This window comes from Micromonospora sp. RB23 (assembly GCF_053585025.1).
In genome coordinates this window covers 2222780-2279862 of sequence record NZ_CM132111.1, presented here as the reverse complement: position 1 = coordinate 2279862, position 57083 = coordinate 2222780, and the positions used below count along the sequence as shown (strand labels likewise).

At 71.5% G+C, this 57083-nt stretch carries 50 protein-coding genes (1 of these 50 cut by a window edge); 25 read left to right on the top strand and 25 right to left on the bottom strand.

Annotated features, from left to right (window positions below; genetic code table 11):
• Positions 1 to 146: 146 nt before the first annotated feature.
• The 9 genes from ACTFTM_RS10510 to ACTFTM_RS10470 form a co-directional block, all read right to left on the bottom strand.
• The gene (locus tag ACTFTM_RS10510) at positions 147 to 1139 is read right to left on the bottom strand and encodes an ABC transporter substrate-binding protein (RefSeq protein WP_421475498.1); all 993 of its coding nucleotides are present in this window, start codon (positions 1137 to 1139) and stop codon (positions 147 to 149) included.
• 120 nt (positions 1140 to 1259) lie between these two features.
• A complete protein-coding gene (locus tag ACTFTM_RS10505) occupies positions 1260 to 1952 on the bottom strand; it encodes an L-ribulose-5-phosphate 4-epimerase (RefSeq protein ID WP_449565606.1) in 693 nt (230 codons plus the stop codon).
• Positions 1949 to 3631 carry a ribulokinase gene (araB, locus tag ACTFTM_RS10500; RefSeq protein ID WP_449565605.1) on the bottom strand — a complete coding sequence of 561 codons (1683 nt, stop codon included), beginning with the start codon at positions 3629 to 3631 and terminating at the stop codon, positions 1949 to 1951. The genes ACTFTM_RS10505 and araB overlap by 4 nt, the downstream gene beginning before the upstream one ends.
• A gap of 708 nt (positions 3632 to 4339) precedes the next feature.
• On the bottom strand, positions 4340 to 5128 hold the full coding sequence (locus ACTFTM_RS10495; protein ID WP_449565604.1) for an ABC transporter permease: 789 nt from the start codon (positions 5126 to 5128) through the stop codon (positions 4340 to 4342).
• Positions 5125 to 6093 (bottom strand): ATP-binding cassette domain-containing protein, encoded by a 969-nt coding sequence (locus tag ACTFTM_RS10490; protein WP_449565603.1) that lies wholly within the window; start codon positions 6091 to 6093, stop codon positions 5125 to 5127. The genes ACTFTM_RS10495 and ACTFTM_RS10490 overlap by 4 nt, the downstream gene beginning before the upstream one ends.
• Before the next feature lie 32 nt (positions 6094 to 6125).
• Positions 6126 to 6968 (bottom strand): DUF4097 family beta strand repeat-containing protein, encoded by an 843-nt coding sequence (locus tag ACTFTM_RS10485; RefSeq protein ID WP_449565602.1) that lies wholly within the window; start codon positions 6966 to 6968, stop codon positions 6126 to 6128.
• Between the two features lie 61 nt (positions 6969 to 7029).
• Entirely contained in the window at positions 7030 to 7557 is a 528-nt protein-coding gene (locus ACTFTM_RS10480) for a hypothetical protein (protein ID WP_449565601.1), read from the bottom strand.
• Positions 7558 to 7626: 69 nt separating this feature from the next.
• A complete protein-coding gene (locus tag ACTFTM_RS10475; protein WP_449565600.1) occupies positions 7627 to 8835 on the bottom strand; it encodes an FUSC family protein in 1209 nt (402 codons plus the stop codon).
• A 94-nt stretch (positions 8836 to 8929) separates the two neighbouring features.
• On the bottom strand, positions 8930 to 9898 hold the full coding sequence (locus ACTFTM_RS10470; protein ID WP_449565599.1) for an SDR family NAD(P)-dependent oxidoreductase: 969 nt from the start codon (positions 9896 to 9898) through the stop codon (positions 8930 to 8932).
• 83 nt (positions 9899 to 9981) lie between these two features.
• Here ACTFTM_RS10470 and ACTFTM_RS10465 point away from each other — a divergent pair, with 83 nt between their 5' ends.
• Positions 9982 to 10908: an AraC family transcriptional regulator gene (locus ACTFTM_RS10465; protein ID WP_449565598.1), complete on the top strand. Its 927-nt coding sequence runs from the start codon at positions 9982 to 9984 to the stop codon at positions 10906 to 10908.
• Positions 10909 to 11060: 152 nt separating this feature from the next.
• Positions 11061 to 13256 (top strand): hypothetical protein, encoded by a 2196-nt coding sequence (locus ACTFTM_RS10460; RefSeq protein ID WP_449565597.1) that lies wholly within the window; start codon positions 11061 to 11063, stop codon positions 13254 to 13256.
• An 8-nt stretch (positions 13257 to 13264) separates the two neighbouring features.
• On the opposite strand, the gene ACTFTM_RS10455 is transcribed toward ACTFTM_RS10460, so the two are convergent.
• Positions 13265 to 14014, bottom strand: coding sequence for an SDR family oxidoreductase (locus tag ACTFTM_RS10455; protein ID WP_449565596.1), 750 nt, complete (start codon positions 14012 to 14014; stop codon positions 13265 to 13267).
• 123 nt (positions 14015 to 14137) lie between these two features.
• On the opposite strand from ACTFTM_RS10455, the gene ACTFTM_RS10450 reads away from it, so the two are divergent.
• The gene (locus ACTFTM_RS10450) at positions 14138 to 14788 is read left to right on the top strand and encodes a methyltransferase domain-containing protein (RefSeq protein ID WP_449565595.1); all 651 of its coding nucleotides are present in this window, start codon (positions 14138 to 14140) and stop codon (positions 14786 to 14788) included.
• 6 nt (positions 14789 to 14794) lie between these two features.
• Here the strand turns inward: ACTFTM_RS10450 and ACTFTM_RS10445 are convergent, their stop codons facing one another.
• A complete protein-coding gene (locus ACTFTM_RS10445; RefSeq protein WP_449565594.1) occupies positions 14795 to 15325 on the bottom strand; it encodes an adenylate kinase in 531 nt (176 codons plus the stop codon).
• A gap of 98 nt (positions 15326 to 15423) precedes the next feature.
• Between ACTFTM_RS10445 and ACTFTM_RS10440 the strand changes: the two genes are divergently transcribed.
• Genes ACTFTM_RS10440 through ACTFTM_RS10430 form a run of 3 tightly spaced genes read left to right on the top strand, consistent with a single transcriptional unit; the run spans position 15424 to position 17982 of the window.
• A complete protein-coding gene (locus tag ACTFTM_RS10440) occupies positions 15424 to 16767 on the top strand; it encodes a hypothetical protein (RefSeq protein ID WP_449565593.1) in 1344 nt (447 codons plus the stop codon).
• Entirely contained in the window at positions 16764 to 17372 is a 609-nt protein-coding gene (locus tag ACTFTM_RS10435) for a hypothetical protein (RefSeq protein ID WP_449565592.1), read from the top strand. The genes ACTFTM_RS10440 and ACTFTM_RS10435 overlap by 4 nt, the downstream gene beginning before the upstream one ends.
• Positions 17373 to 17376: 4 nt before the next feature.
• The gene (locus ACTFTM_RS10430; RefSeq protein WP_449565591.1) at positions 17377 to 17982 is read left to right on the top strand and encodes a hypothetical protein; all 606 of its coding nucleotides are present in this window, start codon (positions 17377 to 17379) and stop codon (positions 17980 to 17982) included.
• A 57-nt stretch (positions 17983 to 18039) separates the two neighbouring features.
• On the opposite strand, the gene ACTFTM_RS10425 is transcribed toward ACTFTM_RS10430, so the two are convergent.
• Entirely contained in the window at positions 18040 to 20640 is a 2601-nt protein-coding gene (locus ACTFTM_RS10425; RefSeq protein ID WP_449565590.1) for a LuxR C-terminal-related transcriptional regulator, read from the bottom strand.
• A gap of 256 nt (positions 20641 to 20896) precedes the next feature.
• On the opposite strand from ACTFTM_RS10425, the gene ACTFTM_RS10420 reads away from it, so the two are divergent.
• From ACTFTM_RS10420 to ACTFTM_RS10410, 3 genes are all read left to right on the top strand, one after another.
• Positions 20897 to 22084: an RNA ligase RtcB family protein gene (locus tag ACTFTM_RS10420; RefSeq protein ID WP_449565589.1), complete on the top strand. Its 1188-nt coding sequence runs from the start codon at positions 20897 to 20899 to the stop codon at positions 22082 to 22084.
• Positions 22081 to 22743 (top strand): peptide chain release factor H, encoded by a 663-nt coding sequence (prfH, locus tag ACTFTM_RS10415; RefSeq protein WP_449565588.1) that lies wholly within the window; start codon positions 22081 to 22083, stop codon positions 22741 to 22743. Before ACTFTM_RS10420 ends, prfH begins: the two co-directional genes overlap by 4 nt.
• Before the next feature lie 90 nt (positions 22744 to 22833).
• A complete protein-coding gene (locus tag ACTFTM_RS10410; protein WP_449565587.1) occupies positions 22834 to 24219 on the top strand; it encodes a glycoside hydrolase family 43 protein in 1386 nt (461 codons plus the stop codon).
• Between the two features lie 19 nt (positions 24220 to 24238).
• On the opposite strand, the gene ACTFTM_RS10405 is transcribed toward ACTFTM_RS10410, so the two are convergent.
• Entirely contained in the window at positions 24239 to 25132 is an 894-nt protein-coding gene (locus tag ACTFTM_RS10405) for an alpha/beta fold hydrolase (protein ID WP_449565586.1), read from the bottom strand.
• Positions 25133 to 25315: 183 nt separating this feature from the next.
• Here ACTFTM_RS10405 and ACTFTM_RS10400 point away from each other — a divergent pair, with 183 nt between their 5' ends.
• Positions 25316 to 26143, top strand: coding sequence for a PIG-L family deacetylase (locus ACTFTM_RS10400; protein WP_449565585.1), 828 nt, complete (start codon positions 25316 to 25318; stop codon positions 26141 to 26143).
• Positions 26144 to 26183: 40 nt separating this feature from the next.
• Here the strand turns inward: ACTFTM_RS10400 and map are convergent, their stop codons facing one another.
• Entirely contained in the window at positions 26184 to 27002 is an 819-nt protein-coding gene (map, locus tag ACTFTM_RS10395; protein WP_449565584.1) for a type I methionyl aminopeptidase, read from the bottom strand.
• Between the two features lie 101 nt (positions 27003 to 27103).
• Here map and ACTFTM_RS10390 point away from each other — a divergent pair, with 101 nt between their 5' ends.
• Both ACTFTM_RS10390 and ACTFTM_RS10385 read left to right on the top strand, forming a co-directional pair.
• Positions 27104 to 27370 carry a helix-turn-helix domain-containing protein gene (locus ACTFTM_RS10390; RefSeq protein ID WP_449565583.1) on the top strand — a complete coding sequence of 89 codons (267 nt, stop codon included), beginning with the start codon at positions 27104 to 27106 and terminating at the stop codon, positions 27368 to 27370.
• Between the two features lie 653 nt (positions 27371 to 28023).
• A complete protein-coding gene (locus tag ACTFTM_RS10385; protein ID WP_449565582.1) occupies positions 28024 to 29517 on the top strand; it encodes an arabinofuranosidase catalytic domain-containing protein in 1494 nt (497 codons plus the stop codon).
• Between the two features lie 141 nt (positions 29518 to 29658).
• On the opposite strand, the gene ACTFTM_RS10380 is transcribed toward ACTFTM_RS10385, so the two are convergent.
• On the bottom strand, positions 29659 to 30567 hold the full coding sequence (locus ACTFTM_RS10380; protein WP_449565581.1) for a ricin-type beta-trefoil lectin domain protein: 909 nt from the start codon (positions 30565 to 30567) through the stop codon (positions 29659 to 29661).
• The gene (locus ACTFTM_RS10375; RefSeq protein WP_449565580.1) at positions 30564 to 31025 is read right to left on the bottom strand and encodes an alpha/beta hydrolase family esterase; all 462 of its coding nucleotides are present in this window, start codon (positions 31023 to 31025) and stop codon (positions 30564 to 30566) included. The genes ACTFTM_RS10380 and ACTFTM_RS10375 overlap by 4 nt, the downstream gene beginning before the upstream one ends.
• Before the next feature lie 409 nt (positions 31026 to 31434).
• Between ACTFTM_RS10375 and ACTFTM_RS10370 the strand changes: the two genes are divergently transcribed.
• Positions 31435 to 31938, top strand: a complete 504-nt coding sequence (locus ACTFTM_RS10370; protein ID WP_449565579.1) for a hypothetical protein — start codon at positions 31435 to 31437, stop codon at positions 31936 to 31938.
• On the opposite strand, the gene ACTFTM_RS10365 is transcribed toward ACTFTM_RS10370, so the two are convergent.
• Both ACTFTM_RS10365 and ACTFTM_RS10360 read right to left on the bottom strand, forming a co-directional pair.
• Positions 31904 to 32692: a phosphatase PAP2 family protein gene (locus ACTFTM_RS10365; protein ID WP_449565578.1), complete on the bottom strand. Its 789-nt coding sequence runs from the start codon at positions 32690 to 32692 to the stop codon at positions 31904 to 31906. The genes ACTFTM_RS10370 and ACTFTM_RS10365 overlap by 35 nt on opposite strands.
• 84 nt (positions 32693 to 32776) lie before the next feature.
• Positions 32777 to 34417, bottom strand: coding sequence for an MDR family MFS transporter (locus tag ACTFTM_RS10360; protein ID WP_449565577.1), 1641 nt, complete (start codon positions 34415 to 34417; stop codon positions 32777 to 32779).
• A 176-nt stretch (positions 34418 to 34593) separates the two neighbouring features.
• On the opposite strand from ACTFTM_RS10360, the gene ACTFTM_RS10355 reads away from it, so the two are divergent.
• Positions 34594 to 35211, top strand: a complete 618-nt coding sequence (locus tag ACTFTM_RS10355; RefSeq protein WP_449565576.1) for a TetR/AcrR family transcriptional regulator — start codon at positions 34594 to 34596, stop codon at positions 35209 to 35211.
• Between the two features lie 6 nt (positions 35212 to 35217).
• On the opposite strand, the gene ACTFTM_RS10350 is transcribed toward ACTFTM_RS10355, so the two are convergent.
• Positions 35218 to 36819: an arabinofuranosidase catalytic domain-containing protein gene (locus tag ACTFTM_RS10350; protein ID WP_449565575.1), complete on the bottom strand. Its 1602-nt coding sequence runs from the start codon at positions 36817 to 36819 to the stop codon at positions 35218 to 35220.
• A 177-nt stretch (positions 36820 to 36996) separates the two neighbouring features.
• Positions 36997 to 38832, bottom strand: a complete 1836-nt coding sequence (locus tag ACTFTM_RS10345; protein WP_449565574.1) for an RICIN domain-containing protein — start codon at positions 38830 to 38832, stop codon at positions 36997 to 36999.
• A 299-nt stretch (positions 38833 to 39131) separates the two neighbouring features.
• Here ACTFTM_RS10345 and ACTFTM_RS10340 point away from each other — a divergent pair, with 299 nt between their 5' ends.
• The 4 genes from ACTFTM_RS10340 to ACTFTM_RS10325 are packed head-to-tail and all read left to right on the top strand — an operon-like array spanning position 39132 to position 43932.
• On the top strand, positions 39132 to 40376 hold the full coding sequence (locus tag ACTFTM_RS10340) for a sugar ABC transporter substrate-binding protein (RefSeq protein ID WP_449565573.1): 1245 nt from the start codon (positions 39132 to 39134) through the stop codon (positions 40374 to 40376).
• A gap of 18 nt (positions 40377 to 40394) precedes the next feature.
• Positions 40395 to 41366 carry a carbohydrate ABC transporter permease gene (locus tag ACTFTM_RS10335; protein WP_449565572.1) on the top strand — a complete coding sequence of 324 codons (972 nt, stop codon included), beginning with the start codon at positions 40395 to 40397 and terminating at the stop codon, positions 41364 to 41366.
• Positions 41363 to 42187, top strand: coding sequence for a carbohydrate ABC transporter permease (locus ACTFTM_RS10330; RefSeq protein ID WP_449565571.1), 825 nt, complete (start codon positions 41363 to 41365; stop codon positions 42185 to 42187). Before ACTFTM_RS10335 ends, ACTFTM_RS10330 begins: the two co-directional genes overlap by 4 nt.
• A gap of 32 nt (positions 42188 to 42219) precedes the next feature.
• A complete protein-coding gene (locus tag ACTFTM_RS10325; protein WP_449565570.1) occupies positions 42220 to 43932 on the top strand; it encodes an amylo-alpha-1,6-glucosidase in 1713 nt (570 codons plus the stop codon).
• Positions 43933 to 43955: 23 nt separating this feature from the next.
• Here the strand turns inward: ACTFTM_RS10325 and ACTFTM_RS10320 are convergent, their stop codons facing one another.
• On the bottom strand, positions 43956 to 44969 hold the full coding sequence (locus tag ACTFTM_RS10320) for a LacI family DNA-binding transcriptional regulator (protein WP_449565569.1): 1014 nt from the start codon (positions 44967 to 44969) through the stop codon (positions 43956 to 43958).
• Between the two features lie 214 nt (positions 44970 to 45183).
• Between ACTFTM_RS10320 and ACTFTM_RS10315 the strand changes: the two genes are divergently transcribed.
• Both ACTFTM_RS10315 and ACTFTM_RS10310 read left to right on the top strand, forming a co-directional pair.
• The gene (locus tag ACTFTM_RS10315) at positions 45184 to 45633 is read left to right on the top strand and encodes an iron chaperone (protein ID WP_449565568.1); all 450 of its coding nucleotides are present in this window, start codon (positions 45184 to 45186) and stop codon (positions 45631 to 45633) included.
• Between the two features lie 45 nt (positions 45634 to 45678).
• A complete protein-coding gene (locus ACTFTM_RS10310) occupies positions 45679 to 45993 on the top strand; it encodes a hypothetical protein (protein WP_449565567.1) in 315 nt (104 codons plus the stop codon).
• Between the two features lie 107 nt (positions 45994 to 46100).
• On the opposite strand, the gene ACTFTM_RS10305 is transcribed toward ACTFTM_RS10310, so the two are convergent.
• Positions 46101 to 48950, bottom strand: coding sequence for a glycosyl hydrolase family 95 catalytic domain-containing protein (locus ACTFTM_RS10305; protein ID WP_449565566.1), 2850 nt, complete (start codon positions 48948 to 48950; stop codon positions 46101 to 46103).
• Between the two features lie 460 nt (positions 48951 to 49410).
• On the opposite strand from ACTFTM_RS10305, the gene ACTFTM_RS10300 reads away from it, so the two are divergent.
• The 4 genes from ACTFTM_RS10300 to ACTFTM_RS10285 all read left to right on the top strand — a co-directional run bounded on the left by ACTFTM_RS10300 (position 49411) and on the right by ACTFTM_RS10285 (position 53747).
• On the top strand, positions 49411 to 50985 hold the full coding sequence (locus ACTFTM_RS10300; protein ID WP_449565565.1) for a glycoside hydrolase family 43 protein: 1575 nt from the start codon (positions 49411 to 49413) through the stop codon (positions 50983 to 50985).
• 31 nt (positions 50986 to 51016) lie between these two features.
• On the top strand, positions 51017 to 52057 hold the full coding sequence (locus ACTFTM_RS10295; RefSeq protein WP_449565564.1) for a LacI family DNA-binding transcriptional regulator: 1041 nt from the start codon (positions 51017 to 51019) through the stop codon (positions 52055 to 52057).
• Between the two features lie 128 nt (positions 52058 to 52185).
• A complete protein-coding gene (locus ACTFTM_RS10290; RefSeq protein WP_449566599.1) occupies positions 52186 to 52593 on the top strand; it encodes a YciI family protein in 408 nt (135 codons plus the stop codon).
• Positions 52594 to 52601: 8 nt separating this feature from the next.
• Positions 52602 to 53747 carry an RNA polymerase sigma factor gene (locus ACTFTM_RS10285; RefSeq protein WP_449566598.1) on the top strand — a complete coding sequence of 382 codons (1146 nt, stop codon included), beginning with the start codon at positions 52602 to 52604 and terminating at the stop codon, positions 53745 to 53747.
• Between the two features lie 18 nt (positions 53748 to 53765).
• Here the strand turns inward: ACTFTM_RS10285 and ACTFTM_RS10280 are convergent, their stop codons facing one another.
• Both ACTFTM_RS10280 and ACTFTM_RS10275 read right to left on the bottom strand, forming a co-directional pair.
• A complete protein-coding gene (locus ACTFTM_RS10280; protein WP_449565563.1) occupies positions 53766 to 54446 on the bottom strand; it encodes a DUF6891 domain-containing protein in 681 nt (226 codons plus the stop codon).
• A gap of 106 nt (positions 54447 to 54552) precedes the next feature.
• Complete coding sequence (locus ACTFTM_RS10275) at positions 54553 to 55443, bottom strand: SGNH/GDSL hydrolase family protein (RefSeq protein ID WP_449565562.1); 891 nt, start codon at positions 55441 to 55443, stop codon at positions 54553 to 54555.
• 201 nt (positions 55444 to 55644) lie between these two features.
• On the opposite strand from ACTFTM_RS10275, the gene ACTFTM_RS10270 reads away from it, so the two are divergent.
• Positions 55645 to 56358: a hypothetical protein gene (locus ACTFTM_RS10270; RefSeq protein WP_449565561.1), complete on the top strand. Its 714-nt coding sequence runs from the start codon at positions 55645 to 55647 to the stop codon at positions 56356 to 56358.
• Positions 56359 to 56365: 7 nt separating this feature from the next.
• Here ACTFTM_RS10270 and ACTFTM_RS10265 read toward each other — a convergent pair whose 3' ends face one another.
• Positions 56366 to 57083: the 3' portion of an alpha/beta fold hydrolase gene (locus ACTFTM_RS10265; RefSeq protein WP_449565560.1), read on the bottom strand. The gene runs 119 nt beyond the window's last position; the window shows 718 of its 837 coding nt (coding positions 120-837); the start codon falls outside the window, past its right edge; the stop codon is at positions 56366 to 56368.

Genomic DNA, 57083 nt, shown 5'->3' with positions numbered 1-57083 from the left:
GTTGCGCTCCCACCGCGCCCGCCCGGCCCTTCACCTGGGCGCGGGCGGGCGTGGCGCGGGTCGTCGCGGGTCATGCCCGGTCCGTTCGGGTTTACGGGGCGACGCGGCGGGGCCGCCACGCGAGCGCGGCGACCCCTCCTCGTCGATCAGTACTTGCGGTTGGGCAGAGCCTCCTTGGCCTGCTCCTGGGTGAAGGTGGTCTCCTCGGTCTCGATCCGGGCGGGCACCGTCTCACCCGCGTGGACCTTCTTGGCGAGGTCCATCAGCTGTGGGCCGAGCAGCGGGCTGCACTCCGCGATGAAGTTGAACTTCCCGTCGGCGAGAGCCTGCATACCGTCCTTGACGGCGTCGACCGTGATGATGGTGATGTCCTTGCCCGGCACCTTGCCGGCCGCGGTGATCGCCTCGAGAGCACCCAGACCCATGTCGTCGTTGTGCGCGAACAGCACGTCGATCTTCGGGTTGGCCTTGAGGAACTGCTCCATGACCTGCTTGCCGCCCGCCCGGGTGAAGTCACCCGGCTGCGAGGCGATGATCTTCAGGTTCGGGTTGGCGGCGATCGCCTCGCCGAAGCCCTTCTTGCGGTCGTTCGCCGGAGCGGCACCGGTGTTGCCCTGCAGCTCGACGATGTTGACCGGACCCGTGGCGCCCTTCTTCTGCTCCACCAGCCACTCGCCGGCGAGCCGGCCCTCCTTGACGAAGTCCGAGCCGAGGAAGGTCTTGTAGAGGCTCTTGTCGGCCGAGTCGACCGAGCGGTCGGTCAGGATGACCGGGATGCCGGCGTCCTTGGCCTCCTTGAGCACGGTGTCCCATCCGGACTCCACCACCGGCGAGAAGGCGATGACGTCCACCTTCTGCTGGATGTAGTTGCGGATGGCCTTGATCTGGTTCTCCTGCTTCTGCTGCGCGTCGTCGAACTTCAGCTCGATGCCCGCCGCGGCTGCCGACTCCTTGATCGAGGTGGTGTTCGCCGTACGCCATCCGCTCTCGGCGCCGACCTGGGAGAAGCCCATAGTGATCTTGCCGTCGTCCTTGGACCCGCCGCCGCCGGTGTCGCTGTTGCCGCAGGCCGCCACGCCGCCGATGAGCAGCACACTGGCGAGGACCGCGATAGCGCGCTGCGTTCGCATCTTTCTCATCAGATCTCCTTGGCTGGGTGTGGTGGGGACCGCGTCAGCCGCCGACGAGCAGAGGTGGCGTACGCGGGTGGTGCGTGCTGGTGCGTCGGTGGAGCAGACCGGCGGGCCGTGTGGAGACGGTCAGGAGCCCGCCGGTGCGACTGGTTGTTGGCCGTAGACGTTCTGGTATCGGTGGTAGAGGGCGTCGATGTCGGCCTGCGCGATCGGCACGGGCTGACCGAGGGTCCGCGCCAGGTACGAGGTACGTGCCACGTCCTCGCACATGACCGCGGCCTTGACCGCCGCGCGGGCGTTCCGGCCGATGGTGAAGACGCCGTGGTTGCGCATGAGCACGGCGGGCGAACGGTGCCCGGAGAGCGTGGCGACGATGCCCTTGCCGATGTCGTCGCCGCCGATCAGCGCGAACGGGCCCAGCGGGATCTCCCCGCCGAACTCGTCGGCCTGCGCGGTGAGGTGGCAGGGGATCGCCTCGCCGCAGGCGGCCCAGGCGCTGGCGTACGAGCTGTGCGTGTGCACCACGCCGCCGACCTCGGGCATGGCGCGGTAGACGTAGGCGTGGGCGGCCGTGTCGCTGGACGGCGCCAGGTCGCCCTCGACGAGGACGCCGTCGAGGTCGCAGACCACCATCGTCTCGGCCGTGAGGTCGTCGTAGCCCACACCGCTCGGCTTGATGACCATCAGGTCCTGGCCGGGAACCCGCGCGGAGACGTTGCCGGACGTCCAGGCGACCAGGTTGTACCGGGTCAGCTCGCTGTGCAGGCGGGCAACGGTTTCGCGCAGCTCGGCGATCTGTCGGCTCACCTCTGCGTTCATGCGACGACCTCCAGCGGGGCCTCGTGCGTGGCCACGGCGGCCTCTACCGCCGCGTTGCGGATCGCCCGGAGGCGGAGCATGACGTCGTTGCCGCCGCGACCGAAGTGGTCGTGCAGCGCCCGGTACTCGGCGTACAGGGCGTCGTAGGCGCGGGCCCGCTCCGGGTCCGGCGTGTAGACGGCCTCGTGCACCCGCCCCATCGCCTGGGACGCCTCGTGGATCGACGGGTACGCCCCGGCGGCGACGGCGGCGTGGATCGCCGAGCCGAGCGCCGGCCCCTGCGCGGACGCGATGATGTTCAGCGGGCGCTTGGTCACGTCGGCGTAGATCTGCATCAGGAGCTTGTTGTTGGTGAGGCCACCCGCGATCACCAGGTCGTTGACGGGCACCCCGGCCTCGACGAAGGCGTCGATGATCATCCTGGTGCCGTACGCCGTGGCTTCCAGCAGCGCCCGGTAGATGTCCTGCGGGCGGGTGGCCAGGGTCATCCCGACGATCATCCCGCTGAGGTCGTGGTTGACCAGCAACGAGCGGTTGCCGTTCCACCAGTCCAGCGCGACCAGGCCGTGCGCGCCGACCGGTTGGCTGGCGGCCAGCTCGGTGAGGCGTTCGTGCGAGGCGAGCCCGGCGGGCGCGCCGTGCTCGACGAACCAGCCGAAGATGTCGCCGACACCGCTCTGGCCGGCCTCGTAACCCCACGCACCCGGGCTGATGCCGCCGTCGACCACGCCGCACATCCCGGCGACCTCGGCCGGGTGCTCGCCGTTGACCACGTGGCAGGTGGACGTGCCCATGATGGCGACCAGCCGACCGGGCTGTACGGCCTGGGCGGAGGCCGCGGTGACGTGCGCGTCGACGTTGCCGACCGCCACGGCGATCCCCTCCGGCAGGCCGGTCCAGGCGGAGGCGCTGGCGGTGAGCGTGCCGGCCCGGGCGCCGAGCGGCAGCAGCGGACCGTCGAGCTTGGCCACGAAGTCGCCGAAGTCGGGGTTGAGCGCGGTCAGGAAGCTCTCGGACGGATACTGCCCGTCCTGCAGGATGCCCTTGTAGCCGGCGGTGCAGACGTTACGGGTCTCGGTGCCGCTGAGCTGCCAGACGATCCAGTCGGCGGCCTCGATGAACCGCTCGGCCCGGTCGTAGATCTCCGGGTCCTCCTCCAGGATCTGCAGGCCCTTGGCGTACTGCCACTCGGCGGAGATCTTCCCGCCGTACCGGCCGATCCACGGCTCCGCCCGCTCGTGGGCCAGCGCGTTGATCCGGTCGGCGTGTGGCTGCGCGGCGTGGTGCTTCCACAGCTTGACCCAGGAGTGCGGCCGGTCACGCAGCTCGGGAATCTCGCAGAGCGGGGTGCCGTCGGCGCGCGTCGGGAGCACGGTGCACGCGGTGAAGTCGATGCCGATGCCCACCACCGCCGCGGGGTCCACCCCGGCCGCGGAGAGCGCGGCCGGGACGGCGTGGCGCAGCACGTCGCGGTAGTCGTCCGGATTCTGCAGCGCCCAGTCCGGGGGCAGCGGCCGACCTCCCGGCAGCGTCTCGCTGATGACCCCGTCCCCGTACTCGTGCACCGCGGTCCCGAGCTCGGCACCGTCAGAAACCCGGACCACCAGGGCCCGCCCGGAGAGAGTGCCGAAATCGACACCCACGACGTAGCTTTCGGCAGCTCCGCCCACACGCTCCATGTTCACCTCCACCGTTAACGGGGATAGTGTTAACGCTCACATCCAGCCTCGTCAAGACATCTACCTGCAACAGCTCCGTAACGGAACGCGGAGGGAGCACCGACTCGGGCGCGTCGATACCGGACCGGCGCGACGCGCGCGTCCCGAGGTTTGCGGCTGCGAACCGCCACACGCGCGCGGATGTCAGCGATAACATCGGCGGCCTTGCCACCCCTGCGCGACCAGGCCCGCAGAAACGTGTTTCCGCCCGTCCGGGGCTCCATGACCCCGCACTCCGACGCCAACGGCCGCGGCAGGACGCCGGCCGGGGCGGCATGTTATCGATAACATTTGATGCCTTGACTGCGACCGACACGAGTCGATCATGGAGTTGTGGTGGGGGACCAAGCGGTTGAGTCAACCTAATCCGGGCACCACGAGTCCATGATCGGCCCGTTCGGGGGCGGGGGCGTGGCTCGTCAGTCGGCGGGGGCCAGGTCGGTGGGCCGGGTTGACAAGTCCTCCATGCCGGCGCCGACCCGACTCGGTCGGCGGTGCGGCGCCGTCCGAGCGACCGAACAACCGCTACATCGGCTACACGGCGAGCCGGTTCGGGCCCCGCCGGCCGGGCCGGAGACCACGCACCCGTCAGCGCGCGCAGCGACCGCTCGGTGACGCCGACAGCCGACGGCCCGGCCCGATCGGGGCCGGGCCGTCCGGGTCGTCGGGTCAGGCCGTCCGAGGACGGTTGTAGAGCGCCCTGGCCCAGCAGAAGCAGCCGACCGTGATGACGGCGCACCAGGCGACCGCGAGGACCCCGTTCGCGCCGATCCCACTGCCGAGCAGCAGGCCACGGAGGGTCTCCATGACCGGGGTGAAGGGCTGGTAGTCGGCGAACAGGCGTACCGGCGTCGGCATCGAGTCGGTGGGGACGAACCCGCTGCCGAGGAACGGCAGCAGCACCAGCGGCATGGGCAGGTTGCTGGCCGTCTCGACGCTCCTCGTGACCAGGCCCAGGGCGACCGACAGCCAGGTGACGGCGACGGTGACCATGGTCAGCACGCCGATCGCGGCGAGCCACTCGACGGTGTTGGCGGTGGGGCGGAACCCGACGAGCAGCGCCGCGCCGGTGACGGCCGCCAGGCTGACCATCGTCTGGCACACGCTGCCCACGACGTGACCGGTGAGAACGGACGGTCGGAAGATCGCCATCGTACGGAAACGGGCGATGATGCCCTCGGCCATGTCCATGGCGACCGAGATCGCGGTGCCCTGCGCCGCGCTGGCCACCGTGATGAGCAGGATGCCGGGGGTGACGTAGTTGGCGTACTCGGCCCGGCCGCCGGTCGGACCGAGGCCGGCGCCGAGCGTGCCGCCGAAGACGTACACGAAGAGCAGCAGGAGGATGACCGGGATGCCGACGAGCATCAGGGTCAGCGACGGGTAGCGGCGCATGTGCAGGAGGTTGCGCCGCAGCATGGTGTTGGAGTCGCGCAGGGCGAGGGTGAGGGTGCTCATCGCGCAGAGGCCCTTTCGTGGCGGGAGCGGGCGTCGGGTTGGCCGGTGAGGGCGAGGAAGACGTCGTCGAGGTCGGGGGTGTGCACGGCGAGACCGGCCACGGTGATGGCGCCCCGGTCGAGGTCGTCCAGGAGGGACCGCAGCGAACCGACCCCGCCGTCGCTCGGCACCTGGAGGGTCAGCGCGGCGTCGTCCCGGGTGGCCGCCGTGAACGTCCGGGCCGCCGAGTCGAGTTCGTCCTGGTCGGCGAAGCTCAGCACGACGTGACCGCCCGGGATGAGCCGCTTGAGCTCGTGCGGGGTGCCCTCGGCGATCAGTCGGCCGTGGTCGAGGAAGGCGACGCGGTCGGCGAGCTGGTCGGCCTCTTCCAGGTACTGGGTCGTCAGCAGGATGGTGACGCCCTCGGCGGCCAGCGCCTTGATGATGTGCCACATCGCGCGGCGACTGCGCGGATCCAGCCCGGTCGTCGGCTCGTCCAGGAAGATGACGCGCGGGTCGCCGACGAGTGTCATCGCGAGGTCGAGCCGACGGCGCATCCCGCCGGAGTACGTCGCGGCCGGCTTGTCCGCCGCCTCGGTCAGGTCGAACTGGTCGAGCAGGTCGCCGATCCGGCGGCGACCCGCTGCGCGGTCCAGGTGACACAGGTCGGCCATGAGGCGCAGGTTCTCCCGGCCGGTGAGCAGGCTGTCCACTGCGGAGAACTGGCCGGTGACGCCGATCAGCGCGCGTACGGCGTCGGCGTCGCGGGCCACGTCGTGTCCGAGGACACGGGCGTGGCCGCCGTCGGCCGGGATGAGGGTGGAGAGGATCTGCACGGTCGTGGTCTTGCCGGCCCCGTTGGGGCCGAGCAGCGCGAAGATCGTTCCCTCGGTGATCATCAGGTCGATGCCGTCGAGCACGACCGTGCCGCCGTAGGACTTGCGCAGCTCGGTGGTGACGATCGCGGGTTTGCTGCCGCCGGTCATGGGCTCCTCATTCGTGGTGGGATCGGGGTGCGTCAGGCGCGGCGGATGGTGATGTCGCCGTAGGAGGTGTTGGCGCGGATCTCGACCGTCTCGTCGGTCTCGGCCGGGCTGTCGGTCGTTTCGAGGGCGTTGTGGACGCGACCGTGTCGGGAGCTGACGTCGAGCCAGGCGGCGGTGCCGCGTCGGACGCCCACCTCGATCGCGCCGTAGGAGGTCTGTGACTCGATCGACCCGCGCACGACCTCGCCCAGCCGCACGTTGCCGTACGCGGTGCGCGCGGCCACGGAGCCGGTCGACGCGTCGACGGTGATGTCGCCGTACGCGGTGTTGATCCGGACGTCGCCTCCGCTGCGGCCGATCCAGCAGTCACCGGAGGAGTTCTTGATCTCCGCGGTGCCGTCGACCGCGCCCAGGCGCACCTTGCCGGACGACGCCTTCACCCGGGCCGAACCGGTGACACGCTCCACCAGGACCTCGCCGTGGCTGCTGTCGATCTCCAACGGCCCGGTCTCCTCCAGCCGGATCGCGCTGCCGGTCTTGATGCGGCACTCACCGAGCCGTCCCTCCCCACGGAAGGCCGCCCACGCCGCCTCGGCGTGCAGCCGCGTGCCGCTGGGCACCTCGATCAGGACGTCGACCGACGGCCCCGAGCCGAAGCCGTAGCGACGCCAGCTCTTCGGCACCCGGATGCGCAGCTGCCCGGCGGCGAAGTCGACGGTGGTCTGCTCGGCCGCGTTCACGTCGGCCTTGCTCGACGGGTCGCGGGGTCGCACCCGTACCACCGTGTCGGCGCGGTCGGTCGCGGCGATCCAGGCGTCCCCGATGGGCATCTCGACCTGGACGGAGATCGGTTCTGGTGTGTCGAAAACAGGCATGGTGGTCTCCCGGGAGGGTGTCAGCGGAGGCGGAAAAGGAGGGTGCGGGCAGGCGCGCGGGTCAGCGCGCCCAGCCGGTGACGTGCTGGCCGGACCTCGGGGGTTCCGGCCGGCGCGGCGGTTGACGGTCGGGGCCACCGGCTCCGACGGCGCCGGCGACGGCGCGCACCAGCCAGGCGTTGACGGAAAGGCCGGCACGACTCGCGGCCTCGTCGACGCTGGCCTTGAGATGGTCGGGAAGGCGGAGGTTGATCCGGGAGGTGCCACCCTCGTCGCCCTCGGGTGGCAGCAGGGGCGCCGGGGCCGGTGGTGTCTGGTCGACCTCCGCCGGCCGGTCGGTGGGTGGGGTGGCGGGCGCCACCACGAAGTCGGGCTCCCGCCCGCGCAGCCGGACGTGCACCGACCCGGGGGCGAGATCGCGGGTGATCTCGTCGGCCGCGTCGGACAGCGCCTCGAGCAGCGTGAGGTGGGTCGCCGCTTCGAGCTGGGTGAAGAGCCGTTCGGCGAGCACCCGCCCCTCCGGGTCCACGCCCTCGGCTGCCACGGCGAACTCGTTACGCAGGTTCTCGACGTACGGCCTCAAGTCCATGGCACCATCATGGCACCACTTTGGCTCAGCATGCAACACCTATGGCTCACATTGCTGCCACGACGATCATCAGTGCTGGTCACCGGGCCTTCCCGCACTGGCGAACGCACGCCGGACCAGCCGGTTCGCGGCCTCCTGGCTCAGTCCCGACGCCACCAGCAGGTCGCTGGCAGTCGTCCGGACCTGCGCCACCACGACGGCACCGGAGAAACCGACACCCTCCCGGTAGGCGTCCCCGGCGGCGCAGACCGCCGCGAGCGCCCGCTCGCGCGCCTGAACGGGTTCACGGCCGGCGGCGAACTGCCGCTTGAGCAGGCGCACCGACTCGGCCAGGTCGGCGACAGCCGTCGGCATCGGTTCCGGAACGGGCTCACCGTCCTCGATCAGGGTCACCGCCCGACGGATCAGCGTTCCCGCGTTACGCATGGCCCGGTCGACGGGCTCCGCCGTCTGCGCGTACCGGGCCACCGGTCCCCGCCGCTGATGCCAGTGCACCGGCGACAGGGCACTGGCCTCCCGGGCGCCCTGCGTCGCCTCGACGAGCGCGCCCAGCTCGCCCTTGTTCTGCCGCAACCTCGCCCGCGCGGTCAACGCGCGGTGGATGTCACCGTCGGCCAACGCGCCAGCCGTGGCGTCGAGCTGTGCGCTGAGCAGGTCCAGCGCCGGTCGCGCGGCCCGGTTGAGCACTCGCAGCGGGCTCAACGGCAGCAGGACGGCCGTCACCACCAGTGCCACGGCGCCCCCGACGAGGGCGTCCACGAAGCGGGGAATCTCCAGGTCGCGCACGGCTGGACTCAACGTGGCGATGAGCACGGCCGTGGCGCCCGCCTGGATCACCACCGCCGCGCTGCCGACGAGGAACAGCGCGACGAGGATCGCCAACACGACGATCAGGGCGAGCTGCCACCACCCGGTGCCCATCACCCCGAGCAGCAGGTCACCGACCAGCACCCCGACGGTGACGCCGATGATCAGCTCGATGGTGCGCCGCAGGCGTTGGCCGACCGACGCCGCGAGGGTGGAGACCGCGGAGATCGGCGCGAACACCGGCTGCGAGACGTGCAGCACCTCACGCGCCACCAGCCAGGACAGCGCCGCGGCCAAGCCGGCCTGCAGGGCCAGCCCCCCGATGCCCCGAACCCGCCGCGTTCGCTCCCGCAGCGTGTCCGACAGCTGGCCCCACAGCCGCGTGACGGTCGACGTCGGGCCGGACCGCGCTCCCGCGCCGGCGCGCGCCGGCGAGTCCCCGTCCGTACCGGGCCGACCGGCAGCGACCATGGCGGGCGGCTACCCCGCCGTACCCCGATCAATCCTGGACGCCGGGCGCGGCCACGCAGGCCCGCGCCGCGCCCGGCGCCGGAGGCGGTCGCGCTCAGCGCTCGGCGAGCGCCTTCTCGGCGTACGCCCAGAGCTCGTCCGCGGCCGCCGGGTCGATCGCGTGGTCCGCGACGCCGTCGGTGGCATCGGGGCCGCCGGGAACCACCTCCACCTCCTGGTTGTCGACGAAGTACCGGCCGCCGATGCCGTCGAGCAGGGGCGACGCGGCGAGCAGGACCGTGGTCGACGCGCCCTGGGCGGGCGTCTTGTAGTAGTCCGGCACCACGAGGTTGCCCGCCTCGTCCATTCCGCCGAGCGCGCGCATCGTGTCGTCGTCGAGGTGACGCTGGAGGTTGGTGTGGATGTACCCGGGGTTGAGGGCGTTGGCGGTGATCCCGTCCGCCGCCCACCGCCGGCTGATACCCACCGCCAGCAGGACGTCCGCCGTCTTCGACTGCCCGTACGCCTGCCACCGGTCGTACGGCCGCCGCTCGAAGTGGGGATCCGCGGCGTCGAACGGGGCGCTCAGGTGTGCGCCGGAGCTGACCAGCACGACCCGCGCCGCGCCCGCCGCCCGCAGGTTGTCGTGCAGTCCGACGGCCAGCGCGAAATGCCCCAGATAGTTGGTCGCGAGCTGGAGCTCCCAGCCCTGGGCCGAGAGCTGACGGGTCGGCAGGGCCATGATTCCGGCGTTGGCGACCAGCACGTCGAGCGGGCCTTCCCAGGCCGCGACGAACGCGTCGACCGACGACAGATCGGCGAGGTCGAGCGCTGACGACCGGACGGTGCCCGGCGTGTCGTCACCGGCGAACTCCGCGACGAGCCCCGCGGCCCGATCCGGGTCACGGACCGCGACCGTGACCTCCGCGCCGGCACCGGCCAGAGCGCGAACCGTCTCCAGACCGATGCCGGAGGCGCCCCCGGTGACGATCATCCGACGCCCGGTCAGGTCGACGCCGTCGAGGATTTCGGCGGCGGTGGTGCGGGCGGTGAATCCAGTGGTGAGGCGTGCGTGCGCTGTCATGTCCACCACGCTATGTACCACCGCTCTGGACTGCCTATAGTCTGGAATCCTTCATACTTTCGCGAGCGTCCAGGACGGTGAGCATGGATCCGCTCGAAGACGTGCTGGCACTGCTCGGCGCCACCGCGCACCTCTCCGCCGGACTCGTCGCCGGTGGGCGGTGGGCGGTCCGGTTCGACCCGCCGGCCGGCGCCAAGTTCAACGCCATCCGACGCGGCGGCTGCCACCTCCTCATCGAGGGTATGGCGGAACCGATCACCCTCGCCGAGGGCGACTGCTACCTGTTGACCCGGCCGGTGGCGTACACGCTCTTCAGTGCTCCCGACGTGCCGGCCCAGCCGGCGTACCCGATCTTCGCCGCCGCCGGCGACGGCGTGGCACACGCCGGCGAGGGTGCCGACATGTTCCTCATCGGTGGCGCGTTCTCCCTGGGCGACAGGGGTCGCAGCCTCCTGCTGGACGGCCTTCCGCCGGTCATCCACGTGCCGGCCGACGCTCCGGAGGCCGCCACCATCCGGTGGGCCCTCGACCAGATCGACATCGAGCTGCGGCGGCCTCAGCTCGGGTCGCGGCTCGTCGCGGAGCACCTGGCGCTCGTCCTGCTGATCCAGGTCCTGCGGGTGCACCTCGCCCGCGACCCGCAGCACACGTCCGGTTGGCTGGCCGGGCTCGCCGACCCGGTCGTCGCCCCCGCGCTACGGGCCATGCACGCCCGGCCCGCGCAGCAGTGGACGGTGGACGCGATCGCCCGCACCGCCGCCGTCTCCCGGTCCACGCTCGCCGCCCGCTTCCGGAAGGTCGTCGGCGTGGGTCCGCTGGAATACCTCACCGGATGGCGGATCGAACTCGCGGCGGACCGCATCCGGCACGGCTCCGACTCCGTCGCGGCCATCGCCCGAGCCGTCGGGTACGGCTCGGAGAGCGCCCTGAGCGTGGCCTTCAAACGGGTCACCGGCGTCTCACCACGCGCCTACCGCCAGCGGGTGGCCGGGAGCGTCCCGGGCGGATAGGCGAGGCGGCGGGGGTGACCCCGCGCGATTGGGCGCGTCCCGGCGGGGTAGACCCCGGTCCGCCACACCGGTGGTGGGCCACCCACGGGCCGATCGCCGGCACCGGGCGGTCGGGGGTGTCTCGGGGGGCGATGGCGGATGGATCAGCGCGGGTGAGCGGCCCCGACACCGCCGCCGACATCGTGGAACTGCGGGTGCACGGCGTCTCCGGCGCGAGCACCGAGCAGGTGCTCGGCCTGGCGCGGACGGTGCAGGTCGCCGGGGACCAGATGGGCGGCTTCGTCCGGGTCCGGCCGCGCTGGGCGACCCCCGAGGCGCGCGGTGTGACGCTGGAGGCGTACCGCTGGGGTGACCTGCCCTCCGGAACCGTCACCCGGACCCTGGCGCTGGTGCTGCTACTGCCGTTCCTACTGGTCAACGTGGCGATCTGGATGCGGCCGGCGAATCCCCGCTCGGAGAACGTGGTCAAGTCCCTCTGCCGCGTGCTGGCACTGACCCTGACCGTGCTGTACGTGCTCGCCATCGCCGGTGTCGCCCTCGACCTGCTCGCCTGGCACTGCCTGAACTCGCCCCGCTGCCTGGCCGGTCGCAGCTGGTTGTCCTGGTTCAGTGGTCAACCGGTGGGCCGGCGACTGGCGGTGTTCGCGCTGGTCCCGGCTGCCGCGATCGGCCTGGTGTGGCGGCTCAGCAACCGGCCCGGGCGGTCGTTCGAGGCGTTCCGCGCGCCCGACGAGGAGGTCAGCGGGCATCGGCTCAGCACGGTCGGCACGTGGGACGCGGAACCCCTGGTGGGGCGGCTGCGATCCGTACACGTCGCCACGGCGTTCGCGACGTTGAGCCTCGTCCTGCTCACCGCCCGCGCCGCGCACGGGGCCTCGGTCGCCACGATCGCCTTGGCGGTGGTCACCGGCGTGGTCCTGGCGGCCTGCGTGGCGCTGCTCTGCACGCCGGCGGCGATCGACCGGTCCCCCGCCGACCGGCGGCTCGACGCGATCACCACGGGCCTGCGGACGACCGCGACGATCCTGGCCGTCGTGGTCGTGGCCCACGTGGCGACCAGCCCGGCCGGCTGGCGCGAGGACAGCGCTCTACCCGGCTACGACAGGACGCTGGTCTGGCTGTTCGCCACGCAGACGGTCCTGCTGGCCATCCTCGGCGTGATGCTGCTCTGGCGGCGCAGAGGCAGCCCCCTGTTCGGGCTGGGAGCGCTGGTCATCGCGGCAGCGGCGATCAGCACCGCGGTGGGGTACTCCGCCGAGCTGGTGTACCGGGTGGCGGACTACCTCGACCGCGACCTGCCGACCGGGGAGGGCATCGCCACCGGCCCGCCCCGGGCGTACACCTGGGCGATCTTCGGTTTTCTCCGCACCGCGGTGATCACGGTGATCGTCGCCGTGCTGGTGGTCACGCTCTCCCGCCCCGGTCGTCGCCGCCGTGCGGCGGCGATCGTCGCCCGCGACTACCCGGACGCGCCGGCGGAGGCCCGCCCGCGACTACGGAAGGTACGCGACGCGGTGGCCCGGGCCAGCTTCACCGAACGCCTGGTGCTGCTGGGCGTGATCTTCGGCTGTCTCGCCGGGGTCGGCTCGGCCACCACCACCCTCGGCCTGTTGGGGGTGTTTCCGGGCGACGTCGTCGAGCATTTCACCAGGTTGCCGGCCGGTGCGATCACCTTCAGCATCGCGTTCACCAGTTGGGTGAAGGCGGTGGGCCTCGCCGGCCTGGTGCTCGCGGGAATCTTCGCCTACCGCACCACCAGCTTCCGACGGCACATCGGCGTCATCTGGGACCTCGGTACCTTCTGGCCCCGGGCCGCCCACCCGTTCGCGCCGCCCTGCTACGCCGAACGGGCCGTGCCGGAGCTGACGCGGCGGATCACGTACCTGGTGGAGCGCGGCGACCGCGTGCTGCTCTCCGGGCACAGCCACGGTTCGGTCCTGCTCGCCGCCGCGGTGCTCCAGTTGCCACCCCGGATCGGCAACCGGGTCGCCCTGCTCACGCACGGGTCACCGCTGCGCCGGCTCTACGCGCGGCTCTTCCCCGCCTACCTCGACGACGCGGTGCTGCGCGAGATCGGCAGCCGGGTCGGCTGGCGGTGGGTGAACCTCTGGCGTGACACCGACCCGATCGGCGGGCGCGTCTTCCCCGACCGGGGGACCGAGTCGTCCGACGGCGATCCGGCCGCCGCGGTGGACCGCCGGGAGCGCGACCCCAGCGACGTGGTGACGCCGCCCGGCGACAGCGTTCCGCCGCCGATCCTCGGGCACTGGCCGGCCGAATCCGACGAACGATTCGCGGCGGTGGTACGGGAGTTGGCGGACCGCCTGCGGCGCACACCGCCCGGTTGAGACGGTGGCTAGCCCGCCGCGCGGGCACGCCACTCGTCGAGGCCGGTGGCGGCGATGCGGGCGCCGTCGGCCGGAACGAGCGAGCGCTCGCCCAGCCTGGTGCCGAAGTAGCGAGCCTCGGGGTCGGACACGACCGAACGGGAGTCCTGGCCGGCAGCGAGGACGGACCGCCCCAGCTCGTCGAGGCGGAACTGCTCCGGGCCGGCGATCTCGACGACTCCGTTCGTCGGCGCGTCGAGCGCGACCGCGGTCACCTCGGCCGCGACGTCGTCCGCCGCCATGGGTTGGATGAGCACCGGCGCCAACCGTGCGGTGTCGCCGTCCGTGGCCGCGTCGACGATGCCCTGGAGGAACTCGAAGAACTGGGTCGCGTGGACCAGCGAGTACGGCAGACCGGACGCGGCGACGAGTTTCTCCTGTGCGACCTTCGCCCGCATGTAGCCGCTCTCCGGGAGCCGGTCGGAACCCACGATCGAGAGCACCACGTAGTGCCGCACCCCGGCGGTGGCGGCGGCGGCGAGAAGGTTGCGGGTCGACGTCTCGAAGAACTCCCGGACGGCGGTGTCCTCGAACGACGGGGAGTTCGACGTGTCCACGACGACGGCGGCGCCGTCGAGCGCCTCGGCCACACCCTCGCCGGTCAGGGTGTTCACGCCGGTCTTCGGGGACGCGGCCACCGCCTCGTGGCCCTGCCCACCGAGGTTCTGGACGACCTTGGAGCCGATGAGACCGCTCCCGCCGATGACGACGATCTTCATGATCGGACCGCTTCCGGTGTGCCGAATCGCCTGACGAACCCAGCCTACGGAGCCCGCCGGAGTGGCACGGTTGACATCGCGACTCATGATTGTCCTCGCCGCCCGCGAGTCCTGGAGGTCGACGTGGCCGCTGTCTCCCATCCGGTGTTCGCGCGGATCTACGAGCGGCTGAGCGTCGCCATGGACCGTGCCGGCACCGCCGAGTTCCGCCGCGACCTGGCCGCTGGCCTGACCGGCCGGGTGATCGAGGTCGGCGCCGGCAACGGACGCATGTTCGCGCACTACCCCCGGGCCGTGACCGAGGTCGTCGCGGTCGAGCCGGAACGCCGCCTGCGTGCCGCCGCAGTCCGGGCGGCCCCGGCCGCGCCGGTGCCGATCACGGTCGTCGACGGCCTGGCCGAGGCACTGCCCGCCGCCGACGGCGAGTTCGACGCGGCAGTGGTCGCGCTGGTGCTGTGCACCGTGCCCGACCAGGCGGCAGCGCTCGCCGAGATCCACCGCGTGCTGCGTCCCGGCGGGCAACTACGCCTCTTCGAGCACGTCGCGGCCGAGGAACCCAGCCGCCTGCGCCGGGTCCAGCGGATCTCCGACGCCACACTGTGGCCGAAGCTGTTCGCCGGCTGCCACACCGGCCGCGACACCACGGCCGCCATCGAGGCGGCCGGGTTCGTCGTCGAGGAGCTGCGGCGTTTCCGGTTCCCGACCGGCAGCTCCAGCCCCTCCTCGCCGTGCGCCCTGGGCCGGGCGATCCGGGTCGACAAGCGGCCCGGCTGAATCCGCTCATCGGGTCGGCAGGCCGGCCAGCCACTCGTCAAGGGCGGCGGGGTGCGTGAACAACAGCACCGGCGGGGCGGCCGGATCGGCCTGCCAGGCCCGCATCCGCCGCCGTGCGCGACCGAACGCGGTGACGTGCCAGAGCAGGATCGAGTCGCGGGACAGCACACTGCCGAGGGATTCGCGGTTCCCGTTGCAGATCACCTCCCCGGTGCCCAGGCGGCGCAGCGTACGACGCAGCAGACGCCCGAACGAACGCCACCGCGGGTAGTCCAGCGCCACCACCAGGTCCGCACGCGCCAACGGCACGTCCCGCCAGCCGTGGTACGCGCCGTCGAGGATCCAGGCGTCCCGGCGGCAGATCCTCTCGATGCGGCTGCGCTGCTCGGCGACCGGCACCTCGACCCACCCCGGCAGCCACAGCAGATCGTCCACCGGATACCACGGCACGCCGAGGCGCTGCGCCAACCGCGCGGCGAGCGTCGACTTGCCCGCCCCGTACACGCCGTAGACCAGGATGCGACGCGGTGCGGCCATCGCGGCAGCGTACGCCGGCCGGCGCTACGTAGTCGGGTGGACCGATGTACGTAGTGCCTGCGGACGCCGGCGACCCGGCTCGCGGCTGCAATGGACACATGACCAGCAACGAGGCCGCGAAGGCCAGCAACCCGGACAGCGCCGAGGCGATCGCCCGGCCCGCCACCGCACCGACCACACCGCCGCAACGGACCACGCCGGACGACGCACCGGCCCGGGCGGACGTCGCCCCACCGGCGCCGCCGCCGGTCCGGGCACCCGCGCCGGCCCGCGAGGCCGAGCAGGCGCAGCGCGCCGACGGGCCGCCCGCCACGGCGACGCCGGCGGCCAAGGGTGACGCCCAGGCGGCACCGGCCACGCCGACGGCGACACCGCCGACGACCATCACCGCCGACACCGTCGCCGCCCGGGCCGTCGTGCTCGACGGCGCCGACAACGCCCTCGTACTCACCAACTTCACGACCCGCGCGTACACGATCGGGATGAACGGCGGCACCAGCACCATCAGCCTGGCGAACGACAAGCGCACCTACACGACGGTCCTGGACGGGCAGAACGGCAACCTGTGGGCCGCCAACAACGTCAACAGCCGGAGCTTCAACGCCAACCAGGTCGACCTCGACGGCCCGGGCAACCACATCAAGTTCTGCCACAGCAAGACCCGCACGTACACCATCGGCATCGACGGCGAGCACAGCTCGATGTCCTTCGCCCACCCCGACACGCGGCAGTACCGACTGCTGCTCAACGGCACGACCGGCGACGTCTGGGCCGCCAACAACGTGAACAGTCCCAGTGTCACGGCCACCAACGTGTCCGCGACCAACGCGGTCAACTCCAAGGTCGTCGCGGCGAACGAGGTCGACCTCGACGGCGCCAACAACCACATCAAGTTCTGCCACAGCAAGACCCGTACCTACACCGTCGCGATCAGCGGTGACCAGAGTTCGATGTCCTTCGCCAACCCGGACACCCGGGCGTACACGGTGGTCATCGACGGGGTGCACGGCGACATCTCGCTCAGCAACGCCGACCTGGCCGAGGAGTTCGACGTCGCGGCCGGTCACCTGCCGTCGGCGATCCCGGGCGCGGTGCTCGTGATCGGCGAGACCGGCGCGTTGGAACTGGCCGACAAGCCGTACGACACCGCGGTGGCCGGCGTGGTGTCCGGCGCCGGCAGCTTCGCGCCGGCGATGGTGCTGGACCGGCGACCGGACAGCGACCAGCGGCGGCCGCTGGCCCTGGCCGGCAAGGTCTACTGCCTGGTCGACGCGACGCACGGCGCGGTGCGCCCCGGCGACCTGCTGACCACCTCCCCCACCCGGGGACACGCCATGCGGGTGGCCGATCCGCTCAAGGCGGTGGGCGCGATCCTGGGCAAGGCGCTCGGGCCGCTGCCGACCGGTCGGGCGTTGGTGCCGATCATGGTGACCACGTCATGACCAGTCTGCGTCAGGCCGCCAACAGGTACCTGCGGTTCGAAGCGCCCGTGACGGTACGGCAGGTCGGTGCGGAAGTCGGCCACCCCACCGGATCGACCCGACGGCTGCTGGCACAACTCGAACAGACCTCGGTCGAGTGGTTCTCCGGGAGCCTGTTGCCCTCCAGCGTCAAGGGGTCGGCATCGCTGCGGCTGTTCAGCGACGGCGGCTACATGTTCGACGGACACGTGCACGAGAACGGCGCGGTCACCCACCGGTGGTCGCTGGTCGCCACACCGGCGTTCGTGGACGACGACGGCAACGCCTTCGTCTTCGCCCAGAGCGGCAAGGTGTCGGACAACTCGAGCACCGACACCTTCGCCGAGCACGGGCAGGATCCGAGGATCGGTCAGTACTGGGATCAGCTCAGCACCGCCACCGTGAACTTCCGGCTGAGCGTGCAGATGAACGTGGGAGAGCTGATCGGCAACATCGTGAAGTGGATCCCGAAGGTGCTCATCGGCGTGGTGATCCTCGGGTGGGCCCTGTTCCTCGGCCAGCCCGGCAAGATCCACGCGTACAAGGACGAGAACGGCACCGCGCACTTCTGGAAGTCGAGGGACTGAGGCCGTGGCCAGCGTTCGTACGGCCGCCGCGCAGTACCTCGACATCCGGGCGCCGCTGACCCTGCGGCAGGTGGGTACGCGGGTCGGCCATCCTTCCGGGTCGACGAGGGTGGCGATGGACCGGTTGGAGCAGCAGTGGAGTGAGACGTTCTCCGGCAGCCTGTTGCCGTCGAGCGTCAAGGGCACCGCCTGGTTGCGGATGGCCAGCGACGGTCACTACTGGTTCCAGGGGCACGTGCACGAGAACGGCTTCCTCAGTCACAGCTGGAGTTTCGCCGCCGGGCCGAACGTCGCCGACGAGAACGGGAACGTGTTCGTGGCCATCGCCACCGGCCGGGTGACCGACGACCACAGCAGCGACGACTTCGATATCAGCGGCCAGGACCCGCGCATCGCCGAGTTGTGGGAGCAGATCCGGTACGCGCCGGTCAGCTTCCGGCTCGACGTCACGGCCAACTTCGCCGAGGTGGCCAAGAAGGTGGGCATGGCGATCCTGACCGGGTTGGGTTTCACTTTCGTGATCGGCTCGATCAACGTCCTCGGCGCCAAGGGCGCCGACTGTCGCGAGGACTCCAACGGCCGGGTCACCTGTTACACGAAGAACCAGTAGGCCCCCCTCGGCGGCGGCCGTGGCACGCACGTCGCGCCACGGCCACCGCCGGTGGCCTCAGCCAGCCGGTCGGAGGGCGTCGGACAGGTCCCGCCGCGAGGTGACCGCCAGCTTGCGGTAGGCCCGACCCAGATGTGTCTGCACGGTACGCACCGACAGCACCAACGCCTCGGCGATCTCCCGGTCCGACAGGCCCCGGGCGGCGAACCCGGCGATCTGCCGCTCCCGCGCGGTCAGCCCCGCCACCCGCGCGGGGTCGTCCCGCACCGCCGACCGCAGCCGGGCCCGCAGGTCGACGGCGAGCCGGGCCGTGTCGGTGACCCCGGACCGCTGGCCGACCTCGGCGGCCACCCTCAGCGCCTCGCCCGTCATGTTCAGGTCCACGAGGCGGTGCGCGTGCTCCAGGATCACGGTGGGATCGCGTCCGGCCAGCGCGATCACCGCCCGGCCGGCGGCGACGAGCCGCTCGGCGTCCACGTGGCCGATGGCCTCGGCGATGCGGTCGGCGTAGCGGGCCGGACCGGCGACCGGGTCCAGGTGCGCGGCATAGATGAGATAGCCCAGTTCCACCAGCCAACTCCCGGAGGCGTGCGCGACGACGATCGCCTCGTCTATCAGCTCGCCCGCCCGAGGGCGCCGGCCGGTCGCCGCGGCGATCGCCGCCAGCGCCCACGGGCGCAGCCCCGGGACCAGCGCGACCGCGTCGACGGGATGCTCCCGTAGCACCGCCTCCGCCTCGTCCGGGCGGCCGTCCTCGGCCAGGGTGATGGCCAGCCAGCCGGTCGCCTCGGCGCGGAACATGCCGTTGCCACCGGCCTGTTGGGCGACGGCGTCCCGGAGCCGGCTGATCGCGCCCGCCCGATTCCCGCTGACCCGCTGGGCGTACCCGTCGAAGAGGGGCCAGGCGGTGGGGGACAGACCGGACACGAGCGGATCCGGGGGCAGCGGCCACCGGCCGGTGGCCGGGTCGGTGACCGGACCGGTCGGGGTGGGCTGCCGCCACAACTCGGCCAGCGCCAGCGCGGCCCCGGCCATGCCGCGGACCTGCGGCATGGCCGACGAACCGGACCGCTCCAGCGCCTCGACCACCGTGCGGCCCACCCGTACCGCCTCCTCGGTGCGTCCGGCCAGCACCAGCGCCGCTACCGACGCCAGCGTGACCCGTAGCCGCGGGCCGCGCGGAAGTGACTCCCCCAGGAGCTGACGAGCGCTCGCCAACGCCCGCGCCGCCTCGCCGCTGAACAGCTCGATCAGCACGCCGAGCGCGGCCGACTCCGCTCGACCGGCCAGGTCACCGGCCGCCTCGGCGTCCGCGCGCAGTCGCCGCAGGTCGTCGTACGCCTGCCGCGGCTCCCGCCCGACCCAGAGGCGGTGCCTGGCCAGGGCCATGCCCACCGTCACCCGGGCGGTCGGGTCACCGGCCGCCTCGGCATCCCGTGCGGCGGTACGCAGCGTCTCGTACGCCTCGACGGCGCGGCCCTGCTCGACGAGGGCCGCGCCGAGCGCGACCGCCGCCGCTGCCCCGCCGCCCTCCTGCCAGGCCCGCCGGGCCAGCTGTTCCGAGGCGGCCGGGTCGGCGTACAGGCAGAGGCCGGCCGATCTGACCAGCTCCGGCGGGTCGACCGGCTGCCCGGCGTGCACCGCCCACAGGGCGCGGGCCACCGCGTGCGACCCGCGCGGCGTCGTCTGCCGCGTGCCGGCCAGCAGCGCGGCGGCGACGCGGCGACGTCGGGCGGCTGACATGCGGCGGCGTACCGCCGCGCCGAGCATCGGATCGCGCAACCGCACCAGGACCTCGTCGCCGCGCTCCTCGCTGCGGACCATGCCGAGCTGTTCGAGGTCGGCGAGCAGTTCCGGCGACGCGGCGGCCTCCGCGACGGGCATCGGCAGGGGGCCGCCGAGCGCCATCGCGGCCAGTGCCTCCTCGCCGGGGCGGCCGACGCGGTCCAGCTCCCGGTCGAGCAGGTCTGCCACCTGCGTCGGCACCGCCAGGCCGGCGCGCCAGCGCCACTGGTCGCTGTCGCGCGCCAGCGAACCGACCTCCTGCCCGTGGTCGAGCAACGCCACCGCCAGGTGTGGCAGCCCGCCGGTCCACTGCCACAGCAGGTGGGTGGTGGAGCGGCTGACCGGACCCGCCAACCGCTCCGTCGCCAACGCGCCGACCTCGGCCTCGGTCAGGGCGGGCACCACCAGCCGGGACAGTCCCACGTCCTTCCACAGCGCGACGACCGCGTCCGGCGCCGGGACCCCCGACCGGACGGTGACCAGGGCCCGGACCGCTCGGGCCTGCACGAGGCCGAGCAGCACACCGGCGGACGGTCCGTCGAGCAGATGGGCGTCGTCGACGACCAGCACGGGCGTACGGGCCGGGCCGCACCGTTCGACCAGACCTGTCAGCACGGTGCTGTGCACGAGGGCCGGATGCAGAGCGGGGTGGCCGCCGGTGAGGAGTCGACCGAGGGCCCCGAAGGGCACCTCCTTGCTCGCCTCGGTGGCGGTGATCCACACCGCGGCGAACAGTCGCGGCGGCAACTCGGCGACGACCGCCCGGGCGAGGGCCGTGCGACCCACCCCCGCCGGACCGATGAGGACGGCGCCGTCGGCCCGCACCAGCGCGGCGCGGGCCTCGGCGAGCATGCCGTCACGCCCCGTCAGCATTCCCGGATGATGACGGGACAGCCGCGTCCCAGGCCATCACCCATCCGACAGATGGCAAGCGGCGTCAATTGGTCACACGGGGCGACCAGGGGTCCACGCCCCACCGATAACCGGTTGCCGTGCGCCACGGACGTCGCCAGAGTGGTGCCCATGACGTACTGACGGACCCACCTGAGCACCGCGCCGGGGCCACTTCACGCCGCCCGGCGTCGTATCGCCGTCCGTCCACTTGCGATTTCGCGAGAAATGAGCGTCGTTGTCCGAGCACCTCTTCCCTCGGGAAGCTTCGTCCCCGTCCACCCCTGCCACCGTCACGGTGTTCGCGTCCCCCACGAGCTGGATGGAGTCCGCCGCGCTCGACCAGTGCCGCCAGGTGGCCGCCCTCGACGGCATGGTCCACGTCGCCGGCATGCCGGACCTGCACCCGGGCAAGGGCGCCCCGATCGGCGCGGCCATGGCGTCCACCGTCCTCTACCCGTTCCTGGTCGGCTCGGACATCGGCTGCGGTATCGCGGTGTTCCCCATTCGACTCCGGCGCGTCGTACCCGAACGACTGGCTGCCCGGTTCCCCGACCTCGACCGCGCGCTGGACCCGGAGCGGGACGCCGACGACCCCGCCTGGTCCGTCCTCTCCGGCGATGTTCCCGCCGGCCACCTCGACGGGCTCGGTACGGTCGGCCGCGGTAACCACTTCGTCGAGCTGGCCCGCGTCGACACCGTCTTCGCGCCCGAGCACGCCCGCCGTCTCGGGCTGGCAACCGGTGACCTCGTCCTCGTCGTGCACAGCGGTTCGCGGGGTCTGGGTGAGCGGATCCTGCGCACGCACACCGGGACGCACGGTGCGGGACCCGCGCCGGACCCGGCCGCGTACCTGACCCGGCACGACGAAGCTGTGCGCTGGGGCTCGCTCAACCGGCGGCTGCTGGCCGCCCGGGTCGCGTACGCCCTCGGGGCCGAGCCGACCGAGCCGGTCGTCGACCAGTGCCACAACCTGGTCGAGGTGCGCGACGGCGTCTACCTGCACCGCAAGGGAGCGGCGCCCGGTGATGGGCGCGACGTGCTCGTCGCCGGTACGCGGGGCACCGCGTCGTACCTGGTGGCGGCCCACGCCGGGGTGGACGCCAACCACTCGGTGGCGCACGGCGCGGGTCGGAAGATGTCCCGCGCCGACGCGCTGCGCCGGGGCCGCGCCAAGCACACGGTCGAGGAGCTGCGGCGCACCCCGGTGGGTTCGCTCGTGGTGTGCGGCGACCGCCAGTTGCTCTTCGAGGAGGCACCCACCGCGTACAAGCGGATCGAGCAGGTGATCGGCGACCTCGTCGCGCACCGGCTCGCCACGCCGGTGGCCACCACGATCCCCCTGGTCACCTACAAGACGCCGGACGTCGGTGCCGTACCCCGGTCGGACCGGCGGGACCAGCGTCACGGGCGGGGTCGGTCGTGAGCACGGACCTGCTGTTGTCCGCCGGCCGTGGGCCGCGGGAGTGCGCGTGGGCGCTGGCCCACCTGTTGCGCCGGCTGGAGGGTGACGCCACCCGGCGGGGCGTGGCGGTCCAGCGGATACATGCGGTGCCCGGTGAACGGCCCGGCACCTACCGGTCGGTGCTGATCCGGCTGTCCGGCGTCGACGTCGAGGCGTTCGCGGCCTCCTGGACGGGGACGTTGTGCTGGCAGGCGCCCAGCCCCTACCGGGCGAGCACGGGTCGAAAGAACTGGTACGTGACGGCGCAACCCCCGCCGAGCGACGCGCCGACGACGACGTTCGCCGAGGCCGACGTCGACATCGTCGGCTGCCGCACCGGCGGTCCCGGGGGCCAGCACCGGAACAAGGCCAGCACGGCGGTACGCGCCACCCACCGCCCCTCGGGCCTCGTCGTGGTGGTGGACGACGAACGGCAGTTCAGTCAGAACCGGCGCATCGCCCTCGAACTGCTGCGACAGCGTGTCGAGAGCGGCGACGAGGCGGCCCGCCGCGCGGTCACCGCAGCCCGTTGGCGCATGCACGACGGCCTCGTGCGGGGCGACCCGACCCGGGTCGAACGACCGGAGCCGGTGGCCACGCCACGCGGACAGCGGCACGGGCGGACGGTCTCCGGGCGCTGAGAGTGCGGGGTTGCGGGCGTGTCGGTGACATCGTATGTTACCGATCACATCGATCAGCTCGAATGAATTACTCGCAGAATGGTCGCCGCCGTGCCTCTGACCCGACGTGCGTTCACCCTGGGCGCGCTGTCCACCGCCGCTGCCGCCACCGGCGTGCTGAGCCTGCCCCGCACCGCCCTCGCCGCGCCGAACACCTCGTACGTGATGGCGTACTTCACCGAGTCGCCGCAGGGCCTGGGAGCTGACTACGGGCTGCATCTCGCCGTCAGCCGCGACGGTCTCAACTGGACGCCGCTGAACCAGAACAACCCCGTCGTCACGCCGACCGCCGGGCAGCTGGGCCTGCGGGACCCGTTCGTCCTGCGCAAGCAGGACGGCACCTTCGTGGTGCTGGCCACCGACCTCAAGGGCACCAACTGGAACCAGACCAGCCAGTACCTGCACGTGTGGGACTCGATCGACCTGACCAGCTTCACCGGCTACCGCCGGATCCGGATGCACACCCTGAACACCCACACGTGGGCGCCGACCGCCTTCTGGGACGCCGCGCGCGGGCAGTACGCCATCGTCTACTCGGCGAACAACGGCCAGGACGTGTTCCTGGTCAACTACACCAGCGACTTCCGGACGGTCAGCTCGCCGCAGGTGTTCTTCAGCCCGGGCTTCGGGGTCCTCGACGGCGACGTCGTCGTCGACGGCGGCACCACCTACCTGTACTACAAGAACCTCGCCAACGGGAACCTGTACGGCGCCCGGTCCGGCACCGGCGCGCCGAACAGCTTCACCACGTACACCTCGGAACTTCTCCAGGGCAGCGGCATCGAGGCGCCGTTGCTGGTCAAGGCCGTCGACGGCAGCGGCTGGCGGCTGTGGGGCGACTCGTACAGCCCGGTCAACAACGACTACTACGCCTGGTCGACCACCGCCATCGGGGGCAACTCCTGGACGCCGCTGAACCAGCGCGACTACACCCCGCCGTTGAACTCGAAGCACGGGTCGATGACCGGCATCAGCGACGCGGAGTACGCCGGTCTCGTCGGGCGCTGGGGAACGCCGAACTGGGTCCGGCTGAAGTCCTCCAACCTGCCGGACCGTTACGTGCGGCACTACAACTACGTGGCCCGCGTCGACACGTACCCGTTCGACCCGTACCAGGACCAGTTGTGGCGGCTGGTTCCCGGCCTCGCCGACGCCGCCGGGGTGTCGTTCGAGTCGGTGAACAAGCCCGGGTACTTCCTGCGCCACTACAACTACGAGGTACGGCTGGAAGTCACCGACAACACCTCGGTGTTCCGGGCCGACGCGACCTTCTACCGCACGGCCGGACTGGCCGACGCCTCCTGGACGTCGTTCCGCTCCTACAACTTCCCGACCCGCTACCTGCGGCACTACAACTACGTGCTGCGCATCGACCCGCTGAGCGCCAGCTCCAGCGCCACGGACCGGCAGGACGCCACCTTCCGGATCACCTCGTAGGGGCGCCAGGCGCGGCGGCTCACACCTCCAGGACGGCGTCGGCGAACGCCCTCGGCGCCTCCTGGGGCAGGTTGTGCCCGATGCCACCACCGACGGTCCGGTGCTCGTACCGGCCGGAGAACTGCTTGCCGTAGACGCTGGGGTCCAGGTGGGGCGCGCCGTTGGCGTCACCCTCCAGGGTGATGCTGGGCACCGTGATCTTCGGCTTGCCGGCCAGGCGCTTCTCCACCTCGTCGTACTGCGGTTCGCCCTCGGCCAGGGCCAGCCGCCACCGGTAGTTGTGGATCACGACGTCGACGTGGTCGGGATTGTCGAACGCGGCCGCGCTGCGGTCGAACGTCGCGTCGTCGAACGTCCACTTCGGCGATGCCGTCTGCCAGATCAGCCGGGCGAAGTCGCGGCGATTGCGGTCGTATCCCTGCCGACCGCGCTCGGTGGCGAAGTAGTACTGGTACCACCAGGAGAACTCGGCCTTCGGCGGCAGCGGCACCCGGCCCGACTCCTGACCGTCGACCAGGTAACCGCTCACCGACACCAGGCCGGAACAGCGCTCGGGCCACAGCGCGGCAACGACGTCGGCCGTACGCGCTCCCCAGTCGAATCCGGCCAGCTTCGCGCTGTCGATGTCCAGGGCGTCCATGAGGGCGACGAGGTCGAGCCCCATGGCGGCCGGCTCACCATTGCGGACGGCGTCGTCGGCGAGGAAGCGGGTCGTGCCGTAACCCCGCAGGTACGGCACGACGACCCGATGGCCGGCGTCGGTGAGCAGCGGCACGACGTCGACGAAGCTGTGGATGTCGTACGGCCAGCCGTGCAACAGGATCACGGGCGGCCCGTCCGGCGGCCCGGCATCGACGTACCCGACGTTCAGGACCCCGGCGTCGATCTGTCGCACGTCATCGAAGACCGCCATGGACCGGTACCCTTCGTCGAGGCTGTTGGCGCGCGGCATCGGGTGTGCCGCCCGCCCCCGACAGCGTAGGAATCCCCGCGCGGCCCCGCGGCGCGTTGGGCGAAGACGCCAGGGCCGGCCGGTGGATGGCTAGGATGCGCCGCCGAGCCCGTCGAGGCGTGCCGCTGGCCGTAGGGTGATGACATGGCTGAGCGATCCCTGACCCTGATGGCGGTGCACGCGCACCCCGACGACGAGGCGACGAGCACCGGTGGCGTCCTCGCCCGGTATGCCGCCGAGGGCGTCACCACGGTCCTTGTGACCTGCACGGACGGGCGGTGCGGCGACGGGCCGGGCGGGGTCAAGCCCGGCGAGCCCGGTCACGACCCGGCCGCCGTCGTGGCGATGCGTCAGGCCGAGCTGGAGGTCAGCGCGGCCACGTTGAAGGTCACCCACCTGGAGACGCTCGGCTACGCCGACTCCGGGATGATGGGTTGGTCGACGAACGACCAGCCCGGCTCCTTCTGGACGACGCCGGTCGCGCAGGCCGCGGACCGGCTCGCCGAGCTGATCCGCCGGTACCGGCCGGACGTCGTCGTGACCTACGACGAGAACGGCTTCTACGGTCACCCCGACCACATCCAGGCGCACCGCATCACCATGGCCGCCGTGGCGCAGACCGACGTCCCCGCGAAGGTCTACTGGACCACGGTGCCCCGCACGGCGTTCGAGGAGTTCGGCCGGGTCATGAAGGAGCTCGGGGTCGAGTGGGCCGAGCCGGACGAGTCGTCGGACATGCCCGAGCTGGGTCTCCCCGACGACGAGATCACCACCTGGGTCGACACCCGCGCCCAGGGCCCGCAGAAGTTCGCGGCCCTGGCCGCGCACGCCAGCCAGACCGAGAACATCTTCTTCCTTCAGCTCGGTCAGGAGCGGTTCACCGAGTTGATGGGCGTGGAGACCTTCGTCCGGGTACGGGACACGACCGACGCGCCCGTTCCCGAGGACGACCTCTTCGCCGGCCTGCGCTGACACGTGCCGCACACCCGCACGGGCGGGCGACGATCGTCAGTCAGGAGGCCGCGGCCGACTGCCCGCCGGGACGGCCCTGCTGGGCAACCTGCCCGGGGCGGGACGTCAGCACCCGGGGACCGGACTCGGTGACCGCGACGGTGTGCTCGGAGTGGGCCGAGCGTGAGCCGTCCGCGGATCGGATCGTCCAGCCGTCCTGGTCGAACTTGATCTTGTCCGTGGTACGGCAGAACCAGGGTTCGATCGCGAGCGTGAGGCCGGGCTTGAGTCTCATGCCCCGGCCGGGACGACCGTCGTTGGCCACGTGCGGGGCCTCGTGCATGGTGCGGCCGATGCCGTGTCCGCCGAACTCGTTGTTGACCTGGTAGCCGTACCGGTGGGCGACCGCGCCGATGGCGGCGGAGATGTCGCCGAGCTGGTTGCCCGGTCGCGCGACGTCGATCGCCGCCTCCAGCGCGACCTCGGTTGCCTCGATCAGCTTCAGGTCGGCCGGGGCGGGAGTGCCGACGACGACGGACAGCGCGGAGTCGGCGGCCCAACCGTCGATCTCGACCGCCATGTCGATGCTCAGCAGGTCGCCGTCGCGCAGGACGTAGTCGTGCGGCAGGCCGTGCAGCACCGCGTCGTTGACGGACAGACACAGGACGTTACGGAACGGCCCCCGACCGAACGACGGCGTGTAGTCCCAGTAGCAGGATTCGGCGCCCCGTTCGGCGATGCGGCGGCGGGCGTGGTGCTCGATGTCCATCAGGTTAACGCCGACAGCCGCCACCGCTCGCAGCTCGGCCAGTAGCTCGCCGACGAACTGGCCGGTCACGGCCATCCGGTCGATCTCCACGGCGGACTTCAGCTCGATCACGACAAACCCTCCCCATCCGGTGCGGTATATTTATACCACGTCACACGGCCGTCGGGCGGGTCGACATTGCCGGTCCACGAGGTCGGAACTATCCTGCTCACATGGTTCGGCCACCGCTCACACCGGAGCAGATCGCCGCGGGGCAACGCCTCGGCGCGGCGCTTCGGGTCGCGCGGGGCAGCCGCAGTCTCGTCGAGGTGGCCGTGGCAGCCGGCATCTCACCGGAGACCCTGCGCAAGATCGAGGTGGGTCGGCTGCCGGCGCCCGCCTTCGGCACCGTGGTCTGCCTCAGCGAGGTCCTCGGTGTCGCGCTCAGCGACCTCGCCGACGTGTGGCTCGCCGACCTGCGCTTCCGCGCCGCGTCCTAAGCACTCGACCAGGGCGCGCTGGCGGCCATGGGCCGCGCGGAACACCCGGACCGGCACCTCGCTCGCACCCTGAACAGGGGCGGCGGCGCCGAGAGCCGGACGACGGTCGTCAATGCCACTGGCAGCCGTCTATGGACAGGGCCGCCTGTTAACGCTAACGTAACGACGGCCGTCGATAACTGACCGTCACCGGGGCCTTCCACCTGCTGGTCCCGGCCACGGTCGACGTCATCCGCGGCGCGGGCGGGTGGAGCGTGGCCGACACGGGACGGCCCGAGCTCACCACCGGGCGACCCGTGCCGAGGGCCGGACGACGGATGCCTGACCACCGGCGCCCGCGGGTCGGCATCACCTCGAATCGGCCGGAGCCGTGGCCATCCGTCGGCCTTCCCACACATGCTCCAGACCACAGCCGCCGTCACCACGATCCCGGGCCGGATCGCGGGCGGCGACCGTACCGCCGCGTACCCGTCGCGCGTGGTCCGCCGACCGCGCCGTCCGCACGGTCGATCCCCCGCCGGACGGTTCGGGCGACGCCGTACGCGCCCGCCGACCGGGCCCCGTCCCGTCGTCCCCCTGCTCAGAGTCCGGGCCCGAGCAGGGTGAACGGGGCGGGGCCCGCACACCGTCAACTCCCACCCATGAGGAGAGCCGTGCGACTCCACCACATTCGCCATCGGCGGCCGGCGCTCGTCGCCGCAGCCGCCGCCCTCGTGCTCGTCGGCGCCGCCGCCACCCAGACGGTCGCCTCGGCCGCCGCCGCCGGCTGCCAGGTCACCTACGCGGTCAGCTCCCAGTGGCAGGGCGGCTTCGGCGCGAACGTCACCATCACCAACGTGGGCGACGCCATCAACGGGTGGCGGCTGACCTGGAACTTCGCCGCCGGTCAGACCGTCACCCAGCTCTGGAACGGCAGTTTCACCCAGGCCGGCGCCCAGGTGAGCGTCAGCAACGCCGCCTACAACGCCAGCATCGGAACCAACGGCAGCACCAGCTTCGGCTTCAACGGCAGTTGGACCGGCAGCAACCCGACGCCGACCTCCTTCGTCCTCAACGGCACAACCTGCAACGGCGTGGTGGATCCGACGACGCCACCGCCCACCACACCACCGCCCACCACACCACCGCCCACCACACCGCCACCGACGACCCCGCCACCCACCACACCACCGCCCACCACTCCCCCACCGAGCACGACGCTGCCCTGCGACATCTACGCGGCGGGCGGCACGCCCTGCGTCGCGGCGCACAGCACGACCCGCGCCCTGTACGCCTCCTACAACGGCTCGCTCTACCAGGTACGCCGATCCTCGGACAACACCACGCGCGCCATCGGCGTCCTCAGCACGGGCGGCCGGGCCAACTCCGCCACCCAGGACAGCTTCTGCGCGAACACCACGTGCGTCATCACGGTCATCTACGACCAGTCGGGGCGTGGCAACAACCTCGGTTACCAGGGTGCCGGCGGCATCGGTGGCGCCGTCCAACCCGCGGTCGCGACCAGGGAGTCGTTGACCGTCGGCGGAAACAAGGTCTACTCGCTCTACATCAACGGCAACAGCAGCTACTGGCGGGACGGTCACCTGACCGGCATCCCGACCGGCGCCGCGCCCGAGGGCATGTACATGGTGACCAGCGGCACCCACGTCAACAGCGGCTGCTGCTTCGACTACGGCAACAGCGAGACCACCCGCCGCGCCGACGGTCGGGGCACGATGGACGCCATCTACTTCGGCACGAGCTGCTGGTTCGGCGGATGCTCCGGCAGCGGCCCGTGGGTGCAGGCCGACCTGGAATGGGGCCTCTACCCGGGCGGCAGCAGCTCGTGGAACCCGAACCAGCGGGCGTTCACCAGCAAGTTCGTCACGGCGACGCTGAAGAACAACGGCACGTCCCGCTTCGCCATCAAGGGCAGCAACGCCCAGTCCGGAAACCTGTACACGCTCTGGGACGGTTCCCTGCCGCCCGGCTACAGCCCGATGAAGAAGCAGGGCGCGATCATCCTGGGCAGCGGCGGTGACTGCTGCATCGACAACTCCAACCAGAGCGTCGGCACCTTCTACGAGGGCGCGATGGTGGCGGGCTACCCGACCGACGCGACCGAGAGCGCGATCCAGGCGAACATCGTCGCCGCCGGCTACCGCTGAGAGCGTGACCGCCGTCCCGCGACGCGACGGCGGCGGTCACGAACGTCCACACACGCCGTGTGGCCCGGCCGGGAAGATCTCCCGGGCCGGGCCACACCGGTGGTTCAGGCCGCGCGCCGGTTCAGCACCATCGGGTACGCCTCAACCGCGCGTCCACTTCTGCCCGCTGCCGCCGTTGCAGGTCGCGAGCACCACCTGGGTGCTGTTGGCCGTGCCGCCGGCGTTCGGCGCGAGACAGAGTCCGGACTGCACACCGGTGACGGAGCCGTCGGTGTTGAGGTTCCACTGCTGGTTCGCGCCGCCGTTGCAGTCCCAGATGATCACCCGGGTTCCCGCCGTCGTACCCGCGCCCTCGGCGTCCAGGCACTTCGTTCCGTACACCTGGAGTTGCCGGCCCGCGGTCGAGGTCCACTGCTGGTTCGTGCCGCCGTTGCAGTCCCACAACGCCACCTGGGTGCCGTTCGTCCGCGACTGCGCCGGGACGTCCAGGCAGCGGCCGGCGGCGGAGTTGCGCAACGCTCCGGTGGTGCCACCCGGGGGCGGCGTCGTCGGATTCGGCGTCGTCGGAGGCGGCGTCGTGCCACTGGTGGTGTCGAAGCCGAGGAACCGGATGGCCTGCGCGGCGTCGAACGGGATGGAGTGGCCGTACCCCTGGAAGCTGATCGCCTCGACCGGCGCGGTGCCACCGGTGCCGCCGTACCGCGTCCGGGTGGCACTGGTCTGCGGATAGTCGGTGTAGCTGGGGGTCTGGGACACACCCTGCACGTTGGTCCACTGCTTGATCTGCTCGCCGAAGTTGACGTAGCTCAGCGTGGTGTCGGTGGTGCCGTGCCAGATCTGGAACCGGGGACGCTTGCCGGTGTAGCCCGGGTACGCGTTGCGTACCAGGTCCCCCCACTGCTGGGGGGTCTTGACGATCCGCCCGCCGGAGCACTCGCTGTTCCACTCCGCGCCGTTCGTGGTGGCGAAGCACCCGAACGGGACGCCGGAGGAGCTGACGCCGGCGTTGAACAGGTCGGGGTAGAGGCCGACCATCACGTTCGTCATCATGGCGCCCGAGGAGAAACCGGCGACACCGATGCGGTCCGGTCGACCGGGTAGCGACTCCGGACGTAATCGATCATCGACTTGAGGCCGACCGGATCGCTGCCGCCGTCGCGGCGCAGGGCCTGCGGGGAGGAGACGTCCCAGCACTTGCTGCTCCGGGTCACCGACGGGTAGATCACGATGTAGCCGTAGCGGTCGGCCAGCGAGCTGAGCCCGAACCCGGTGTGCACGGCGGGGCCGCTGCCGGTGCAGTAGTGCAGGGCGAGCAGGAGAGCCGGACGCGCCGCGACCCGATCGGGCACGTACAGGTGCATCTGCAGGTTCGTCGGGTTCGTACCGAAGTTGGTTACCTGGGTGAGGGTCGCGGCCGACGCCGGAGTGGCGACCGTGACCACGGCCGTCATCGTCGCCAGGGCCGTCGCCAACGCGGCGGCCAGCAGTGCGAACCTGGTTCTTCTCATGGGGATCCTTCTCGGTGGGTGGCGGCGGGGGCGGCGCGCGGGAAGGACGTCCGGGGCGACGCCCACGCGGGCGCGCGACGTCCGCCGCGCGTCGCCGGCGGCTGGGAGCAGGTGCTGATCGCGACGTCCGCCTGCCCGCAGGGACGTCTTGAGATGGTGCGGGCCCGAAGCGGGTGGCTCGCCCGGTGAGCCGTGGGAACTGTCGCCTCGACATCGACTGTGAGCGATAACATGCCGTTCGTCAAGCCGTAACGCAGGACGCCCACGAGGCCCGTACCGGAGGGCTCCGGAGAGGGGTCCGAGCCCGCGCGGCGACGTCGATCGGCGGCAGGCATCATGTCGGCGTGAACTCAACCCTGGCCGCTCTGCTCGGCTCCGCGATCACCGCCTGCGCCTCACTCCTCGTCGTGTGGACGCACAGCCGGTCAAGGGACGCCAACGCGAGCGGGCCGAGCTTCAGCGGGCGTACGTCCTGGTCCTGTCCGGCGCGCTACGCCTCGCCCACAAGGCCGAGGCGTTGCGGCAGACCAGGTACTGGCGGTCGGGTCTGCCGGAGGCGGGCAACGACCTGCTCGGCGGGCACAAGCCGCTGGGGCCGATGGGGCTGCACGACTGGTTGGCCCGGGACATGGTCACGGTGGAGGCCGCCTGGTCGGAGATCTGGACCCGCGCGGACCAGGACGGCATCGCGCTCGCCAACGGGCTCATGACCGCGTACAACGCCCTGCTGGCCGCAGCGTTGCAGGCCAGCGGGAGGGAGCCGTTCGAGGCGTCCGACGAGATGACGATCGCGAGCCGCCGTCTCGGCGAGGCGCGTCGGCAACTCGCCCTGCACGCCCGCCGGGTCGCCAAGCTGGGTCCGCGGGACGTCGACCTGTTCACCGAGCGGGAGTCCGGAGTGTTGGTGGGCTGAGGTGGGGCTCGGCGTCGGCAGGGGATGCCGACGCCGGCAGCGCCAGGTGGACGACGCCGAGCATCAGCGTCGCCACCACGCCGTCGAGCCAGTAGTGGTTGCCGGTGGCCACGACGACGAGCAGGGTGGCGAACGGGTGGGCAAGCCACAGCCACCGCAGACGTCCACGGGTCACCGTGACGAGGGCGACGGCGACGGCCAGCGCCCATCCGACGTGCAGCGAGGGCATGGCCGCGTACTGGTTGCTGAGCGCGTCGGTGTCGGGCGGCCCGTAGACCGTGGGCCCGTACCGGCTGCCGGTGTCCACCATGGCGGTCAGCGCGGTCAGCCGGGGCGGCGCCAGCGGGATCACGACGTGCAGTGCCAGGGCCGCCGCGGTCAGCACGGCGAGCGTACGGCGCAGGCGCAGGTAGCGTGCCGGGTGCCGCACGTAGAGCCAGATCAGGGTGAGTGCCGTGGCCGGGAAGTGCACGTACGCGTAGTAGTCGTTGGCCAGGTGCGCCAGCAGGGTGTGCGCGAGCACGGGGTGCTGGACGACGGTCTCGTCGGGTAGGCGTAGCAGCCGCTCCAGACGCCAGACCGACTCGCCGTTCGCCAGCGCGGTCGACACCCGACCGGCCACCACCAGCCGCGCCGCCTTGTAGAGGAGGAACAGCGTGGCGACCAGCAGCAGCTCCCGCATCGCCCGGCGCACCGGGGCGGCCCGCCGGCCGGGCGTGACCGGCCTCGACGCCGTCAGCTCGGCGATTCCCACAGGCGTCTCGATTCAGTCCTTGTCGGCCAGCGGGCCGCCATCGTCGATGACGATGGCGGCCCCTGGTTCTGCGCTCTGGAAACGTTAGCGCCGCTCGGGTGCCCCCTTCGCCGCGGCGTCGGCGGCAACCTGGTCGAAAGCGGGCGCGCCGTCGACCGCGTCGGCGGCCACCGCCGTCGACGTGGCGGCGTCCGGCAGGTCGAGGCTGGTCCGCAGGGTGACCGGCCGGAGCAGGAGCGCCGCGATGACGCCGACCACAGCGATGGCCGCGGAGATGAGGAAGATGTGGCCGGTGGCGTCGCCGTACGCGGCCCGCACGATGTGCTGGACCCCGTCGGGCAGCGCGGTGATGTTGAGGTTGCTGTCGCCACCGCTGCCCGAGGTGGGAATTCCGGCGGCGGCCAGGTCGCGGGTGATCTGGTCGGTGACCCGGTGGGCCAGTACGGCGCCGAGCACCGAGACGCCGACGGCGCCGCCGAGCGACCGGAAGAACGCGACGCTGGAGCTGGCCGCGCCGATGTCCTTCAGGGCCACCGTGTTCTGGACGGCCAGGACGAGGTTCTGCATGGTCATGCCGACGCCCGTGCCGACGATGAACATGCCGACGCCGACGAGCACCAGGGACGTCTCGTGGTCGATGGTGCCGAGCAGGCCGAACCCGGCGACCAGGATGATCGAACCGGCGACGATGTACGGCTTGATCCGGCCGGTCCGGGTGATCAGCCGGCCGGCGATGATCGAGGAGCCGAGGACGCCGGCCATCATCGGGATGGTGAGCAGGCCGGCCTCCGTCGGGCTGTAGCCCCGGCCGATCTGGAAGTACTGGCCGAGGAAGACCGCGCCACCGAACATGGCCATGCCGACCGCGAGGCTGCCCAGGATCGCCAGGGCGGTGGTGTGCTCGCGCACGATGGCGAGTGGAACGACGGGTTCGGCCGCCCGCGACTCGACCCGAACCGCCAGGGCGAGCAGGAGGAGCGAGCCGGCCACCATGGCCGCGCTCTGCCACGAGACCCAGGCGAACGATCTGTCGACGAAGGAGATCCAGATCAACAGCACGCTCACGCCGGCGGCGATCAGGCTCGCGCCCAGGTAGTCGATCTTGACGTTGTCCCGCCGGAACGTCGGCAGGTGCAGGGTCACCTGGAGCAGGATCAGCGCGACGACGGCGACCGGCACGCCCACGAAGAAGCACCACCGCCAGCCGAGCCAGGACGTGTCGACGATGAGGCCACCGAGCAGCGGGCCGCCGACGGTCGCCACCGCCATGACGCCACCGAGGTAGCCGTTGTACCGGCCCCGCTCGCGCGGCGGGATCATCGCGGCGATCGCCACCTGGACGAGAGCCTGCAGGCCCCCGACCCCGATGCCCTGGAACGCGCGGGCCGCGATGAGCTGGCCGGCGCTCTGCGAGAAGCCGGCGATGACGGAGCCCAGGAGGAACACCACGATGGCGACCTGGATGAGGAGCTTCTTGTTGAACAGGTCGGCGAGCTTGCCCCAGATCGGGGTGGTGGCCGTCGCCGTGAGCAGGGTCGCGGTGACCACCCAGGTGTACTGGGTCTGGGAGCCGTTCAACGCGCCAATGATCTTGGGAAGCGCGGTCGAGACGACCGTGCTGCTCAACATCGCGACGAAGAGCACCAGCAGCAGGCCGCTGAGCGCTTCGAGGGTCTGCCGATGGCTCATCGGCTCGGCGCCGGGCGTGGTGGTGGGTGCGCTCATCGCGCGACCTCCCGCTTGTCGTGGGTTCCAGGACGACAACCAGGCGTACGCGGTGAGGTTCCGGGTACGGACATCCACGCGCCCGAGTTGGTTGCCTCACGCAAGCATCTACCGATCTTGCCCAGCCGGCAAGTTTGCCCATTGAGAAGCCGGTCACTCGACGTACGCTGACGGCGATGGACGAGATCACCGGCCTGCGGGAGCGCAAGAAAGCAGCCACCCGCCTGGCCCTGCACGAGTCAGCCCTGCGCCTCGCGGCCGAGCAGGGCCCCGACAGCGTGACCGTCGAGGCGATCGCCGACGCCGCCAACGTCTCCCGGCGCACGTTCTCGAACTACTTCTCCAACAAGGAGGAGGCGCTCTTCTACGGCGACACGGTGCGCCTGCGCCGACTGTTGCAGTTGGTGCGCGAACGGCCGGACGGCGAGCCGCCCTGGACGGTGCTGTGCAGGGCGGCCGAACACCTCACCGCGGAGTCGTCGCGCGAGCGGGACCACGACTGGCTGACCCGACGCCGGCAGTTGCGTGGGCACCCTGGCCTGGCCGCGCACCAGGTCGCGGCGTACACCGCGATCGAGCGCGAGTTGGCGGCCGAGCTGGCGCACCGCCTCAGCGGCTTCGAGGTGGCGCTGCGCGCCCGCCTGCTGACCGCGACCTTCCTGGCCGCCCTGCGCGTCGCCATGCAGCACTGGATCGACCACCCGGGCCACGACCTGCTGGAGATCGTGCGAATCGCGCTGAACGAGGTCGGTCCTCCGCCGGCCGTGCGGCCGGCGGAGGACCCGACGCCCTGATCGCCGTCAGCGGTAGCCGGCGCCGACCACGTTGGCCTGGACCGCGTTCTCGGTCGCGTCGGTCGGGTAGCCCGCCACCATCGCACCCTCGTAGAACGTGCCGGCGCTCAGGTTCGCGCCGCCGTCGGGCTTGCAGCAGTCGCCACCGCTGCCCAGGATGATCGCGCCCTGCTTCTTCATCGGGCTGTAGCCGGACGGCAGCGAGCCGTCCCACAGCGTGTAGAGGCTGCCGGACTGCGCGTCACTGCCCTTCATGGCGAAGCGGGACGTGCCGTTGTTCTTCAGCGTCGCCGTGACGAACTTGCTGGTGAACGCCCGCTGGTTCGGGTTCCACGAGCTGCTGCCACCCGGGAACAGACCCCATTCCAGGTCGGCCTGCACCCACGGGCCGCTGCCGGAGCAACCGCCGAACCAGCACTGCTTGCCGAAGTTGATGGCGTCCATCGCCCCGGCCGCGTCGGCCTTGCGCGTCGTCTCGCTGTTGCCGTAGTCGAAGCAGCAGCCGCTGTTGACGTGGGTGCCGCTGGTCACCATGTACATGCCCTCGGGCGCGGCGCCCGTCGGCACGCCGGTCAGGTGACCGTCCCGCCAGTAGCTGTTGCCCGGGTTGATGTAGAGCGAGTACGCCTTGGCGCCGCCCACCGTCAGGGACTCCGTCGTCGCGGTGGCCGGCCTGCTCTGCGGCGAGCCCGGAACCACGCTCGACCCCTGGTACCAGAGGTCGTTGCCGCGCCCCGACTGGTCGAAGACCACCGTGATCACGCACGTCGTGCCGGCGCAGAACGAGTCCTGCGTCGCCGCGTTGGCGGTGCCGCCCGTGCCGGTCAGGCCGATGTTGCGGGTCGTGTTGTCCGACGAGCGCCGCACCTGGTAGAGGTTCCCGGCGTACGTCCCGTAGAGGGCCCGCGTCGTGCTGTGCGCCGCGATGCACGGGGTGCCGCCGGAGGCGTAGATGTCGCACGGGCGATCGCCACCCGGGGGCGGGGTGGTCGGCGGCGGGCCGGTGGTCGGCGGGGCGGAGGTCGGCGGCGTGCTCGGCGAGGCCCACTGCTGGTTGGCCCCGCCGTTGCAGGCCCAGAGGATGATCTTCGTGCCGTTCGCGGTGCCGGCCCCGTTGGCGTCGAGACACAGGCCGGACTGCACCCCGGTGATGGTGCCGTTGCTGTTGACGTTCCACTGCTGGTTGGTCTGGCCGTTGCAGTCCCAGATGATCGCCTGCGTGCCGTTCGTGGTGCCGCGACCGGACGCGTCCAGGCACTTGTTGCCGTACACGCTGAGCTGCTTGCTCGACGTCCACGTCCAGGTCTGGCCGGACGCGCCGTTGCAGTCCCAGAGCTGGGTCTGGGTGCCGTTGGTGGTGCTGGAGTTGGGGACCTCGAGGCATCGACCCGAGGCCCCGCCGACGATGGTGGTGCTCTGCCCCGGCGCGATGGCGGCGGCCATCGCCGCGGCCTCCGCGGCGGACGACGGGGCGCCGGCCGTGGCGCCGACGGTGACGAGGACGAGGGCGCCGGCCAACGCGCCGGCCAGCATGGCCAGGCGCCCGGGGCGACGTCTCGGGACGGGATCGCGGGCCAGGCCGGGCCCGACGGGGGACGGGGTACGCACGGGGTGGCTCCTGAAGAGTCGTGGCAGCGCACGGGGTGTGCCGACGCGCCGCAGGGTGGTGGCGGGGCGGGCGAATCGATTCGTAGCGATCGTATGAGCACGTTTTGATCAGTGTCAATTAAAGCCCGGTCGGCGGGAACCCCGGCGGTGGCCACCGCCGGGGTTGACGTGCGTCGCCTACCGACCCCAGATCCGCCAGGTCTGGTTCAGCGGGCTGCCCTGGCCGACCGCGTTGCAGGGCCACTGGATGACGGCCGCCCGGGCCGCCGTGGAGACGCCGTTGACGTCGACGCACTTGCCGCTGTGCCGGGCCACGAGCTGGTAGTCGTGCGAGTCGTTACCGGAGTAGGTCACCTTCCGGAGGCTGAACTGCTGGCTCGTCGCGTTCTGGCAGGTCCGCTGGATCACCGCGGCGGAGTTGGCGGTGGAGCCGCCACTGACGTCGAGGCACTTGCCGCTCTGCTGGTTGACCACCGTGTACGTGCTGGCCACGCCGGCGACCGGCCGGAAGTTCCAGAGCTGCTGGTCACCGCCCTCGCAGTAGTACTGCTGCTGGGCGTTGCCGTCGGCGGTGCCCAGGTTGGTGTTGTCCAGGCACTGCTGGGAGTGCTGGGCCACCGCCACCGACTGGAAGCCCGCCTCGGAGGGCGGCAGCAGGGTCACCGTGTACGTGTCGTTCTGGTTGCCGTACGGCAGGTTCACGGTGGCGTTGTTGTTGGACAGGTTGACGACGGTGTTCGAGACCGTGACGGGCCCCTGCACCGCGCCACCGTTGTTGTACGGGATGCGCTGAGTCAGCACCCGTACCTGGTTGTTCTGCACCACGCCGCTCGTCGTGTCGAGACGTTGCAGGTTGACGGCCAGGTTTCCGGTCGTACGACCACCCCCGACCAGGACCTTCGCGACCCCGCTCGTCTTCGTGGCGTACGCGTCGTAGGACTGACTGCCGGTCACCGCGACGATCTCGCCGGCCTGGGAGGCGTAGTAGCGGTAGACCCACCACTCCCCCTTGGGCTGGTGCTGACCGGCCGAGTTGCGGACCAGCAGGTTGCCGAGGTCGTTGTGCAGGTTGCCGGCGCTGGCCCAGTTGGCCCGCAGGCCGTCCGCGCCGGCCCGCTCCAGACGCGAGATGTACCAGGCGCCGTCGGCCGGGTTCTGCTCGTTGGACGCCCCGTACTCGTTGATCTGGTACGGGCGGGGGTGCGGGATGCCACGTGGGTCGAGGGTGGCGTTGGCGGCCGCGACGTTGGCGACCGGGTCACCCGGCAGGGAGTGCCAGCTGATGATGTCCGGCACGGTGTTCGTCGAGCGCACGAAGTCCAGGTACTGGTTCCAGAACGCGTGGTTGGTCGACGGCACGCAGGCGCAGCTCGGCCCGACGATGAGCTGGTTGGGGAACTCGGCGCGCAGCCGCTGGTACGTACGCCGCCACAACTCCAGGTACTGGGAGATCGGCCGGTTCCAGAAGATGGTGATGTTGGGTTCGTTCCAGATGTCCCACTGCACGGTCAGCCCGGACGCCCGGACGTCGCCGATGACGCGGTTCAGGAAGTTGTCGTAGTCCGTCCAGTTGCCGTTGTCGCCGGGAAAGCGCGAGATGCCCGCGCCGTCGGCGCCCCACAGGTCGTGGGGCAGCAGGATGAACTGCCCGCCGAGGGCGACGGTCCGGCGCGCCTGGGCGAGAGTGGCGTTCCAGCGGCGGTCGTAGTTTCCGCCGACCCAGCCACTGCCGGGCAGTTGCGCGCCGCCGGCCCGCATGTAGCGGAAGTTGACGTCGCGGTAGAAGTGGTCGGGCGGGCCGCTGGCGTTCTCGGTCATGCCGTAGATCCAGCCGGACGCGCGGTAGGTCGGCGTGCCGGTGGTCGTGGAGAAGTTCACGCTTATCGACTCGTCGGCGGCCTGGGCGGGGGACGCGGCGACGGTGACGGCCGTGGTGGCGGCGAGCAGGCCGACGAGGAGTCGGGCGACGAGCGCGTGCGCTCGGCCGGGCCTGCTGCGGGACGGGGTTTTCACGGGCGGCTCCTTGGTGGGGCGCGGGGGACGCTCTCCGGAGGGCTGCGCTTGCGAATCGATTCGCTCGGATCGTAGGTCGGAGACTCACTCATGTCAATGAAGTGACGGCCCGGTAAAGCCGGTGTTTCCCGCTGCTCCTCAGGAGGACCGTCGGCCGACTCTTGACCAGCGAACACGGACGGTCCTATCTTCGTGCGAACCGGTTCGTCGAATCGGTTCGCCTCATGGTCGGACCCGGCCCGGCCCGCGACGGTCAACCCACGACCCCACCACACGATCGAGTTGAAGTGAGGCAGCACATGACACGACTCAACCGACGGCGGCGACTCGCCGCCGTGGCCGTGATAGCACTCGCCGCCGTGACGACCAGCGCCTGCTCGTCGTCCGGAGACTCCGGCAGCGACGACGGTGGCCGCGCCTACCTCGTCTGGGACCCGTACCCCCAGTTCGCCGACGACTCCGACTGGGTAGCCCTGCTCAAGAAGTGCGGCACCTCGGCGGGCGTGACCGTCGAGCGGACCGGCTACGACACCACCGACCTGACCAACAAGGCCCTGCTCGCCGCCCAGCAGGGCAACTCGCCGGACGTCTTGATCATCGACAACCCGGTCATCTCGACCCTGGCCGAGGCCGGCGCGCTCACCACGACCGACGAGAACAAGCTCGACACCTCGAGCATGGAGAAGAACCTGCTCGGTGCCGGCCAGAGCGGGGACAAGACGTACGGCGTGCCGATCGGCGCGAACACGCTCGCGCTCTACTACAACAAGGACCTGCTCACCGCCGCCGGCGTCGACCCGACCTCGGTCACCGACTGGACGTCGCTGACCACGGCGCTCACGAAGGTCAAGGCAAAGGGCAAGAAGGGCATCACCTTCTCCGCGATCGGCACCGAGGAGGGCAGCTTCCAGTTCCTGCCCTGGTTCTGGGGATCGGGCGCGCAGTTGACCAGCCTGGACTCCCCACAGGCGGTCTCCGCGCTGACGCTGTGGACGAACTGGCTGAAGCAGGGTCTCGCGCCGAACTCCGTCATCAACAACACCCAGACCACGAGCTGGCAGGAGTTCGCCAGCGGCGACTTCGCGTTCGCCGAGAACGGCACCTGGCAGCTCGCGAACGCCGAGAAGCTGGGCTTCCCGTACGGCACCATCGCGATCCCGGCCAGCGCGGGCGGACCGGCCCCGGCACCGACCGGTGGCGAGTTCGTCTCGATCCCGGTCCAGCGCAAGACCGACCGGTACGCGACGTCGCAGAAGCTCGTCACCTGCCTGACCAGCGCCGACAACCTCCTGACCACCGACACCACACTCTCCTACGTCGCGCCGGTGGCCGCCGTCCAGGACCGGCAGGCCGCCGAGAACCCCAAGCTCAAGGTCTGGGTCGAGGCGGTCCGGGCGGCGAAGGGCCGCACCGGCGACAACCTCGGCACGAAGTACCCGAAGATCTCCGAACCCCTGTGGAGCGCCGTGCAGGCTGCCCTGAGCGGCGGGAAGTCGCCGCAGGAGGCGCTGACCGCCGCGCAGTCCACGGCCGCGGGCAAGTAAGCGGGCCGAACCGACGACATGCCCTTCACGACGCAGACCTCCACCCCCACGCGGGACCACGGTGGGGCGGCCGACGCCGCCCCACCCGGGCCCACCGCGCGTCACACCCGCCGACCCGGCCGCTGGCTGGCGTGGGGCTTCCTGGCGCCGACGGTCGTCTACCTGCTGGCCTTCTACGCCTACCCGCTCTACCGCAACGTCGAGCTGAGCCTGCGCGAGTACACCGTCCGGTCCTTCGTACAGGGTGGCGCGCCCTTCGCCGGCCTGGACAACTACCGCACCGTCCTGACCGATCCGGCGTTCTGGTCGACCTTGACGCACACCCTGGTGTTCACCGGCGCGTCGCTCGTCTTCCAGTTCAGCATCGGCATGGCCCTGGCGCTCTTCTTCCGCCAGCACTTCCCGCTGTCGGGCACCCTGCGCGCGCTGATCCTCGTACCGTGGCTGCTGCCGCTGATCGTGTCCGCCTCGACCTGGTCGTGGCTGCTCAACAGCGACTCGGGCCTGGTCAACGCCGCGCTGGGAGTCATCGGGATCGACCCGGTCAACTGGCTCACCTCGCCGACCTGGTCGCTCACCTCGGTGATCATCGCCAACATCTGGATCGGCATCCCCTTCAACCTGGTCGTGCTCTACAGCGGCCTCCAGGCGATCCCGGTGGAGGTGTACGAGGCGTCCGCCATCGACGGCGCGACCGGCTGGCAACGGTTCTGGTCGATCACGTTCCCACTGCTGCGCCCGGTCTCCGCGATCACGCTGCTGCTAGGGCTGATCTACACGCTCAAGGTCTTCGACATCATCTGGATCATGACCAGAGGCGGCCCGAGTGGCTCCTCCGCCACGTTCGCCACCTGGTCGTACCGTCTCGGCTTCGGCAACCTGCTGCCCGAGTTCGGTCCGGGCGCGGCCGTCGGCAACCTGCTCATCGTGCTGGCGCTGATCGCCGGGCTCTTCTACATCCGGTTCCAACGGAGGCAGCACCTACGATGACCACGTCAACGCCGCGCGTCTGGTGGAAGACCCTCGTCGGCCTGGCGCTGACCGGGCTGATGCTCTTCCCCGTCTACTGGATGATCAACGTGTCGTTCACCCGGGACCAGGACATGCGGGCCAGCCCGCCGCACCTGTTCCCGACCAACGGCACGCTGGACGGCTACCGGGCCGTCCTCGACCAGCAGCTGCCCTACCTGGGCACCAGCTTCGTGGTCGGGCTCGGGACGGTGGCGCTGACGGTGGCGCTCGCCGCCCCCGCCGGGTACGCGCTGGCGAAGCTGCGCCCGCCCGGTGGGCCGGCTCTGAGCTTCCTGCTGCTGATCGCCCAGATGATCCCCGGAATCATCATGGCGATGGGCTTCTACGCCATCTACCTCACGCTCGGCGTCCTCAACACGCTGCCCGGCCTGATCCTGGCCGACACCACCCTCGCGGTGCCGTTCGCCGTACTCATCTTCACGGCCTTCATGTCGGGCATCCCCGACGAGCTGCTCCAGGCCGCCGTCGTCGACGGCGCGGGTCGGCTGCGCACCTTCTGGTCGATCGTGCTGCCGGTCAGCCGCAACTCGATCGTCACGGTGTCGCTGTTCGCGTTCCTGTGGTCCTGGTCGGACTTCATCTTCGCCTCGACCCTCGCCGGTGGCGGCGACCACCAACCCATCACCCTCGGCATCTACCACTACATCGGCAACAACAACCAGCAGTGGAACGCCATCATGGCCACCGCTGTGGTCGCCTCCGTCCCCGCAGCCGTCCTGCTGATCCTGGCCCAGCGGTACGTCTCGATGGGCGTGACCGCCGGCGCCGTCAAGGACTGACCAACCGCACCACAGAAAGGCAGCCGCCACCCATGACTGTCGCCCCGTCCGGTCCGGAGTTCGCCATCCAGGACATCCCGTTCAGCTACCGGGGGTCCTGGCTCAACATCTCCCCCGTTGTCGCCGAGAAGACGTACGCCGACGACCTGCACCTGGTGTCGCACCAGACCGGGCTGCACCCGGTGCTACGCCTCTCCCCCGCGGCGCCGGACGCCACCGTCATCGCCACGCCCGCGCTGCTGACCTGGCGTGCCGGTTCCGGCCGGATCGAAGCCGTCTTCGACGGACCGGACACCCTGCGGATCCGGGGTCGACAGCTCGGCCTGCGGATCGCCGCGGCGGCAGGCACGCTCACCCCGTTCAGCGGCAGCTACCTCTACCGCGACCCGGTCGACGGCTCGCACGTGTTCACCTCGTACGAGACCGGACGTCGCTACCGGGTCACGGTGCTGGCCGGCGCGCTGCGCGGCACCGACGGCGTCGAGGCGCTCGGCAGCGCCGACCGGTCCCTGGACCTCGCGGGTGACGAGCCCTGGGAAATCGCCGTCGAGGAGTACGCCACCGCGCGGCGGCCCTACGCCACGACCGTCGCCTTCGATCAGGTGTGCCGGGACCGCAGCGCCGAGTTCGCCGCGTTCGTCGACGCGGTCGCGCCGTGGCGCGACGACAACACTCCGGCCGCCGAGCTGGCCGCGTACGTGCTGTGGTCCGCCACCGTCGACCCGGCGGGCTTCGTCACCCGGCCCGCCGTGCTGATGTCAAAGCACTGGATGGACAAGGTGTGGAGCTGGGACCACTGCTTCAACGCGATCGCCCTGGCCGCCGGCGAACCCGAGCTGGCCTGGCACCAGTTCCACCTGCCCTTCGACCACCAGGACGCCGCGGGCGCGCTCCCCGACTCGGTCACCCACTCCGAGGTCCTGCACAACTACGTCAAGCCCCCCATCCACGGCTGGGCGCTGCGGCACCTGCGCCGACGCCTCCCCCACCCACCGGACCGGACGGCGCTCGCGCAGACGTACGACCGGTTGGCCCGCTGGACCGGGTTCTGGCTGGACGCGCGCCGCGCGCCCGGTGCCGACCTGCCGCACTACCAGCACGGCAACGACAGCGGCTGGGACAACGCCACCACCTTCGACGACCACCGGGTCCTTGAGACCGCCGACCTGGCCGCGTTCCTCGTCTCGCAATTGGACTGCCTGGCCGACCTCGCGGCCGAGCTGGGCGAGGAGGCCGGCCGGTGGTCCCGGGAGGCCGACCGGATCCGCACGGCGATGCTCCGGGAGCTGTGGGACGGTGAGCGTTTCGCCGCCCGCAGCCCGCACACCGGCCAGCGGCGGACCAGTCGTAGCCTGCTCGACCTGATGCCCGTCGCGCTCGGCGCCGACCTGCCCACCCCGGTCGCCGACGCGCTGGCCCGGGGCGTCGAGGCCCACCTCACCACCCACGGGCTGGCGACCGAGCCGACCGACTCGGCCCACTACGTCGCCGACGGCTACTGGCGGGGCCCGATCTGGGCGCCCTCCACGGTGCTGGTCGAGGACGGCCTCCGGCGGGCCGGGCACACCGCCATCGCCGACGACATCAGCCAACGCTTCCTCGCGCTCTGCGAGAAGTCGGGTTTCGCGGAGAACTTCGACGCCGAGACCGGCGCGGGGCTGCGCGACCGCGCGTACACCTGGACCGCCAGCAGCTACCTCATCCTCGCCGCCGCGCAGCAGGAGCGGCGGGCGGCACGGCGGTAAGCGGCCGGCGGCAGCGGGCCGGATCAGCGGGCCCGCACCGGGCCGGTGCTGGACCGCAGCGAGATGGGCGGGCTGTACAGGCGGTGCCGCGGCACGCTGCCGGGGGCAGCGATGATCTCCAGCAGCAGCGACACCGCCTCGGCGCCCATGTCCCGCATGGGTACGTCCGCCGCGGTCAACGGCGGCCGGAAGTCCTCCGCCCAGTGCTGGGCGGCGACGCCGGCGACGGAGAAGTCCGTCGGCACGGCGAGTCCGGCGGCGGTCAGCGCGCGCTGCATTCCGGGCAGCGCCGCCTCGTTGATGGTGGCCACGGCGGTGACCTCCGGATGCGTGGCGAGCAACTGCTCCACGCAGGCCTCGCCGGAGGCGGTGTCGTCGCCACAGCAGACGTCGATGCCGGCGAGGCCCCGCTCGGCCACCGCCGCCTGGAAACCGGCCAGGGCGCGGTGGCTGGGGCCGTAACCCGCCGCCACCAGCTCGGCGGAGCGGTTGACCAGGGCGACGTGGCGGTGCCCCAGGTCGGCCAGGTGGTGCACGCAGCGCGCGATCAACCCGGCGTAGTCGATGTCGACCCAGCTCATGCCGTGCGGCTCTGCGGTACGGCCGATCGTGACGAACGGCAGACCCGTGCGGGCCAGCCGGGTCACGCGGTCGTCCTCCAACCGGATCTCCATCAGCACGACGCCGTCGACGCGACGCCCGGTGACGATCCGCTCGAACGAGCGGTCGTGGTCGCCGCCCGAGGGGGACAGCAGCACATCGAGGTCGTGTCGGGCGGCGGCCTCGACGACGCTGGCGACGAAGCCCAACTGCATGTCGGTCAGCCGTTGGCTGGCCGGTGGGATCACCAGCCCGAGGGTGCGCGTACGCCCCTCCTTCAACGCCCGGGCGCTGGCGTTCGGCCGGTAGTCCAGCTCGTCGATGACCGCCTGGATCCGCTGCCGGGTCGCCTCCGACACCGTCCGCTTGCCGCTCAGCACGTACGAGACCGTGCTGCGGGACACCCCCGCCCGACGGGCGATCTCCCCGATGTTCATCCGCCGCCCTCGAATCGACTGCTGCCCCGACGGGGACGCGCCCTGCTCCGGTTTCCGAGCATAAGCGCTCGGCGAGCGGACCCGGACGCCCCGCCCCGCCGTATCCGGCCCGAGCCGGTCAGGAATCAAGAAGCTCGCCCGCACCGTGCGGGCCTAGCCTTTTCGCAGGTGGCCGGCACAACGCCGAACCACGACGAGCGAGAGGGAGCCCACCATGTCCGCGAAGTCCGCCACGACCGATTCCGACGGCTTCAGCGCCGAGGAGCGCGCCGCGATGAAGGAGCGCGCGGCCGAGCTGCGCGCCGAGGGCCGCAAGGGCGCCAAGAAGGCCGACGGGTTGCAGGCGGTCCTCGACCGGATCGCGCAGATGGCGCCGGACGACCGCGCGCTCGCCGAGCGGGTGCACGTGGCGGTCACCACCGCCGCGCCCGAGCTGTCGCCGAAGACGTGGTACGGGATGCCCGCGTACGCGAACGCAGCCGACAAGATCGTCGTCTTCTTCCAGGACTCCGGCAAGTTCAACTACCGGTACTCGACGCTGGGCTTCCAGGACCCGGCCAACCTCGACGACGGGGACCTCTGGCCGGTGGCGTACGCCCTGCGCGCGTGGAGCCCCGAGGTGGAGAAGCGGGTCGTCGAGCTGGTGCGCGCGGCGGTCTCCTGAGCCACGGCTCTGGCGCCCCTCGCGCGCGACCGCGATGATCGGCACGTGTCGTTCTGGGAGTTCGTCACGCGCGTCGGCGTACCGCTGCTCCTCGTCGTCGGCGCCGCGGTCATCGCGGTCGGCGCGTTCACCGACCCGCCGGACACCTTCTCCTGGCCGCGGGGCTGGCAGTGGGCGTGGGTCGGGCTGTGGCTGATGGCGAGCGGCGAGGCAGCGTTCGGCACCGAACGACCGTGGTTCGAACGCGCCTGGAGGGGTGCCGCCGCCCTGTTCCTCGCCGTGGCCTGCGTGGTGGCCGTATGGCGCCACCAGCGGTGGCGCAGGCGGGTTCGGCGGACCGGCGGCGACGCAGCCGGGTAGCCGGTGGCGCTCTCCCACACCGGCGGGCCGATCCAGGACGACGAGCGGCGCGCCCCCGCCCGCCGTCGACGCAGGGCCAACGGCGGGCGGAAGACCGACGCGCCGCGTCAGGTGGTCGTGCAGGTGATGTCGGTCGGCGGGTTGTTGGTTCCCGTCGCGGAGGCGAGGAAGCCGAACGTGGTGGAGCCACCGGCCGGCAACGACCCGTTGTAGTCGACGTTCGTCACCCGCACACTCGCACCGCTCTGGGTGTGCGTGCCACCCCAGATCTGGGTGATCGCCTGCCCGTTGGGGAACGTCCAGGAGACCGTCCAACCCCGGATCGCCGTCGCGCCGGCGGTCACCGTGACCGAGCCCTGGAACCCGCCCGACCACGAGTTCGTCACCGTGTACGTGGCCCGCGCGCCGGACGGCGACGGCGTGCTCGACACGGTCGGCGTCGGCGTCGGGATCGGGCTCGGTGTGTCGGTCGGACTCGGGGTCGGCGAGACGGTGGGCGAGGGCGTGGTGCTCAGCGTCGGTGACGGTGTCACACCGGGCCGCGCCGCGCGGTACGTGTGACCGGCACGGACGGCGAGTTGGACGACGTCCGTCTCGGGTCGGGTGGTGCTGGGCGTGCTGCCGTCGGTGGCGTCGACGAGGGTGAAGGACCCGGTGAAGAGGCGGGCGCGCAGACGTACCGTGCCGTCCCGGTCGGCGCGGACGCTGATCTCGTCGGCCTGCCCGCTGGTCCAGGCCACGCCGACGGTGTAGCCGCCCCGCCCGCGCAGTCCCGCGACCTGGCCGGTGGGCCAGGCGCTCGGCAGCGCGGGAAGCACGTGCAGCTCGCCGTTGTGGCTGTGCAGCACCATCTCGGCGATGCCGGACGTCGCGCCGAAGTTGCCGTCGATCTGGAACGGCGGATGCAGGTCGAACATGTTCGGCGCGAGCCGGTCGGTGCGTACCAGGTCCTTCAGGAGCTTGTGGGCGCGGGCGCCGTCCTCCAGCCGGGCCCAGTAATTGATTTTCCAGGCGAGGGACCAGCCGGTCCCGTCGTCGCCGCGCAGTTCCAGCGTCCGGCGGGCGGCCTCGTAGAGCTGCGGGGTGCCACGCTTGGTGATCTGGTTGCTGGGGTGCAGGCCGTACAGGTGGGAGACGTGCCGGTGGTTCCGCTCGGTCTCCACCCAGTCGGCGAGCCACTCCTGCACGTTGCCCCGGGAGCCGACCTTCATCGGTGCCAGCCGGTCCCGCGCCGTACGGACCTGGGAGCGGAACGTGGTGTCCACACCCAGCACCTCGCTGGCCCGGGCCACGGCGTCGAACAGGTCCCGCAGGATCTGGTTGTCCATCGTGGGGCCGGCGCAGACGCTGGCGTTCGAGTGGTGCGGCAGCTCCGGCGAGTTCGACGGGTTGGTGACCAGATAGCCCAGCGTCGGGTGGGCGACCAGGGTGTCGAGGAAGAACTGGGCGGCGCCCTTGAGCGCCGGGTAGTTGGCCTGGAGGAAACCGGCGTCGCCGGTGAACAGGTAGTGCTCCCAGATCAGCGTGGCCAGCCAGGCGCCACCGGTCTGCCACATGCCCCACAGCGCCCCGTCGACGACCGAGGCGCCCCGCCAGGCGTCGGTGTTGTGGTGGGTGACCCAACCACCCGCGCCGTACTGCGCCTGGGCGACGCGCGCGCCGGTGGCCGTCAGGTCCTTGATCATGTCGAAGACCGGCAGGAAACACTCGGCCAGGTTCGTGGTGTCGGCGGGCCAGTAGTTCATCGGCAGGTTGGCGTTGATCGTGTACTTCGAGTCCCACGGCGGGGTCATCGAGTCGTTCCAGATGCCCTGGAGGTTCGCCGGTTGCGTGCCCGGACGCGAGGAGGAGATCAGCAGGTACCGGCCGAACTGGAACAGCAGGGCCGAGAACTGCGGATCGTTGGTGCTCGCGTGCTGGGCGATCCGCACGTCGGTCGGCTGGTCGGCCGCCGCCGTACGCCCGAGGTCGATGGTCACCCGGTTGAACAGCGCCTGGTAGTCGGCGAGGTGGCGGCCGCGTAGCTGGTCGAAGCTCGCCCCGCGGGCGGCGCTGAGGCGGGTGCGTGCGATGCCCTGGTAGTCACCGTTCACCGTGCGGTAGTTGACGTAGCTGGACCCGATCGAGATCAGGACGGTCACGCTCGTGGCACCGGAGACCCGCAGTGTGCCGCCCGAACTGCTGACCGTTCCGCCCGTCGCGGTGGCGTTAGCAAGCGCGAGGAAACGCACCGACCCGTTGACACCCTCCATGGCTCCGGAGATGCCGTCGACCGCGATCGTGGCGGCGTCCGGGCTCGACATCGTCGTCCGCTGTGGGCTGTCGAAGGTGGCGCTGAACGTGATCGAGTTGGCGCGGTCGGCGGTCAACCGGAGCACGATCACCGAGTCGGGCGCGCTGGCGAACACCTCACGCTGGTACCGGACGCCGTTGAGCACGTACGTCGTCGTGACGGTGGCGGTGGTCAGGTCGAGCGTCCGGTTGTACTGCGACGCGCCGCTGGCGGAGCCGAAGGCGAGACGGAGGTTGCCCACGAGCTGGTAGGCGAGCTGTCCGCCGGGGTTGCCCATCATCGTCTGGTTGATCAGATCCTGCGCCGACGTCCACTGGTCGGCGAAGACGCGCCGCCGGATCTCGGCGAGGTTGGCCGCGCCGCGGGTGTTCGCGGAGTCGTACGGACCGCCGGCCCAGACGGTGTCCTCGTTGAGCTGGAGCCGTTCGGTGTCGACGTTGCCGAACACCATGGCGCCGAGGCGTCCGTTGCCGATGGGCAGCGCGCGGAGCCAGTCGGTGCCGGCCGGCTCGTCGTACCACAGAGCCAGGTCGTTGGCGGCGAGCACCTGTGGCGGCGCGACCGAACCGGCGCGTGCGACGGCGGACCACGCGACCGGTAGCAGCGCGGCGCCGGCGCCCGCGGCACCGGCCCGCAGCACGTTTCTTCGTGTCACTTCGGACATGGTCTCTCCAATCTGCGCAGGCCAGAGACCTCACGCAGGTGGGACGGCGCCGCTGGAGGCGCCGCCGGAATTGGCGCGATGGCGGGGACGTGCCCACGGCCGGTTTGCCGTTCGAGTCCTGGCGGGGACGGTCGGTGGCGGCCGGGGACGCGTGGTGGGCGCTTGCTGTTAGCGTTAACAGGCGCGGCCCGCTCGCACCGTCGGTCAACGTTCACAGCCGAGACCCGGCGCGCCGGGCTCCCGGCGGCGCGCCATGCATCCTCCATAGACCTTCGTAGATGACGGCGCTGCGCGTCAATAGGTGTCGGTCATGTTTCGGATCGGCGCGCAGGGGCGCGCCCACGGCCGGCCGCCAGGGCGCCTTGCCATCGACGCAGCTCGTTCGTAGCATCCAGAGCCACGAGATGTTATCGCGAACACACCGCGACATCCCGGCACCGACCGCCCGGAGGTGGCAGCTGTGTCCTCAGGCTCGTCGGCCGTTGCGGGCTACCACAACCCGGTCGTACCCGGCTTCTACCCCGACCCGAGCGTCTGCCGGGCCGGCGAGGACTACTACCTCGTCTGCTCAAGCTTCGAGTACTTCCCCGGGGTGCCGCTCCTGCACAGCCGGGACCTGGTCCACTGGCGACAGATCGGTAACGTCCTCGACCGTGCCAGTCAGTTGGAGATCCCGCCCGACGCCGACGCGTCCCGCGGCATCTTCGCGCCGACCATCCGCCACCACGACGGCCGGTTCTGGGTGATCACCACCAACGTCAGCCTCGGCCGGCACCTCATCGTCACCGCGACGGATCCCACCGGTCCGTGGTCGGAGCCGGTCTACCTCGACCTGCCGCACGTCGACCCGTCCCTGGCCTGGGACGATGACGGCACCTGCTGGCTGACCACCTCGGGAGTGGACGGCTATCGGATCGACCCGGACACGGGCCGGGTGCTCGAGGGTCCGATCGCGCTCTGGTCCGGCACCGGCGGGCAGTACCCGGAGGCGCCGCACCTGTACCGGATCGGCGGATGGTGGTACCTGCTGCTCTCCGAGGGCGGCACGCACACCGGTCACGCGGTCTCGGTTGCCCGGTCCCGCAGCCCTCGGGGGCCGTTCGAGCCCGCGCCGACCAACCCGATCCTCACCCACCGGAGCACCGACCTCCCCGTCCAGGCGGCCGGGCACGCCGACCTGGTGCAGGCCACGGACGGCAGTTGGTGGATGGTCCTGCTGGGGATCCGGCCGAAGGGCCAGTGGCCGCCCTTTCACGTGCTCGGGCGCGAGACGTTCCTCGTGCCGGTCCGCTGGGTCGACGGCTGGCCCGTTGTCGACCCCGTCCGAGAGATCACCGCCGCACCCGCCGGCAGCCCGCCGGCCCTGGCCGCCCCACCCGATCCGGGGACGCACCGCGACGACTTCGACACGACAAGCCTCGCACCCGGTTGGGTTTCGCCCCGCTCCCGTCCCGACGCGGCCTGGTCGTTGACCGAGCGGCCCGGATGGCTCACCCTGCGCGCCACCGGTACGACGCTGGACCGCGCCGGCGCGACGATCGTGGCGGCCCGCCAACGCCACCATGACTGTCGCGCCAGCGTGCGGATGGATCCGGGCGGCGGCACGGCCGGGCTCACCCTGCGCATCGACGAGGCGCACCACTACGACCTCGAGGTCCAGGACACCGTCGTCCGCGTCGTCGGCCGGGTGGGACCGTTCCGGCAGGTCTTCGCGACCCTCGACGTACCCGGTGGTCCGCTCATCCTGACGATCACCACCCGGACCCACGATCTCTACCCGCCGACCGTGACGTCCACGGCCGACCTCACCGCCACCGACGAACCTTTCGGGGTACGCCCCGCCACCAGCGACATGATCGCGTTCGAGGTGGAGACCGCGGACGGCCACGTGCTGCTGGCCGAACTCGACGGGCGGTACCTCTCCACCGAGGTCGCGGGCGGCTTCACCGGCCGGGTCATCGGCATGTACGTGACCGACGGCGTCGCGGCCTTCGACTGGTTCGACTACCGTCCGGTGGCCCGTCCGCCCGGCTGAACGGCCGGTGCCGCGACCGTAGACTCGCCGTGTGAGCGACGAGAGCCGGCGGCGCCGCCCCCGCAAACCGCTGAAGGGTGACCTGCCCGTCGCCACGATCGCCGAGCTCGCCGGAGTCTCCCCGCCCACGGTGTCCAAGGTCCTCAACGGTCGCGCCGGGGTGGGCGAGCAGACCCGGCAGCGGGTGGAGGCGCTGCTGCGCGACCACGGCTACCGGAGGCCGGAGGACGCCGTGCGAACCCGCTGCGTCGAGGTGCTCTTCCACCACATGCTGCCCTCGATCGCGCTGGAGATCCTGCGCGGCATCCAGGAGGTCGCCGACGCGCGCGACTGCACTGTCGGGTTCGTCGACCTCCGGCACCGTGTGACGGCAGGGCTGCCCTGGATGGAGCCTTTGCTGCTGCGGCATCCGACCGCTGTCATCGCGGTCTGTTCACTCGTCACCGCCGAGCACGGCCGGCAGTTGGCCGCCATGGGGATACCCCTGGTCGCCATCGACCCGGGCGGCGAACTCTTCCCCACTCCCGCCGTCGGGTCGAACAACTGGAGCGGCGCACTCGCCGCCACCCGGCACCTTCTCGACCTCGGTCACCGGCGGATCGGGGTGCTCACCGGGGCGGTGCAGGACCTGGCGGCGCGGGCCCGGCTGGACGGGTTCCGGGCCGCGCTGGATCATGCCGGCATCGGATTCGACGACAGCCTCGAACGGCAGGGCGTCTTCAGCTTCGTGGCCGGCCGTGACCTCGGCCGCGAGTTGCTCACCCTGCCCGAACCACCCACCGCCGTCGTCTGCGGCAACGACCTGCAGGCCCTCGGCGTCTACGCGGCGGCCCACGACCTCGGCCGCCGGATTCCCGAGGACCTCAGCGTCGTCGGCTTCGACGACGTGGACCAGGCGAGTTGGACGTCACCGCCGCTGACCACGGTGCGCCAACCGTTCACGGAGATCGGGGCCACCGCTGCCCGCCTCGCGTTGACGCTGGCCGACGGTCACGCCCTGCCCCAGGAACGGTACGAACTCGGCACGGCGCTCGTCGTCCGGGGCAGCACCGGACCACCCGGCCACCGGTAGCCGCGCCGGACGGCGTGCCCCGAGCCCGCCAAAAGTTTTTTCGGCCACCATGTCGAGAAACCACACCCGGTGTCGTCCCCGGGGTGAACGTGACCAGAACGGGTCGCGCCAGCGAGGAGGAAGACGACATGGCGAAGTACCTGCTGCTGAAGCACTACCGCGGCGGTCCGGCCGCGGTGAACGACGTGCCGATGGATCGGTGGACGCCGGAGGAGATCTCGGCGCACATGCAGTACATGCACGACTTCGCCACCCGGCTGGAGAAGAGTGGCGAGTTCGTCGACGGCCAGGCGCTGGCCCCCGAGGGGGCCTGGGTCCGCTACGACGGCGAGGGACGCCCGCCGGTCACCGACGGCCCGTTCGCCGAGACCAAGGACCTCATCGCCGGCTGGATGGTGATCGACGTCGACAGTTACGAGCGCGCCGTCGAACTGGCGGGCGAGCTGTCGGCCGCGCCGGGCGCCGGTGGGAAGCCGATCCACGAGTGGCTCGAGGTACGCCCGTTCCTCACCGAGCCGCCGACCATCACGGAGTGACGTCCGCGATGGACCAGGCACTGCTCCGGAGCCTCACGCCGGGCGTGCTCGCCGTCCTCGTCCGCCGCGGAGCTGACTTCGCGGCGGCCGAGGACGCCGTGCAGGACGCGCTGGTGGAGGCCGTTCGCGTCTGGCCGGCCGATCCGCCGCGCGACCCGAAGGGCTGGCTGATCACCGTGGCGTGGCGGCGGTTCCTCGACACCGCCCGCGCGGACGCCGCCCGTCGCCGCCGTGAGGACGTCGCCGACGCCGAGCCGACGCCCGGAGCCACGAGCGCGGTGGACGACACGCTTGCGCTCTACTTCCTCTGCGCCCACCCGTCGCTGACGCCGTCGTCGGCCGTCGCGCTCACGTTGCGCGCCGTCGGAGGGCTGACCACCCGGCAGATCGCCCACGCCTACCTGGTGCCCGAGGCGACCATCGCGCAGCGCATCAGCCGGGCCAAACGCACCGTCTCCGCCGTACGGTTCGACCAACCCGGCGACGTCACCACCGTGCTGCGCGTGCTCTATCTGGTCTTCAACGAGGGCTACACCGGCGACGTCGACCTCGCCGCCGAGGCCATCCGGCTCACCCGGCAACTCGCGGCCGCGATCGACCATCCCGAGGTGGCGGGACTGCTCGCCCTCATGCTGCTGCACCACGCCCGCCGGGCCAGCCGTACCAGGCCCGACGGCAGCCTGGTGCCGCTCGCGGAGCAGGACCGCGGCCGATGGGACACGACCGCCATCGCCGAGGGCATCGGAATCCTCCAGGCGGCCCTCGCCCGCGACCGGCTCGGCGAGTTCCAGGCGCAGGCCGCCATCGCGGCGCTACACGCCGACGCGCCCACCGCCGAGGAGACCGACTGGGTGCAGATCGTCGGCTGGTACGACGAACTCGCACGGCTGACCGACAGCCCCGTCGTCCGACTCAACCGCGCCGTGGCGGTCGGCGCCGCCGACGGCGCCCGGGCCGGGCTGGCGGCCCTCGCAGGGCTCGACGACTCGCTGCCGCGGTACACGGCGGTGGCCGCGTACCTGCACGAGAGCGACGGTGACCTGACGACGGCGGCGCGGCTCTACGCCGAGGCGGCCCGCAAGGCGTCCAACCTCGCCGAGCGGGACCACCTCACCCGCCAGGCCGCCCGCCTCAACGACCACCGGCGGCGGTGACGGCTGGCGCGACCCGTCTCAGACGCTCGACAGGGGCGCGTACCACTGCGCGCCGGTCACCCGGACCCGCTGCGACTGCTTGCGGTTCCACTCCACCCGCATGCCGTGCCGGCGGAGCACCGGGAAGGCGACCTCATCGAGGAAGCGCTCCAGATCGGCCTGGTAGCGGGCCTGCTGCTCGGCCTCCGGCAGGGCCGAGTAGGCGGCCTCGTCGAAGTCCGCCGACGGGTAGACGCCGTAGCCGAGGTAGACCTCGCCCTCCTCGCTGGCGAGCAGCGACTCCGTGTCCTGCTGGTGGTACCACAGGTAGCCCTGCCAGTGCCGGGAGTCGTCGCGCTCGTCGTGGATCTCGGCGGACGCGCAGGTGCCGCAGCAACTGAAGTTCTCCCTGGCCACCACGCCCACCTCGGTGAGCTCGGCGAACGCACGGGTCAGGTTGCCGCGCACCGCGCCCCACCGCTGCTGCTGCTCGCGCCGGGCGGTCAGCGCCCGCTCGTACGCCGACCTCAGGTCGTCGTCGGTGGCGCCGTGTCGGTCGTCGTCCCCGTCGAGGTAGTCCAGGAACTCGTCGGGGTCGTCGTAGCCGCGCACGACCCAGTCCCAGATCTCGGCCTCGATCTCGGCGCGACCCGGCTCGGCGACCCGCTCGGTCAGGAAGTGCACGCCCTCGGGGCGGTCGTTGTACGTCCATCCATCCACGACGAGGATCGTGGCACGGATGTCCGACAGTCTCCGGCGGTGGCGGAACGGTCGCAATCCGGCCCCGCCGTCGTACGGCGGGGCCGGCGGCGACGATCGCGCCCGGTCAGCTCAGGGTGGCGAGCAACGCGGTGCTCATGCCCTGCTCACCACGGGCGTTCGGATGAAAAGGCGCGGCGGAGTTCTGCGGCACCAGACCCTCGACCCACCGGGTGCCGCTGCTCTTGCACGCGTCCCGGCCGATCGACGGCGTGTAGACGTCGGCGTAGGTGGCGCCGTTCGCGCCGGCGGCGCTGGCCAGCATGGCGTTGAGCGACTTCTCGATGCCGCGCAGGTACGGCACGTCCTGATAGGCGATCGGGACCACCGGCCAGCAGCCGTACCCGCTGTCGGGCACGATCGCCGGATAGCCGAGGACGACGACCCGGGCGTTGGGCGCCGCACGACGGATCCCTTGGAGCACGCTGGTCACCTTCGGCACCGTCGCCGCGATCCGGGCCTGCAACTGGTCGGTGCCGCCGGCCGTGTACCGGTTCTTGCACGGCGAGCCGAGCGGACTGCTGACGCTCGCCTCCGCGCACTCGCTGATGATGCCGGAGAAGCCGATGTCGTTGCCGCCGATCTGCACCGTCACCAGCGACGTGCTCGACGTGACCGCGTTGAGCTGCGGTGGCAGGTTGATGCCCAGTTGGCCACTGCCGCCGTACAGGATGTCGTCGGTGGTGGCCCCGGAGCAGCTCACGTCCGCGAACGACGTCGAGCCGGCGGCCGCGGCCACCAGGGAGGGATAGTTGCGGTTCGACCGTAGACAGTTGAGGTCCACCTGGGTCGGGATCAGGGGACCTGCGGTGTACGAGTCGCCCAGCGCGACGTAGCGGCCGGAGGGGACGGCGGCGCTGGCGGGTGTGGTGGCGGCGAGCAGGACTCCGACGGTGGCCGTGGCGAGTGCGGCCAGTCGGGCGGCTGCCCGCAGGAGCGGCAGGCGGGGACGGGGCATGACGCCTCCCAAGGGAGATCGCGGCGGTGGTGGTGCCGAGATCCTGTCGCTGCCGACGACGGACGTCAATATAGACGGTCCTCACTAAATGACACTCTGGAATGTGGGTTCCGCCGTTACCGCGCACCCCTGTGACACGCGACGATCCCCCGGCGCATAGCATGGCGACAGTTCGGGACGGCTCTGCTGAAACGAGGCGACATGCGTTGGCTCCAGCGGCTGCTGGGCGGCGGGCGGATCCAGCTCGACCCGGAGCGGCAGCAGGCGCTGCTGCGAGATCTCCAGCACGGTTACGGCCCGCACGCGCGAACCCCGTTCCCGGCGCAGGTCGAGGCGGCGACCGGGATGCTGAGCGGGGACGACGGCCTGGTGGTCGCGGCCCGGGTCCTGCACCAGGTCGCCGACGAGGCACACCTGGATCTTCGGGCACAGGCCCAGGAGATCCACCGTCGGACGGGCCGACGACTCCTCGTGAACCGGCGCAACTACCGGCAACTATGGTCCGAGGCCGGCCCCGGACTGCGCTGGCCGCTGTTCGCGCTGCCCTGCGGCTTCCACCCGTACGCCCAGGTGGCCGCCGCCGTCGCGGTGGTCGGCGATCGGGCGTCCCGGCTCGATCGGGTGACCGATCCGGCGCCGCTGGTGACCCACATGTTCGAGGTGCTCGACCTCACCACCGCCGGCTGGGAGTACGGCCGGCTACGGGTGGACACCGACGCGGCGGCCCTGGTCGATCGACTGATCGCGAGCGCCGCGCAGATCCTCGCGGCCATGGACGACCCGCTGCGGCTGCCACCGCCGGTCCGCGCGCTGATGCGCCGCAACAACAGCCTCGACGTCCACGATCCGCATGCCGGGCACCCGGTGGGCCGGATCAATCTGGGCGCGCGGATGCGGGAGCAACTGCTGGCCTGAGCGTCGATCAGGCGTGGGCGTGCGCGCGCAGAAAGTCGAGCAGCAGGGCCACCACCTCGTCGGGGTACTGCGCGTGCGGGTAGTGACCCGCGCCCTCGACCATCTCGAGCCGGCCCAGACCGGTCGGCAGCGCGGCCACGATGGCCTCGCCCTCGGCGCGCGGGTCGGCCCAGTCCGGGTCGAGCGTGCCCTCGACGATCAGGACCGGACAGCGGACGTTGCCGAGCTGCGCCCCGGCGTCGGTCGGCGCCGACCGGCCCATTGCGCGCATCGCCGCCATCCGGCCGGGCTCGCGCATCATGGCGTCGATCCGGGCCGTGCGGGCGGCCCAGTCGGCCGGCTTCCGGCCCGGGTACGCGACGTCGAGGTAGCTGCGCCAGAGCCGGACGCTGCCGAACAGGCCGGTGCCGAGCAGCCGGGTGATGCCCCTGCGGTATCGGGCCACCCGCAGGTCACCCAGCTTGATCGACTGCTTGCGCGTGAAGGGTGCGAGTTCGACGACTCCGGCGACCGACCCGGGGTCCTGGGCGGCGGCGATGGTAGCGGCCCCACCGGAGATCGAGTGGCCGACCAGCACGGCCGGCCCGCCGAGGTGGCGGATCACGGCGAGCAGGTCGCCCGCGATGTCGGTGCGACTGTAGGAGTGCCATCGCGCGGTCGACTCGCCGCAACCGCGCAGGTCGACCGCGGCCACCCGGTAGCCGGCGGCCACCAGGCGCGGCACG

Excerpts from the sequence above, each read along its gene's own strand:
- ACTFTM_RS10375 (WP_449565580.1), bottom strand. The coding sequence starts at position 31,025 with ATGAGAAGAACCAGGTTCGCACTGCTGGCCGCCGCGTTGGCGACGGCC.
- ACTFTM_RS10330 (WP_449565571.1), top strand. The coding sequence starts at position 41,363 with ATGACCACGTCAACGCCGCGCGTCTGGTGGAAGACCCTCGTCGGCCTG.
- ACTFTM_RS10380 (WP_449565581.1), bottom strand. The coding sequence starts at position 30,567 with ATGATGACGAACGTGATGGTCGGCCTCTACCCCGACCTGTTCAACGCC.
- ACTFTM_RS10465 (WP_449565598.1), top strand. The coding sequence starts at position 9,982 with ATGGATCCGCTCGAAGACGTGCTGGCACTGCTCGGCGCCACCGCGCAC.
- ACTFTM_RS10495 (WP_449565604.1), bottom strand. The coding sequence starts at position 5,128 with ATGAGCACCCTCACCCTCGCCCTGCGCGACTCCAACACCATGCTGCGG.
- ACTFTM_RS10285 (WP_449566598.1), top strand. The coding sequence starts at position 52,602 with ATGGACCAGGCACTGCTCCGGAGCCTCACGCCGGGCGTGCTCGCCGTC.
- ACTFTM_RS10335 (WP_449565572.1), top strand. The coding sequence starts at position 40,395 with ATGCCCTTCACGACGCAGACCTCCACCCCCACGCGGGACCACGGTGGG.
- ACTFTM_RS10390 (WP_449565583.1), top strand. The coding sequence starts at position 27,104 with ATGGTTCGGCCACCGCTCACACCGGAGCAGATCGCCGCGGGGCAACGC.
- ACTFTM_RS10505 (WP_449565606.1), bottom strand. The coding sequence starts at position 1,952 with ATGAACGCAGAGGTGAGCCGACAGATCGCCGAGCTGCGCGAAACCGTT.
- ACTFTM_RS10320 (WP_449565569.1), bottom strand. The coding sequence starts at position 44,969 with ATGAACATCGGGGAGATCGCCCGTCGGGCGGGGGTGTCCCGCAGCACG.
- ACTFTM_RS10425 (WP_449565590.1), bottom strand. The coding sequence starts at position 20,640 with ATGCTGACGGGGCGTGACGGCATGCTCGCCGAGGCCCGCGCCGCGCTG.
- ACTFTM_RS10405 (WP_449565586.1), bottom strand. The coding sequence starts at position 25,132 with ATGGCGGTCTTCGATGACGTGCGACAGATCGACGCCGGGGTCCTGAAC.
- ACTFTM_RS10325 (WP_449565570.1), top strand. The coding sequence starts at position 42,220 with ATGACTGTCGCCCCGTCCGGTCCGGAGTTCGCCATCCAGGACATCCCG.
- ACTFTM_RS10270 (WP_449565561.1), top strand. The coding sequence starts at position 55,645 with ATGCGTTGGCTCCAGCGGCTGCTGGGCGGCGGGCGGATCCAGCTCGAC.
- ACTFTM_RS10305 (WP_449565566.1), bottom strand. The coding sequence starts at position 48,950 with ATGTCCGAAGTGACACGAAGAAACGTGCTGCGGGCCGGTGCCGCGGGC.
- ACTFTM_RS10435 (WP_449565592.1), top strand. The coding sequence starts at position 16,764 with ATGACCAGTCTGCGTCAGGCCGCCAACAGGTACCTGCGGTTCGAAGCG.
- ACTFTM_RS10445 (WP_449565594.1), bottom strand. The coding sequence starts at position 15,325 with ATGGCCGCACCGCGTCGCATCCTGGTCTACGGCGTGTACGGGGCGGGC.
- ACTFTM_RS10360 (WP_449565577.1), bottom strand. The coding sequence starts at position 34,417 with ATGAGCGCACCCACCACCACGCCCGGCGCCGAGCCGATGAGCCATCGG.
- ACTFTM_RS10275 (WP_449565562.1), bottom strand. The coding sequence starts at position 55,443 with ATGCCCCGTCCCCGCCTGCCGCTCCTGCGGGCAGCCGCCCGACTGGCC.
- ACTFTM_RS10440 (WP_449565593.1), top strand. The coding sequence starts at position 15,424 with ATGACCAGCAACGAGGCCGCGAAGGCCAGCAACCCGGACAGCGCCGAG.
- ACTFTM_RS10480 (WP_449565601.1), bottom strand. The coding sequence starts at position 7,557 with ATGGACTTGAGGCCGTACGTCGAGAACCTGCGTAACGAGTTCGCCGTG.
- ACTFTM_RS10340 (WP_449565573.1), top strand. The coding sequence starts at position 39,132 with ATGACACGACTCAACCGACGGCGGCGACTCGCCGCCGTGGCCGTGATA.
- ACTFTM_RS10485 (WP_449565602.1), bottom strand. The coding sequence starts at position 6,968 with ATGCCTGTTTTCGACACACCAGAACCGATCTCCGTCCAGGTCGAGATG.
- ACTFTM_RS10455 (WP_449565596.1), bottom strand. The coding sequence starts at position 14,014 with ATGAAGATCGTCGTCATCGGCGGGAGCGGTCTCATCGGCTCCAAGGTC.
- ACTFTM_RS10510 (WP_421475498.1), bottom strand. The coding sequence starts at position 1,139 with ATGAGAAAGATGCGAACGCAGCGCGCTATCGCGGTCCTCGCCAGTGTG.
- ACTFTM_RS10475 (WP_449565600.1), bottom strand. The coding sequence starts at position 8,835 with ATGGTCGCTGCCGGTCGGCCCGGTACGGACGGGGACTCGCCGGCGCGC.
- ACTFTM_RS10355 (WP_449565576.1), top strand. The coding sequence starts at position 34,594 with ATGGACGAGATCACCGGCCTGCGGGAGCGCAAGAAAGCAGCCACCCGC.
- ACTFTM_RS10470 (WP_449565599.1), bottom strand. The coding sequence starts at position 9,898 with ATGACAGCGCACGCACGCCTCACCACTGGATTCACCGCCCGCACCACC.
- ACTFTM_RS10290 (WP_449566599.1), top strand. The coding sequence starts at position 52,186 with ATGGCGAAGTACCTGCTGCTGAAGCACTACCGCGGCGGTCCGGCCGCG.
- ACTFTM_RS10400 (WP_449565585.1), top strand. The coding sequence starts at position 25,316 with ATGGCTGAGCGATCCCTGACCCTGATGGCGGTGCACGCGCACCCCGAC.
- ACTFTM_RS10315 (WP_449565568.1), top strand. The coding sequence starts at position 45,184 with ATGTCCGCGAAGTCCGCCACGACCGATTCCGACGGCTTCAGCGCCGAG.
- araB (WP_449565605.1), bottom strand. The coding sequence starts at position 3,631 with ATGGAGCGTGTGGGCGGAGCTGCCGAAAGCTACGTCGTGGGTGTCGAT.
- ACTFTM_RS10490 (WP_449565603.1), bottom strand. The coding sequence starts at position 6,093 with ATGACCGGCGGCAGCAAACCCGCGATCGTCACCACCGAGCTGCGCAAG.